The following is a 56,574-nucleotide window of genomic DNA, read 5'->3' on the forward strand; positions in this document are numbered from 1 at the left end:
TGTCCGTCAGGCCCGTGGCGGTTCCGCCTTGCAGGTCCTGGATGTATAGCTTGAATGCACCGCCGACGCGCGAGATATAGGCCAGCTCCTTGCCGTCAGGACTCACACGCGGGCTGGTGTTGTAGCTGCCCGTAAACGTGACGCGTTGTGCGCTGCCCGCGCTTTCACCGTGTGCCGGCATTTTATAGATCTGCGGTGCGCCACCGCGGTCGCTCGTGAAATAAATCCACTGACCGTCAGGAGAGTAGGTCGGCTCGGTGTCGATCGAGCTGCCCTGCGTGAGACGACGCAGACCGCTGCCGTCCGCGTTGACCGCGAAAATTTGCGTATTGCCGGTGCGCGACAGTGCAACGGCCAGCGTGCGGCCATCCGGCGACCAGGCCGGCGCACTGTTGTTGCCCTTCTGATCCGATACGATCACGCGGCGGCCCGTGGGCAGGTCGTGAATGTAGACGATCGGCTTCTTCTTTTCGAACGACACGTAGGCGACCTTGGTGCCGTCGGGCGACCAGGCCGGCGAGATGATCGGCTCGGGGCTCGACAGCGCAATATGCGCGTCCTGGCCGTCCGAATCCGAGATCTGCAACTGATAACGGCCGCCCGTCTTGATCACGTACGACAGGCGCGTCGCGAACACGCCGCGGCTACCCATCAGCTTGGCGTAAATGTAGTCCGCGATCTTGTGCGCGCTCATGCGCAGACCGCTTTCCGGGCTCACCAGCACGAGGCCGCCGAGACTTTCGCCCTTGACCGTGTCGTACAGCTTGAAGCGCACTTCGTACTGTCCGTTCGGCAGACGGTTCACGCTGCCCGCGACGAACGCGTTGGCGCCCTTCGCCTTCCACGCGCCGAGGTCGACGGAATCGGTCTCGGAGACCGGCGTCGAGCCTGCATCGATATTCGTGAATTTGCCGCTGCGTTGCAGGTCCTGACGCACGATCGTGCTGACCTGCTGGGGAGAGTTCGCTTCATTGGCGAAATTTGCCGTTGCGATCGGAAACTGCGTGGATCCGACGCCCGTCACGAGGACGTTGAGTTGTGCGTTGGCGGCGCCGCCGACGGCGATCAGGCACGTTGCCACGAGTGTTCGCAGGCCTAGCTTGGTCATCAAACTCATGCTGTATGGGTTCCTCAAAACGGTTTCACTTTACTTAATACGCGAAGACAGCAGACAGACCGGAAAACGGCTATTTCGTTCCCACGCAACGCCGCGCCGGGCGGGTCACGGCGTTGGCTGTCTGTCGGCTGTCAGACTGCACATCAGCTTGCCGGGCGCAGCGTGACAAGGAAGTAGTCGGGCGTCTTGCCATTGACGTCCCGCGGCATCGGATCGGAGGCTTTCACCGCCCGCAATGCGGCAGCGTCCCACGCGGCATTGCCGCTGCCGTGCGTAATGCTTGCGCTCAGCTGATTGCCGTCCGGCGAACAGCGCACGGCGATCACGGTCTCGAGACCTTCCGTTTCACCGCCCCAGTTCACATGCTGAAGCACTAGCCGGCGTACCTTGTCCGCGTACCCCGGCGACGCCGCCGTGCCTCCCGAACCGCTACCCGTTCCGTTCTTGCCCAGTCCGTTGCTGCTCGAACTGCTGCCGCCCACGCCGCCAGCCAGACCCTGCATCTGCGCAAGCCGCGCGCGACGTTCGGTGTCGAGCTGCTTCTTCGCCAGCGCGGCCGCATCGGCTTGTGCCTTGGCCTTCGCCGCTTTCTCGGCGTCAGCCTTCTTCTGCGCTTCCGCCTGAGCCTGCTTTTGCTGCTGCTCCTGCTGCTCCTTCAGTTGCTGCTGCTTCTGCTGCTCGGCGAGCTGCTGTTGCTTCAGTTTCTCGGCCTGCTGTTGCTGCTGCGCCTGCTGCTGCTTGAGCTTCGCGGCCTTCTGCGCCGCAAGTTGGGCCGCCTGTTCGGCCGCCAGCTGTTGCTGACGCTTCGCTTCCGCTTCCTGCTGCTCTTTCAGCTTCAGCTGGCGCTGCTGCTCGGCCAGTTGCGCGGCGCGAGCCGCTTCCTGCTGCTGGCGTTTCTTTTCCTGCAGCGCGATGTCGGCCTGCTCGTCGCGCACGGGCGGAGTAGGGGCGACCGGCGCGGGCGGCGGCGTGACGACCGGATGCGGGATCGCCGAATCCGGTACCTCGGTCCATAGTTCCGCTTCCGCGCCTTCGGGCGTGCTGTTTTGCCACTGGATGCCGTGATACAGGAAGAATCCGAGCAGCGCATGCATCACCAGCGCGAACAGAAAAGCTCGCCCGGTGCCGCGTTCACGCGGTGGCTGAAGCGGGTATTCGGAGTTCTTGCGGATCATTGCGATTTGACGAGCAATCCAACGCGCTTGACGCCACGAGCTTTCAGCTCGGACATCACGTTCATCACGGCTTCGTACTTCACGGTTTTGTCGGCGGCGATCACGACGGGCTGATCGGGGTGCGATTGTGCACGATCGGCGATGAAACCGTTGAGGCCAGCCTTCGTCATGTCTTCCTGCTGCTGCGTGCCGGAGTCGTCCTTGTACTTGACGCTCATGTTGCCGTCCGCGCGGATGTTGACGATCACGGGCGGCGTCTGCTGCTGCGGCGCGGCACCGCCGACGGTCGGCAGATTGACGATCGAAGGCGCGACGAGCGGCGCCGTGACCATGAAGATCACGAGCAGCACGAGCATCACGTCGATGTACGGCACGACGTTGATGTCGGCCATCGCGCGGCGCGAGCGCGAGCCGCGCATGCTGGAGGAGCGGGAGCCTGCCATCGTGGCCTCCTTACTGTGCCTGGCGCTGCAGGATGTTCGAGAACTCTTCGATGAAGGTTTCGAAACGGATCGCCAGACGGTCGATGTCGTGCGCGTAACGGTTGTAGGCGACCACGGCCGGAATCGCAGCGAACAGGCCGATCGCGGTGGCGGTTAGCGCCTCGGCGATGCCCGGCGCGACGTTCGCGAGCGTGGCCTGCTGCACGTTGGCGAGGCCGCGAAACGCATTCATGATCCCCCACACCGTGCCGAACAGACCGATGTACGGGCTGACCGAACCGACCGACGCGAGGAACGCGAGGTTCGCTTCGAGCACGTCCATTTCGCGCTGGAACGCCGCGCGCATCGCGCGCCGGGCGCCGTCGAGAATCGCGCCGGAATCGTTCAGGCGCTTCTCTTTGCCTTTCAGGAATTCGCGCATGCCGGACTCGAAAATCCGCTCGAGCGCGCCGATAGTGTGGCGGTTGTTCGCTGCGCTTTGATACAGCGCCTGCAGGTCGCCGCCCGACCAGAAATCACGCTCGAAGCGTTCAGTTTGCGCGCGCGCCCGGCGAATCGCAAACCACTTGCGGAAGATGAAAGTCCAGGAGAGTAGCGACAGCAACAGCAGCAGGGCCATGACGGCCTGGGCCAGCAGGCTCGCGTTGAGTACGAGTGAAACGATCGACAGATCTTGTGTAGTGTTCATAAAGGTTCGTTTTAACGTCCCGGGAAGGGGGCGTCCGGCTGCAAGGCCGCTTCAAGCTTGCCGTGGGCAAAACGGAAGCTTCGGCGATATCGAAGCCGAACCATGCTTTGTATTACCTGACCGGTATGAGTTCACTGGCCCCGTAACAACGAGGTTCAGGTATCGCCCGTTGACATGACGCCGCTGTTCAGTCCGCGCTCTCGCTGACGCCCGGCCCGCGGCGCAGCGCAGCGAGAACCGAAGGTGGAATCGCGGCCGGCCGCAGCGTCGCGCGGTCCACGCAGCCCACCCGGACCGAACCGGTCGCCAGCAAAGTGCCCTCGCGCCACGCTTCCTGCACGAAGTCTACCGAAGCTCGGCCAAGACGCTCGATCCGGCTGACAATTTTCACGATGTCGTCGAGCCGGGCCGGAGCCCGGTAATCGACTGCGGTACTGCGCACGATGAAAATCGCATCGCTTTGTGCCGCGAGCCGATGCTGGTCGACGCCGCACGCGCGCAGCCATTCGGTGCGCGCCCGTTCGAAAAATTTCAGGTAGTTGGCGTAAAACACGATGCCGCCGGCGTCGGTATCTTCGTAATACACGCGGATTGGCCACGTGTAGCCGATTTCCGCGCCGGGCTGGCTGGTCGACATATTCATGCGGCGCATTCTACCGGAACGCACACCAGCGGGTCTGTTTCGAAGTGTGAGTTGAGTATGGCGGGCGTCGGCAGCGCTAGAGGCCGGGCGCGACCATCGTAGCGGCGGCCGTCGCCGCGCGCCGCCAGACTTCAGGCGCGATGCACTGACAGACCGCCGAACGACTGCGCGACCGGCATCAGCTCGATCGTATTGATGTTGACGTGGGCCGGGCGCGTGGCGATCCAGTAGATCGAATCGGCGATGTCTTCGGCCGTCAGCGGCTGCACGTTTTCGTAGACCTTGGCGGCCTTGTCGTCGTCGCCGCGATATCGCACGTTCGAAAATTCGGTGCCGCCGCACAGACCCGGCTCGATGTCGGTCACGCGCAGCGCGGTGCCGGCGAGGTCGGCGCGCAGGTTCAGGCTGAACTGGCGCACGAATGCCTTGGTCGCGCCGTACACGTTGCCGCCCGCGTACGGCCAGCGGCCCGCCACCGAGCCCAGATTGAAGACATGCCCGCGATTGCGCTCGACCATGCCGGGCAGCAGTGCATGCGTGACCTGCACGAGGCCCGTGCAATTGGTCTCGATCATGGTGTTCCATTCGTCGAGGCTCGCCTTGTGCGCCGGTTCGGTGCCGAGCGCGAGGCCGGCGTTGTTGACGAGCACGTCGATCGCGGCGAACTCGGCCGGCAGCGAGGCCGGCACGGCTTCGACCGCGGCGCGGTCGCGCACGTCGAGCTCGAACGGCAGCAACGCGTCGCCGAGTTCGTCGGCGAGTGCCTGCAGGCGGTCCTTGCGGCGAGCGGTGGCGACGACACGATGGCCGCCCTTGACGAACGAGCGGGCGATGGCGGCGCCGAAGCCGGCCGACGCTCCTGTGACAAACACGATCATTGCAGTTCCCTGGTCGGTGAGAGACAAAGGCCCCAAGCCTACTTCCAATGCGGCGCTGCGGCAAGGATGCACGAGGCGGATCGGCGGCTGCCGCGCTCGTGCGCAGCGGGTGCGCGGTGCGGCCCGCGCGCTTTCGCCAGACCTATGCGCAGCAGGGCCGCCGGTATGTCTGCAGGCCCCGCCAGCGGCGGCCGGAGCACCCGCCACTCGGTTGCCTATTCGGGGCTCTTCCAATACACTAACGCGCTCGACCCTGCGTGACTGGCGATAGAACCGAGTCGTCCGACTCAGCCGATTCAACCAATCGGGTTCAAGGTGGAACGACCCACCGTGAAGCGCAGGGTGCCGTTTTGCCGTTCGCCTGGGCAGCCGTGAACCGCGCGCATAAATCTGCGCTGACGGTGGCTGGCCTGCCTCGCGCGTTCGGCGACTCTCCACTCGCCAGGTCAGGGCAAGCCTCGCCGCCCACAGCGCTGCGTAAGCCGCTGTGTACCCTCTACGCAGGATTCGGCGCGCGATCCGGTCAACCTGAAAACACTCAACGGAACCCGTATGTTTGACAGAGCCCAAAGCACCATCGCCAACGTCGATCCTGAACTCTGGAAGGTCATCGAGCAGGAAAACCGCCGTCAGGAAGAGCACATCGAACTGATCGCGTCGGAAAACTACACGAGCCCGGCCGTGATGGCCGCGCAAGGCTCGCAACTCACGAACAAGTACGCCGAAGGGTATCCGGGCAAGCGCTACTACGGCGGCTGCGAATACGTCGACGTCGCCGAGCAGCTGGCGATCGACCGCGTGAAGCAGCTGTTCGGCGCGCAAGCCGCGAACGTGCAGCCGAACTCGGGCTCGCAGGCGAACCAGGGCGTGTTCTTTGCGATGCTCAAGCCGGGCGACACGATCATGGGCATGAGCCTCGCGCACGGCGGTCACCTCACGCACGGCTCGCCGGTCAACATGTCGGGCAAGTGGTTCAACGTGGTCAGCTACGGCCTGAACGAAGCCGAAGACATCGACTACGACGCCGCCGAGAAGCTTGCGCACGAACACAAGCCGAAGCTGATCGTGGCGGGCGCATCGGCGTTCGCGCTGCGCATCGATTTCGAACGCATGTCGAAGATCGCGAAGTCGGTTGGCGCCTACTTCATGGTCGACATGGCGCACTACGCCGGTCTCATCGCCGCGGGCGTTTATCCGAACCCGGTGCCGCACGCCGATTTCGTCACCACCACCACGCACAAGAGCCTGCGCGGCCCGCGCGGCGGCGTGATCCTGATGAAGGCCGAGTTCGAGAAGCAGATCAACTCGGCGATTTTCCCAGGCATCCAGGGCGGTCCGCTGATGCACGTGATCGCGGGCAAGGCCGTCGCATTCAAGGAAGCGCTGTCGCCGGAATTCAAGGCGTATCAGCAGCAGGTGGTCGAGAACGCGCGCGTGCTCGCTGAAACGCTGGTCAAGCGCGGTCTGCGCATCGTGTCGGGCCGCACTGAAAGCCACGTGATGCTGGTCGACCTGCGTGCGAAGAAGATCACCGGCAAGGCTGCGGAAGCGGCGCTCGGCGCGGCGCATATCACGGTCAACAAGAACGCGATCCCGAACGATCCGGAAAAGCCGTTCGTGACCAGCGGCATTCGCCTGGGTTCGCCGGCCATGACCACGCGCGGCTTCGGCGTGAAGGAAGCCGAGCAGGTCGGCAATCTGATCGCCGACGTGCTGGACAACCCGGAAGACGCCGCGACGATCGAGCGGGTGCGCGCGCAAGTCGCCGAGCTGACCCAGCGCTTCCCGGTTTACGGCTAAGCCGTCATGCATTGCCCCTTCTGCCGCCACGCCGATACGCAGGTCGTCGACTCGCGCGTATCCGAAGACGGCGCGACGATTCGCCGGCGCCGCCGCTGCCCGGCCTGCGACAAGCGTTTCACGACGTACGAGCGGGTCGAGCTGGCGTTGCCGTCGGTCGTCAAGAAGGATGGCACGCGCACGGAATTCGATCGCCGCAAGATCGTCGCGAGCATGCAACTGGCGCTGCGCAAGCGCCCGGTTGCGGTGGACGCGATCGAGGCGGCGGTCGCCCGCATCGAATATCAGCTGCTCGGTAGCGGCGAGCGGGAGGTGCGTAGCGAGCGCCTGGGCGAACTCGTGATGAACGAGTTGCGTGCGCTCGACACGATCGCCTACGTCCGCTTCGCTTCCGTGTACCGGCGCTTCGAAGACGTCTCCGAATTCGAGGACGTGATCGAGGAATTCCGCCGCGCCTCTTCCCCGCCCAAGCCTTCCCGCAAGCGCTGAACGCGCGCGTGCCGCACCTGATGTGCGGTGCTTCGCATGCATCGCCTCGCGCACTTCGCGCTTTTTTTCACGCATCGCTTCTCCCGCCTCCGTGATCGATCGTCACGTGCATTGTTGCGCGCGCTAGCGTCTGAATGCCACCTGGCCATTCGGACGATGGTCGGGGCGCTCGTAAATCGCTAGATTGACTGCATCCGTCCGAAACGCTCAGGGATGCAGATGAAATGCAATGGGATTCGCCGGCCGTCGGGTGCCGGCTTCACGCTCGTCGAAACACTGGCGGTGATAGCGCTCGTCATGCTGATGGCTGTGATGGCGATGCCGTCGTTCGCCGCATGGCATATGCGCGATCAGGTCGATGCGCGCTCGAAGGCGCTGCTATCCACGTTCGCCTACGCGCGCAGCGAGGCGCTGCGGCGCGGCACGCGCATCACCGTGTGTCGTGTCGATGCGGCGCGACTGTGCCTCGCGGCGGGCCAACCCTGCGCCGACGGCATCGCCGACTGGGCCTGCGGCTGGGCCGTATTCGCGGAGCACGGCGGCAAGCCGTCGTTGTTGCGCGCGCAGCCGGCGCTTGCGGCGGTAAGCATCATCGGCGTGCAGACGGACATGACGTTCACGCCGCCGGCCGGGCAACTGATCGGCTCGTTTCGAAGTTTCGATATAGCGCCGCGAAGTCCATCGAAATCGATGCAGGGGAACCCTTGGCGGCGCTGCATCAGCGTCGCGGCAGGCGGTCGCGCGCGGATCTCGGAGGGCGCGTGTGGAGCGACCTCATGAGACGGCGCGCACTCGACATCGGTTCGTATGCGCGCGCACCGGTATGCGGCGGCAATTCGCTGATCGAAGTGATGCTGGCGGTCGCGTTGGTCGCGATCAGCGCGCTGGGTTTGATCGCGGCGCAGGTATGGACCGCACGCGAGGCGCGCGCGATGACGCTGCGCGAGAGCGCCGCGTGGATAGCCGACTCGATTGCTGAAGCGACGATCACGTCTTTCATCGGCGATGCCGCGCTCAATCAATGGAGCGCGCGGGCGAGCGCACTGCTACCTCACGGCGAGGCGTCGATCGGCGAAAGCGGTGAAGTCGCGACGGCGCGCGTGACGTGGGCGTCCGTGCAGAACCGGCCCGCTGCGGGCGACGTGATCGCGCGGCCGGCGCAGCCTTGCGGCGGCGTCGATGCGCCAGCCGGGTCGTCGTGCGTCGCGTTGGCGTTCGCGAAATGAAGCGCCCGCACCGCGCACGCGGTCACACCTTGGTCGAATTTCTGATCGCAATGGCGCTTGGGCTGATCGTGACCGCGGGCGCCGTGTCCCTCTACACGGCGCAGCGCAATGCGTTCGTGCAGGCGAGCAACACGACCCGCATTCGCGAAGCCGGGTTGACCGCGCTGATGCTGATCGGCCAGCAATTGCAAATGGCTGGCTTCGTCCCTGCCGATGTCGTCGGCTATCACGCGGCGCCTGCGCTGTTCGGCTGCTCGGGCGGTCGCCCGACAGGCGCCGACGACAGCCTCGCTTGCTCCACGTTGAGTACGGGTTCGGATGGCGTCGCGATCCGTTACGTCGCAGACGTGGTCTCGACATGGCCATCGTCGAGCGGGCAGGTCAGCGACTGCGTCGGGCAGGCCGTTAAAAGCAGCGATGCGGTGCTTGGCGGTCAGGGCACGCCGGTGGTCAATCGCTACTTCGCCAACGTCAGTGGCTCGACCGGCGAGCCGGAGCTCTACTGCGCCGGCAGCGGCAATGCGGGCTCCGCGCAGCCGCTGGTGGAAGGCGTCGAACGCGTGCGCTTGCGTTACTGGCTGGACGGCGCCGCGGACGCGGTGAACGCGTCGGCCGTGTCGGCGGAGCAGTGGACGAATGTCGTCGCGGTCGATGTCTGCGTGCTGGTGCGCGGCGCACCGCAAGGGCAGCGCTCGACATACGTCGATTGCGACGGCGCGAGTACGCTCGGCACGGATCTGCGGCCCAGACAGGTGTTTTCGCGCAGGGTTGCGCTGCGTAATCGCGCGGCGGGGTCGTCATGATGGACCGTGACGCAGCAACGCAATACCGCCGCGTGCACCACACATGCGTCGAGGCAGGCGGCAAACGGAAATACTTAGGCAAGCGAAATTGCCGGAGCGGTGCCCGGCGGGCAGATCAACGCGGTGTCGTTCTAGCCATCGTGCTGTTGATCTCGGCGATGATGCTCGCCACGTCCGCGATCTGGTTCGAAACATCGCTCGCGGCGGCGCGAGCGGCGACCAATGTGCGCGACTATCTACAAGCTTTCCACGCGGCGGATTCGGCGCTGACTTTGTGCGTGCGCAACGTGCTATCGACAAGTGGCGACGCGTCCAACGTGCCGCTTGCATCAGGCGAGCCGGCTCAATGGAGACTTGAAACCGCGTTCGACGCAGGCGCCGCCACGCCTGTTGCGCAATGGCCGGGATCATCGCGCGGGCCGCAATGCCTGATCGAGCCTTGGCGCCTCGCGAGTCGGCCCAACGCCACCGCTTATCTGCTGACCGCGCGCGGCTTCGGGCAGAACAGCGAGTCGCAGGTCTGGTTGCAGACGGAGTTGGTGATCGAGAATGGCGCGATCGAACGTCATTGGCGGCGCGTTGCCGCAAGACCATTCTGATGAACGAACCGACTGGAGGCGCATGAAAAGGCCGAACACATCCGCATTCACGCTGCTCGAACTCGTTATCGCGCTCGCAATCGGCGCTACGCTCGCCGCGTTTGCGATCCCTTCGTATCGCGGTCACATCGCACGCACGCATCGCATCGATGCCGCGTCGGCGTTATATCGGGCCGCGCAATTCGTCGAGGGCGCGGCGAGCGATGGTGTGTTGGCCTTGCCACCGGGCCTCGATCAGGCGCCGCAGTTCGGCGCGCCGGTGTATCGCGTGCGCATGCTAGCCGCAGACGACACGAACGGCGGCTATTCGATCGAAGCGGCGCCCGCGGAAGCGGGCCCGATGCGCGACGACCCGTGCGGCACCTTCACGCTAGATGCGACAGGTCAGCGAGGCAATAGAAACGAAGTGGGCGGCTCGACACCCACAAGCAGCGAATGCTGGAATACGAGTTAGCGGATCGTCGAAACCCGGGGCGCGGCCTTGAGGAAGGCTGGCTCATAGATCACGCTCAGACCCGCCGACGGCGACATCAATAGCCTTCAGCTGGACTCGGTCTGAGCGGCCACCGACTGTGCCGTAGCGGAAGCGGCCGCGGCCGCCGAACGCGCCGACTCGCGCTTCAACTGTTGCCAGATTCGGAACGCTTCCCATGCACCGAGCGCAATGCTGCCCCACTTGAGCGCCGGCTTCGCGCTCGCGACGACCGTCGCGCGCAGCGGTTTGGCGAGCAACAGCGAAGCGATCGAGCTGATGAGCGGATACTGCTTGAGCAATGCGCCAATCGTGCCCGCGTTGAGCACGCTCGCCTTCGACCCTTTGCCCACGCGCACGCCGCCAAAGCCCGGGATCACGAACTTGAGCCAGCTGAAATGGGTGACGGCCTGGCGAAGTTCGAAAGTGGCCTGCGCGAGTTCGACGCGCTCGACGTCCGCGCGCACGAGCAGCAACTCCTTGCGCAGCGCCCGCAGATGCGGCGCGCTCAAATCCTTCGACGGATGGCGCGTGTTACGAAAGGCGGTATCGGAACGGGACTGGCTCATGGCGTGTCGGCGGCAGTAGAGGTGAGGCGATGGATCGGATGCAGACGAACTTGCCCATCAGTCGCGGCTGCGGAACGCGTCGCGATCCTTTTCGAACTCGGCGATGGTCGCTTCGAATACCATCGGCGCGTTACGCAGACCACTGCGCGCCTTCAGTGCGCAGACGAGGCCGGCAATCGCATAGACCGCGGTGATGCCCGCGAGCGCCTGCCATCGGTAGGTGTCCCAGAAGGCAATGGCGATCAGTGCGGTCAACGCGATCAGGGCCATCGTGGCGAGCATCATCGCGGCAAGACCGAGAAACAGCACGCCGAGCAGGCGGTCTTTTTCCTCGGCGAGTTCGATGCCCACCAGTTCGAGGCGTGTCTGCAGGATGGCAAAAACGGAACTGAGAATACGGCGCAACGGGCTGCGTTCGGCGCGCTGCGAGTGTGTGTCGGTCGTCATGGCTGTGGGCGTTGCGCGTGAGGGCCTGGCCGGCGCGCACGCGCGCCAGCGGAAGGGGACCGGCCAGGCTCGCGCCGGTCCCCTCGTGTCGCCGGTGCGCCGGACATACCTGCTCCGGCGGCCTACCGGCCTTTACTTGCGATTGATCAGCAGGCCGACCACCACGCCGATGCCGGCGGCGATGCCGATCGACGCCCACGGATGCTCGTGCACGTAGTCGTCTGTTGCGCGGGCGGCCTTCTTGCCTTTTTCGACGACCACGACCTGAACGTCGGCTGCCTTTTCTTTCGCCTGCTTCAGGCGCGTCAGCGCGGTCTCGCGCAGTTCCGACGCGCGTTCGCCGGTTGCGCTCGCGGCCTGTTTCAGCAGGTCTTCAGCGTCCGCGAGGACGGTTTTGATATCCGACATCAATCTCTCCTTGTTGACTTCCGACATTGACAGCTCCCTGTGTCTCACGCTACGCGTAAATCGTAACCAAAGAAACGGTCGCTGGCGAGGGTAGTGCCGGGTGCATGCCGCCGACGCACGATCCGTTCCCGGCGGCGCGTGGCGTTAGGACCCGTTTGACGGCGCTCCGCTCCAGGCCGGTATCTGGATTGAGTTGATCTGTCCCGCAAAGTTTCCGTCAAACACGGGAAAATTACAAATACGCATAAAGTACTGACGCGATGTTGGTTCGTCATGTACCACCGCGGCCTTATGCTTTATCGTGGCGCGTTGCCGCGGGCATACGCCCGCGACCTTATCGGGATACCTTCCGAACACCTATAGGAGATGCACTATGAGTCTACGTCTTGGCGACATTGCGCCGGATTTCGAACAGGAGTCGAGCATTGGCCGTATCAGGTTTCACGAATGGCTCGGCACTAGCTGGGGCGTGCTGTTCTCGCATCCCGCCGACTTCACGCCGGTCTGCACGACCGAGCTGGGCCTGACCGCCAAGCTCGCGGGCGAGTTCGAAAAGCGCAACGTGAAGACGATCGCGTTGTCGGTCGACAGCGCGGAGTCGCACAAGGAGTGGATCAAGGACATCAACGAGACGCAGGCCGCTAACGTCGGGTTTCCGATTCTCGCCGACAGCGATCGCAAGGTCTCCGGGCTGTACGACATGATTCATCCGAACGCGAACGAAACGTTTACCGTGCGCTCGCTGTTCGTCATCGATCCGAACCGGAAGGTGCGCCTGATCATTACGTATCCGGCGAGCACCGGCCGCAACTTCGACGAAGTGTTGCGCGTGATCGATTCGCTGCAACTCACCGACAGTCACTCGGTCGCGACGCCGGGCAACTGGAAGCAGGGCGATGACGTCGTGATCGTGCCGTCGCTGAAGGACGAGGAAGTCATCAAGCAGAAATTCCCGAAGGGCTACAAGGCGCTGCGTCCGTATCTGCGCCTGACACCGCAGCCGAATCGGTAAGCGGCGCGGCATGAACCAAAAAGCCGGTTCGAAGGAACCGGCTTTTTTTGCATTACCGATACACCCGCATCGCAATCAGAAGAACGCCTGAATACCCGTCTGCGCACGGCCGAGGATCAGCGCGTGCACGTCGTGGGTACCTTCGTAGGTATTGACGACCTCGAGGTTCACCAGATGACGCGCGACGCCGAACTCGTCCGAAATGCCGTTGCCGCCTAGCATGTCGCGCGCGAGGCGGGCGATGTCGAGCGCCTTGCCGCACGAATTGCGCTTCATGATCGAGGTGATTTCGACGGCGGCCGTGCCTTCGTCCTTCATGCGGCCGAGGCGCAGCACGCCCTGCAGCCCGAGCGTTATTTCGGTCTGCATGTCGGCGAGCTTCTTCTGGATCAGCTGGTTCGCGGCGAGCGGCCGGCCGAACTGCTTGCGATCGAGCACGTACTGACGCGCGGTGTGCCAGCACGCTTCTGCCGCGCCGAGCGCGCCCCAGGCGATGCCGTAGCGCGCCGAGTTCAGACACGTGAACGGACCGCGCAAGCCGCTCACGCCCGGCATGATGTTCTGCTCCGGTACGAACACCTCGTCGAGCACGATCTCGCCGGTGATCGATGCGCGCAGACCCACCTTGCCGTGGATCGCCGGCGCCGACAGCCCCTTCCACCCCTTCTCCAGAATGAAGCCGCGGATGTTGTCCGTGCCGTCTTCCTCGAGTTTCGCCCACACCACGAACACGTCGGCGATCGGCGAATTCGTGATCCACATCTTCGAGCCCGACAGCGAATAGCCGCCGTCGACCTTCTTCGCGCGCGTGACCATGCCGCCCGGATCGGAGCCGTGGTTCGGCTCGGTCAGGCCGAAGCAGCCGATCCACTCGCCGCGCGCGAGTTTCGGCAAATATTTTTCCTTCTGCGCGTCCGAGCCGAACTCGTAGATCGGCACCATTACCAGTGACGACTGCACGGACATCATCGAGCGATAGCCCGAGTCGACACGTTCCACTTCACGCGCGATCAGCCCGTACGCGACGTAGTTCAGACCGGGGCCGCCGTACTGCTCGGGAATCGTTGGACCGAGCAGGCCGAGCTCGCCCATTTCGCGAAAGATCCCGATATCGGTCTTTTCGTGGCGAAACGCCTCCAGCACGCGCGGCAGCAGCTTGTCCTGCGCGTAAGCCGCGGCGGCGTCGCGCACCATGCGTTCGTCTTCGGTGAGTTGCTGATCCAGCAGCAACGGGTCTTCCCAGTGAAACTGCGCGGCTGCGGCCATGACGTATCTCCTGATTTCTCGCTCGGAACCAGCTTGACTTTCGTTCCGCTTCGCGAAACAATGTTTTGAAAAACGACGCCCGAGTGTATCACCCTATGACGCTGCCATCCACTTTCTCCGCACCGCTCGACGAACGCAAATTTGTCGTCGCCCTGGCTCGCGGGCTGGACTTGTTGCGCGCGTTCCGGCCGGGCGAGACGTTGCTCGGCAATCGCGATTTCGTCGAACGCACGGGTTTGCCGAAGGCAACCGTCAACCGGCTCGCCTACACGCTGACCGTGCTCGGCTATCTGCGGCTCGACGAAACACACGGCAAATATGCGCTCGACGCGGGCGTGCTGTCGCTCGGCTTCGCGCTGCTGTCGGGCACCGACACGCTCGAACTCGCGCGCCCGCACCTGCGCAGCTTTGCGCGCGAGGTCGGCGCGGCGGTCTCGCTAGGTTGCCGCGACGGGCTCGACATGGTGTATCTGGAGACGATCCGCAGCGACACCGCGCTGACGCTCGGCCTCGCGTCCGGCTCGAAACTGTCGATGCTGACGAGCTCGATGGGCCGCGCGTATCTCGCCGTGCAACCGCCCGACGCCCGTGCCGCCCTACTCGCGGAGCTGAAAAAAGCGGCCGGCAAGATGGGGGGGATGCTCGTCGCGCAAGCCGAAAAGGAGATCGCCGCGTTCGCGACGGAGCGTTGCTGCTACTCGTTTCGCGCGTGGCATGACGACGTGAACGCAGTCGCAGTGCCGTTTCGCGAGCCGCGCGAACAACGCTGGCTGGTGCTCAGCTGCAGCGGGCCGGCGTCGTCGATGGGAGAGGAGGTGTTTCGCGAGAATGTCGCGCCGCGCCTGAAGGCGCTGGCGGCGCGGTTGGGGGAACTGGGCTGAGGTCGATGCCGGGGCGCGCCGGCTAGGCAGGCCTACACTGTGTCACGCCGCCCGGTCGTGATAATGCGCGTTGAACAATGGCCCCTGCACGAATCGCACGTCGTACTGCTGTAGCGCGGAGAACTGCGCCTCGTCCATCACCCGATTGAAAATCAGCGGCACCCGCAGCCGGCTCGCGTAGCCGACGAGCGGCTTGACCGTCGCGTCGCGCAATGCGGCCGCCGCATCCATCTTGATGAAGTCGAGCCGCGCGGTTTCCGATACCGACAGAATCTGCCCCGCATTCGACAGATTGCCCGCCACCTTGAATCCGTAGTGCTGATAGCTGCGCGTCAGATAGCCCAGAAATGTCTTGTGCGCGACCGCCGCCGCCGGCAACTCGATCACGATGCGCGCCGGACTCAAATCGAACGATGCGAGCACGCTCGAAAAATGCAGCCCGTGGTCGTATTTCACACTCTTCAACAGCCGCTCGTGCACCCGCAGAAACAGCAGCCCATGCCGCTGGGCGCCGAAGAAGTTGATCGCGTGCAGCGCGCGCGACATGCGATCTAGCGCGACCAGCTGCTGATCGTCGGCGATCTTGTCGAATGGATCGAACACGTCGAACGGCGGCGCGTCGAGCCGGTGCGTGACCGCCTGAAAGCCGAGTTCGTCGCCGAAGCGGTCGACGCCTTCCGCGCCGCTCGACAGCGATTGCGCGAGCCCGTGCACGCTGATGTCGAAGATCGGCTCGTAGGCGCTCGTGAGCTCGACGCCGTCGAAGTGCGCGAGCGCGATGCCGGCGTGCGCGCCTTGTCCCATTGCCAGATGCTCGCCGAGAAACGGATGATGAGCGGCGCGGGCGATCAGATTGGGGATGGTCGGCGAAATCATGAAGGCGAATGGAAGGCGACGATGAGCGCGCACCGGGCGCGTGGCAACGCGACGCAATGGCCGCATCCATGGATGGTAGCAGTACGCGCCGTGCCCAGATTGACAAAATGCTCATAACGATATCGGCTTCATGCTTGTCGGCCGGCGCTGAGCGCCCGAATCACGAGCTTGGGGTGTGCAGTTCCAAGGGTATACGTTAGTTTCACCACTAGTAATTCGTTTTACTATCCGTAAAACGCTATTTGGCGGAGAACCTGTATGGATACCTCAACACGTGCGCCGGCTGACGAACGTCTGCGGCGTGAAATCGAGCCTGGCTATCAGTCGGGTTTCGCGAACGAATTCGCTACCGAGGCGTTGCCTGGCACGCTGCCGACCGGCCGCAATTCGCCGCAGCGTGCAGCCTACGGTTTGTACGCCGAACAGATTTCGGGCACCGCATTTACGGCACCTCGCGGTCACAACCGTCGCTCGTGGCTATACCGGATTCGCCCGGCGGCCATGCACAAACCGTTCGCGTTGATGCCGTCGGAGCGGCTCGTCGCGAACTTCGCCGCGGTCCCACCGACACCGCCGAATCAGTTGCGCTGGGACCCGCTGCCGATGCCGACTGCGCCGACCGATTTCATCGACGGCTGGATCACGATGGCGGGCAACGGCTCGGCTGAAGCGATGAGCGGTTGCGCGATCCATCTGTATGCGGCGAACCGTTCGATGCAGGACCGCTTTTTCTACAGCGCCGACGGCGAACTGCTGATCGTGCCGCAACAAGGCCGCCTGCATATCGCGACCGAAATGGGCCGCGTCGAGATCGAGCCGTTCGAGATGGCGGTGATCCCGCGCGGCGTGCGCTTCGCGGTGAGCCTGCCGGACGGCAGCGCGCGCGGCTATCTCTGCGAGAACTTCGGCGCGCTGCTGCGTCTTCCGGAGCTGGGGCCGATCGGCTCCAACGGTCTCGCGAATCCGCGCGACTTCCTGACGCCGCACGCCGCGTACGAAGATCGCGAAGGCGCGTTCGAACTGGTCGCGAAGATGAACGGCAATCTGTGGCGCGCGGACATCGACCATTCGCCGCTCGACGTGGTCGCGTGGCACGGCAACTACGCGCCGTATAAGTACGACCTGCGCCGCTTCAACACGATCGGCTCGATCAGCTTCGACCATCCTGATCCGTCGATCTTCCTCGTGCTGCAATCGCAAAGCGACACGCCGGGCGTCGACACGCTCGACTTCGTGATCTTCCCGCCGCGCTGGCTCGCCGCCGAAGATACGTTCCGCCCGCCCTGGTTCCATCGCAACGTCGCGAGCGAGTTCATGGGTCTCGTGCATGGCGTCTACGACGCGAAGGCGGAGGGTTTCGTGCCGGGCGGCGCGAGCCTGCACAACTGCATGTCGGGCCACGGCCCGGACGCGGACACGTTCGAGAAAGCGTCGCATGCCGATACGTCGGTGCCGCGGAAGGTCGACGACACGATGGCCTTCATGTTCGAGACGCGCACGTTGATCAGGCCGACGCGCTTTGCGCTCGAGACCGCGCAACTGCAGGCGCACTACTACGAGTGCTGGCAAGGTCTCAAGAAACACTTCGATCCGGAGCAACGATGAACGCGGAGAACGGCCTGCAGACGACGCTCGATGCGTCGCGCAAGAGCTGGGTCGAGTCGGCCAACGACCCGGCGAGCGATTTTCCGATCCAGAACCTGCCGTTCGGCGTCTTCAGCGACCGAGGCAACGACACGCGGCGCGTGGGCGTCGCGATCGGCGATCAGATCGTCGACCTCGCCGCGTTGCAGGCCGCCGGCCTGCTGACCGTGCCGGCGCAGAACGTGTTCGCGCGCGATGCGCTGAACGATTTCATCGCGCTTGGCCGCGACGCGTGGCGCAGCGTGCGTATCCAGCTGAGCCGGCTGCTTGCGCGCGATATCGCGACGCTGCGCGACGCTGCCGCGCGCACGTTTATCGAGGACGGCGACGAGCTGACGCTCATCGGCTGGTGCCAGGGCGATGGATATCGCGTGGGGTTTGGCGCGTGTGCCGGGCAGATTCTGCCGGCGCGCGCGTGAGCGCGCGGCAGTCACGACGCGCGAGGGACGGCGCGCAATGCCGGCCCTCGTCGTCGGTGCGATGCCTCGGCCGCATGCTGTCGCCATGACTCGGTGCGCCGTCCGTTTCAGCCACCCAGCAATCCGAACACCGCTACCCCATTCGTCGTGCCGACATACACCTTGCCATTTGCGATCAATGGCGTGATGAACTTGTTGCCCGTGCCGAACTGATCGCGTGCGCCCATCTGGTTGCTGTTGTAGAGCTCGTTGAGCGAGACAGGGTCGAACGCGTGCAGTGCCGCGACGGTGCCGTTTTCGGCGGCCCATACGATGCCGTTCGTGGTGCCGTTCGCCGAGATGCTCGGCGTCGTGCCCGGATAGGCGAACGTCATCGCGCTTTGCGCCGTCGGTGTGATCGACAGCTTCGCGTCGGTCACGGTGAACGCCTTCAGATGATCGCCGACCGAGCCGAAATACACGCGCCCATTGAAATAAGCGGGCATGCCGAATTCGCCGCCGGCCAGCTGCGCGGGAATCTCCTGATAGATGTTGTCGGCCGTCGCGTTGAACTTGCCCATCGAGTCGCGATTCAGCACGTAGATGGTGCTGTCCTTGCCCGCGCCGAGCGTCAGATGCCGCACGGTGCCGCTCGCGTCGGTCAGGTCCGGCAGCACGAGTGCGCCGCCGGAGCCGAGGTCGATGTCGTCGTTGGCCTCGTGCACGACGTTCGTCATCGCGAAGTAGTCCGCGACCGACAGGCCGCCCGACGTGCCCAGCTTCAGGAACGTATTGCCGAAGTCGTTGTTGGCCGGATAACCGTTGGAGGTCATCGTGGTGTCAAAGGTGCCGTTGGCATCGAGCAGATAGATCGACGAGCCGTCCGACGCCGGTCCCGCGCCGCTCATCCAGATTGCGCCGCCGATGCCGTTAGGCGTCACGTTGAGCACGGTGGTCTGCTGCAACGTGTCGGCGCCGTAGCCCATGATCCAGCCCGTATAGCCGCCGTCGTCGCAGTGCGAGGTCCAGCTCGTGTAGACCGTGTTGCCGAGTAACAGCAGCGCCGCGCGCTCCGCATACAACGATGGTGTGAACGGCACGACGCCGTTCGTATTGCCCGCGCCGTGGCCCGGATACGAGGCGGCGATTTCGGTGGGGCCGTTCAGCAGCTCGGCGCCGGTCGCGAGGTCGAGCGCGTGAATACGTTGATGGTAGCCGCCGGCCGCGTCTTTCGACATCGCGACGACGTAGATCGTGCCGTGCGTGCCGCGCGAACGGTCGATGACCGGTGTCGAGGTGATGCCGATGACGTTCACGATCTGCGTGCAGCCGAGGTCGTCGCTCGGCGTTTCGCCGGTGCCGAGCGTGCTCGCCTGCCACAGTTTCGCGCCGCTGTCGGCATCGAATGCGAACACACTGTCGTTTTCGGTCGCGACGTACAGCACGTTGTGCGTGCCGCCCGCGATCGCCAGCGAACCGACGAACAGCGGCTGCGCGTCGACCTTGCCGTCGACGCTAAAAAAGCCGACCTTGCCGAACGTCGAGGCCGTCACGTTGGCGGGCGTGAGCGTGGTTTCGCCGAGGTCCTGGCCGGTGCGCGCGACGTCGTCGTGATAGGTGAGCACGTCCTGCACGGCTGCCGTCGACGTACCGCTCGTCGACGTGCCTGAGCCGCTGCCCGAGGGACCGGTGCCGGCGCCGCCGCTCGTAGTGCCACCGCTGGTGGTGCTCCCGCCGCTCGCCGCGCTCGGGCTCGATGCGCCGTTGCCGCCGGCACCGACGCTGGTGCCCGTCGGGGCGCTGCTGCTTCCGCCTCCGCCGCCTCCACAGTTCGCCGCGACGATCGCGGCTACCGCGATCGCCACGCCCAACAGGCTGACACGGAGCAACAGTGGCATCGACACCATGGCGGACTCCCCGTTGCTTGCGGCGGCGCCACAAAGTGTGGGCCGTTTGTCGAGTGTACGCGCAACGTGGTTTGAAGATTATCACCCTGCGTATGGATCGCAACAGCCAGCAACTAGCGTCTAATCGTCAATTCGCCGCACGCGGGATTGCCGCGCCGCGGCGCAAGCGTGAGACCGTGCAGACGGATCTGCGCGAGGCGGTTGTCGTCAGCGACGCCGAACGCGAGCGCCGGCGCAATCGCGTACCAGTGACACGCGGCGCCCCACGACAGGTAAAGGGTGCCTTGGCGAGGTTCGTAAAAGACCACCGGCGTTCCCATGTCCTCCGCATGTCCGTGCTCGTCGAATTCGGTGTCGATGTGCGGAGTTGCGTCGGCCGCCGCTGAGAGTTCAGTCATGCCCACGGTCCATCGCTGGGGATTCGTGTAAAAGTCCAACCCTGTCAGCCGGTGATGTTGATCGAGTAGCACCGACAGCGTGCCCGCCGTGAGGACATAAGCAGGTGCGCCAATGCCGAAGCGCGCGTCCAGCAGGCCGCTGAGACGGATTTGCGGTTCCCGCGGCGGAGCCAAAGGTGAATATGTGACCTGACAGGACACCGTGCAGCTTGCTTCATCCCACTGCAGCGTGGCGCAAACGCCGGTGATAGGAGCGGTCGTGTATACGATGGGATGCTTCATCGAAGAGACTTATAGGCAAAGTGCAGGACGGTGTGATCGCTCTCCCGCACTTACCCCGCCACCGCCACCCGCCGCTCGATCGACACCGACCACAACGTCAACGACAGTGCGCCGAGCGCGGTCACGACGCCGACCCACGGCAGGGTCGTCAGCGGCGCGCCCGCGCCGATCGCCATGCCGCCGAGCCACGCGCCGGTCGCGTTGCCGAGATTGAACGCACCCTGATTCAGCGTCGACGCAAGATTCGGCGCGTGGCTGGCGCGATCGACAATCAGCATCTGCAGCGGCGGCACGATCGCGAATGCGAGCACGCCCCACGCGAACACGGTCAGCATCGCCGGCAGGCGCGTGTGCATCGTGCCTGCGAACACGCACAGGATCACCACGATCGCCATCAGAAACGCGATCAGCGACGGCATCAGCCGCCAGTCCGCGAGCTTGCCGCCCAGTGTGCTGCCGACCGTCAGGCCGAGGCCGAACAGCAGCAGCACCAGCGTCACCGCGTGCGGCGTGAAGCCGGTCACGTCCTCGAGAATCGGCGTGATGTAGGTGAAGGTCGAAAACAGGCTCGCCGACGCAAGCACGCTGATGCCGAGCACCATCAGCACCTGCGGATTCTTCAGCACGCTGAATTCGCGCACGAGGCTCGCCTTGTGCATTTCGATCTTCGCGGGCAGGCACACTGCGAGCGCGGCCGCCGCCAACACGCCAATGCCGGTCACGGCCCAGAACGTCGCGCGCCAGCCGACGGCCTGGCCGAGCGCGGTGCCGAGCGGCACGCCGAGCACGTTGGCGAGCGTGAGGCCGGTAAACATTAGCGCGATCGCCTGCGCGCGGCGATTCGGCGCGACGAGCCCCGCCGCGACCACCGAGCCGATGCCGAAAAACGCGCCGTGGCAGAACGCGGTGACGATGCGCGCGGCCATCAGCACCGCGTAGCCCGGCGCGATCGCGCACAGCAGATTGCCGACGATGAACACGCCGATCAGGCTCATCAGCGCCTTTTTGCGCGGCATATTAGCGACCGCGATCGCGACGATCGGCGCGCCGATCGTGACGCCGAGCGCATACGCGGACACCAGCATGCCGGCCGCCGGAATCGACACGGACAGATCGCGCGCGACGTCGGGCAACAGCCCCATGATGACGAACTCGGTGGTACCGATTCCAAAGGCGGCAACGGCAAGGGCAAGCAGGGGCAAAGGCATGGCAACGATGGAATGTGACGCGAGAAGCAGCGCGAAAACGACGCCGGGTGCGCGATCCGGAAGGCGGGAACGCTGTGGCCGGGTAGGGAGAAAACAGTAGGGGATTCTACCTAAGTCAAATCTGGCTTGCTGACTGTCGGGCAGGGTGTTGTTTTTTGTGAAAAGCGACGAGGGCGCGCACGAGCAGCACGGCGGCGTTCAGCGCCTCGCGAGGTTGCGCGCCAGCGCCACGCAGCCCGCATCCATCAGCGTTTCGACCACGGCGCCGCGCTCATCGGGTTTGAAGTCGCTGATCCAGATCACGCGGCAACGCGCGGGCGTGTCGGCCACGACGTGTAGCGTCGCGTGATGATGCTCCAAGCGTCCGCCGCCGACCGAGTAGGCGAGCCGCATATGCGCATCGTCGACGGCGATCACGCGTTCCTCGATCACGGTGCCGTCGGCGAACGTCACCCAGCGCAGGTCGCCTTCCACGCGCGCCGCGATCAGCACGCCCGCGAACACGCGGGCCACCTCGGCGGGATCGCGCAGCGCCGCCCATGCGTCGGCCGCGGCGGTCTCCACGGCGACTTCCCGGTAGATCGTAGCCATCGTGGTTCCTCTTGTTTGGTTCGGGTAACGCGGATCTCGTGCGCGCCGGACCCGTCGCGACCAGACGAGCGATTGCAAGCCCGTCACCGATCGCGCGGCGCCGTCTCGTCCGCGTCGAAGGTATCGCCGTGGCGGCCCGCGCCGGACGCAAAGCGCGCCGCGCCCGCCACGCCCTCGGCGAAGACGGCCGCGTAGCCGCCCGCGCCTTCGCGCCGCAACGCCTCTGCGAGATCGTCGAGCGTGCTGTTCTCGAACGCGGAGCGGCGATCGGCGAGCAGCGCCGCCTGCGGACAAGCGGCGAGTTCCGCGGCCAGCCGCTCGGCGGCCGCGCGCGCTTCGCCCTTCGGCACCACCCGGTTGGCGAGCCCGAACGCGAGCGCCTCGTGCGAATCGACCGCGCGGCCGGTCAGGATCAGATCGAGCGCACGCGACAGACCGATCAGTCGCGGCAGCCGGATCGTGCCGCCGTCGATCAGCGGAATGCCGACGCGCCGGCAGAACACCCCGAGCACCGCGTCTTCCTCGACGACGCGCAGGTCGCACATCGCGGCAAGCTCGAGTCCGCCCGCGACCGCATAGCCGGCGATCGCGGCGATCACCGGCTTGCTGAAACGCGTGCGCGTCGGTCCCATCGGACCGGGGCCGCTGCCGTCCGGGCGCAGTTCGTTGCGGCGCGTGTCGTCGGCGAGCGCGCTCAGATCCGCGCCAGCGCAAAACGTGCCGCCCGCGCCGAACAGCACGGCCGCGCGCCACGCGGGCTGCGCCTCGAAGCGGCTGAACGCGGCGCTCAACGCCTCGGCCACCTCGCGATCGACCGCGTTGCGCCGCGCGGGCCTATCGAGCACGATGGTGGCGACGCCTTTGTCGTCATTCGACTCGATTCGCACGTGGTTATTCAAATGCTCGGTGGCTATCATCGTCATGTACCTGAGGGGTATCCGAAGCCCGGTGCCTGTCTGTCGATCCGGCACTGTTGCTACACATTCATGCAGCGTAACTAATCCGGTGGACTGTCATGTTTCCGTCACATCCGGCTCGTAGCGTGAGCGCTCTATTGATGCGCTGGCGTCCTGTCGCCAGCTTGCCGAGTCTGCCTTTGTCCCTGCCTTTGCCCAATTCATCGCCGGCCTGCGCCGAAACGGTCTGGATGGTGCCGTTGCGCGAGCATTCATGGTACGACCACGTGCGCCTGAAACGCGTATTCGTCGCCGATGCCACCCGTCACCAGGTCGTGCTCGTCGATCTGCGCAAGCTGCTCGCGTGCGCGGCTCGCGACAACACCGATTATGTGCTGAAGCCCGTCGCCGAATGGCACGCTGGCAAGGTCCGCGGCATCCGCGAGTTTCTCGACCCCGAGAGCCCGCGCGTTCCGCAGATGCCCTACGTGACGATTTCCACGCGTCGCGCGCCGGGACTGCTCGGCTGGCTCGGCATCGAGCGCGAGGGGGTGGTGGCGTTTCGCAACGGCCAGCATCGCGCACGCTATCTGGCCGAGGCGGGCGCGCGCTGGTGTCCGGTCGAGGTGCACGAGCGCGAGGCTGCATTGCTGCGCGAACTGTGCGGCGCAGCCGATGACGCCCGCACCGCGATTCGCGCGACCGCGCTCGGCGGCGAGAACGACGTCTAGCGTTCCCGGTCCGCAGCCATTCGCATGCCACGGTTCACAGCTACCCCGCCTGCACGACGTTGCGCGGCGCGCCCGCCTGCCACGCCGCGATGTTCGCGAGCGTGGTCTGCGCGATTTCGGTCATCGCCTCGCGGGTGAAGAACGCCTGGTGCGCGGTGACGATCACGTTCGGGAACATCAACAGACGCGCGAGCACGTCGTCCTGTAGCGGCAGATTCGAATGATCCTCGAAGAAGATGCCGCCTTCTTCCTCGTAGACATCGAGCCCGAGATGGCCGAGCTGGCCGTCCTTCAACGCGCAGATCAGCGCGTTCGCCTCGACGAGCCCGCCGCGTCCCGTGTTGATCAGCATCGCGCCGCGCTTCATCTTCGCGAGCGCGGCGCTGTCGATCAGGTGATAGGTGTCGGGCAACAGCGGGCAATGCAGACTGACGACGTCCGATTCCGCGAGCAAGGTATCGAGCGGCACGTAGCGCGCGCCGAGCGCGAGCAATTCGTCGGCGGGCGTGCCTGGATCGTAGGCGAGCACCTGCATGCCGAAGCCGGCCATGATGCGCGCGAATACCCGGCCGATGATGCCAGTGCCGATCACACCGACCGTCTTGCCGTGCAGGTCGAAGCCGAGCAGCCCATGCAGCGAGAAGTCGCCTTCGCGGGTGCGCGCGACCGCGCGCGGCAGGCGCCGGTTCAGCGCGAGGATCAGCCCGACCGCATGTTCGGCGACCGCGTACGGCGAGTAGGCCGGCACGCGCGCGACCGGCATGGCGAGGCGCTCGGCCGCCGCGAGGTCGACGTGATTGAAGCCCGCCGAGCGCAGGGCGATCATGCGCGTGCCGCCCGCATGAAGCCGCTCGAGCGTCGCGGCGTCGACGTTGTCGTTGACGAAGGGGCAGACGACGTCGTAGCCATGCGCGAGGATCGCGGTCTCGCTGTCGAGCGGGGATTCCTGGAAATGCAGTTCATAGCCGAGCGCGGCATTGGCCTCGGTAAATGTGTCGACGTCGTATTGACGACTACTGAACAGGATGATGCGCATATCGGGCTCCGTGGAAGCGGGCTTCAGATGTGTTTCGCGAACTCGGCTTTTGGCGAGAAACTAGCATCGACCGGGGTGCCAAACTGCAACGTTAAATAACAAGCATTCCGAATAACGCAGGTACAAACAGGCGGCAGGAAACTGGCCAATAGCAGATTATCTTTTTGACGATGTTAGGCGAACCCTGGCCAAAAAACTTGCGCAATCGCGCGGTTCGGTGAATGATCGGACGAACGGCCTCGAGCGGCTTACCTGCTGCGAGGCCGTTCGTTCCTTTGCGCTCCGAATTCATACATCGATTATGCCGACCTCACCCTCCACTACCATTGCTGCGTCCGTCCCCTGCCCGGTTGTCGAATCGCTCGACGCCATCCTTCCCGAAGAACCGCTGCTGATGATGGGCGCCGGCCCCGTGCCGATTCCCGCCGCGGTCGCGAAGGCCAATGCGATCGTGATCAACCATCTGGGCGGCACGATGGCGAAAGTGGTGAACCAGGTGAAGACGATGGCGCGCTACGTGTTTCAGACCGAGTCGAAATGGGTGCTCGGCGTCGCGGGACCCGGATCGGGCGCGATGGAGATGGCGATCTGCAATCTCGCGTGGGAAGGCACGCGCATGCTGTGCATCAAGAATGGCTTTTTCAGCGACCGCATGGCCGACATGGGCCGGCGCGTCGGCGCGCGCGTGAGCATGCTGGAAGTCGCGGACCGCACGGTCGCGAGTCTCGATCAGGTCGCCGACGCGCTGCGCCGCGAGCGTCCCGAGGTCGTCACGGTGGTGCAGGGAGAGACGTCGAACACCGTGTGGAACCATCATTTGAAAGACATCGCGGCGCTCGCGAAGAAAGCGGGCGCGCTCGTGATCGTCGACGCCGTCTGCACGCTGAGCACGATGCCGCTCGACATGGACGCCTGGGGTATCGACGCGGTGATTACCGGCGGCCAGAAGGGCTTGTCGTCGATTCCGGGCGTGTCGTTGATCGCCTTTTCAGATGCGGCGTGGGCGCGCGTCAAGAGCCGCACGGTGCCCAATACGCACTGGTGCCTCGATGCCTCGCTGGCGGAAAACTTCTGGCACAACGCCGGTTATCACTACACGGCGCCGGTGTCGGGCGTGCTCGCGCTGCACGAGGCGCTGCGGCTCGTCTGCGCGGAGACGCTGGAGAAGCGCTTCGCGCGCCATCTGAAATGCTCGCTCGCGTTGCAGCAGGGCGTCACCGCGATGGGTCTGCAGCTGTATGCGCCCGAGAATTGCCGCCTCAATTCGGTGGTCGGCATCGAGGTGCCGGACGGTCTGAGTCCCGCCGACGTCTGCGCTCATATCTCGCGGCAGCATCAGGTGGAAATCTCGGGCTCGTTCGGTCTGCCGATCGTGCGTATCGGCCAGATGGGCGAGCAGTGCCGCGAGCACAACCTGTTTCGCACCGTGCATGCGCTCGGCCGCACGATGGTCGACCTCGGCGTCAAGGTCGATCTGCCGGCGGGTGTCGCGGCGCTCGAGCGCGGCTTGAGCGAAGGCAAATAACGCATTTTCCGCTGCGCTGCGAAAAGCATTCGCAGCGCGTATCTTTTGTGCGATCCAGCACTTTGTAGTCCAGTTGAAAAGTTTTTTTCCGCCATTATCGCGTTGCAATAAATTAATCCTTCGCAACGTTTTTACATAACCATAGCTGCATCCCGAAACCCTTACGGAATAAGGCTCTGCGCCTTTCGTAAGGGTTTTTTCTTTTGTTACTTTCTTTTGCTCTCTGTGCGGCGGCGCACGTATGGGGACCAGGCGGAAACGTAAAGTAGGTCACGGCGAGAGCGGCGCAATGCTCATGCTGCGGTAAATCGCACGATCATGATTCGACACACGGCGCGTGCCAGGACGCGCCTGCCGCGCTCATGCATGCTTTCCGCGGAAACAAAGCTTTAACGCCAAAGCGCCCCCGCGAGGCGACAAAAAGGATTTCTATCCAATTCGATAATTCGATCGCGTGGAGTCCCGAAGCATGTCTTCGGGGGTTCACGCACGTACGGAGCAAGGAAATCGACACTATGGCGAGCGCATACGACTCAGGTCAATCGGCAGGAGTTATCGTTGGAGCAGAGCTAAACGGATTGGGAGTGGCGCGATCGCTCGCGCAGGACCGCCTTCCGGTTGTCGCAGTCGATACGCGGACCCGAGCGGCGACATGGTGCCGGCACGTTCACGCGCATCAGGTGAAGAGTTTCGTCGGGAAAATATTCGTTGACGAAATGATCGAACTCGGCAAGCGGTTCGATCGTCCGCCGGTTCTGATTCTGACCGACGAAGACGCGGTGCATGCGGTGTCGGAAAATCGCGCGGCCCTCTCGCACTGGTATCGCTTCCGTCTGCCGGCCGACGACACCGTCAAGATGTTGTCGAGCAAGGCGCGCTTTCACGAATTCGCGCAGCGGCATGGCTTTCCGGTGCCGCGCTCGATCGTGCTCGACAAGCTTGCCGACATCGAACAGCTGTCCCAATTGCGCTACCCGTGCGTGCTGAAACCGGACGACAAGCGCAACGTGCTGCGCGGCGAGAAAGAACGCGCGGTGCGCGTCGACACGCTGCAGCGTGCACGCGATCACGCGGTCGCGATGCTCGCGTCGCCGGGCGGCATCATCGCGCAGGAGTGGATCGAGGGACCTGATAGCAACATCCACTTCACGCTGTTCTATCGCGGCGCCGACGGCAACATGGTCAGCATGTTCACCGGCCGCAAGGTGTTGAGCTCGCCGCCGGGCGTCGGCAATACCGCGATCTGCGTGGCTGCGCCCGAAGCGCGCGGAACGCTCGAACCGTTGACGCGACGATTCGCCGAGCTGGCCGGTTTCGACGGCATGGGCAGCATCGAGTACAAATGGGACGACAACTACAACGAGTTCGTCATGGTCGAGCCGACGGTCGGCCGCACGGACTGGCAGGAGGAAATCGCGACGCTGTGCGGCGTCAACATTCCGCTTGCCGCGTACCGCCATGAGCTGGGCCTGCCGCCACCCGCCGAGCGGCTGAGCCGATTGCCGGTTGCGTGGCGCGCGACGTTTTCCGATCGCCCGCCGCCCCAACTGCTGAGCGAGCGCACGAAAATATTCGATGGCTATTTCCGCTGGAGCGACCCGCTCCCGGCGTTGCAGCATTACCTGGTGATGAATCCGCTGCGGCGCATGAAACGCAGCTGGAAAAAAGCGATCAGGGCGCCTGAATCGCGTCAGGCCAAAGCCTGACGCGTGGCGACGACAGCCGTTCCCCCTGGAGACCAGCAATGTCTTTGACCGATACCATCATCATTGGCGCGGGACCCTACGGGTCATCTCTTGCCGCGCATCTGAAGGCCGCCGGTGTGGATCACCAGATCCTCGGCGAACCGATGGGCGCCTGGCGCAACCTGATGCCGCCTGGCATGCTGCTGCGCTCTGAGGCGTTCGCGTCGAGCCTGCATGCACCGTGCAGCGGCTTTACCGTCGAAGACTACTGCCGCCTGAAAGGGCTGCCTTACCGGCCGCTCGGCATGGCGCTGCCGCTCGAGACGTTCGTCGAATATGCGCTGTGGTTCCAGTCGAATCTGGTCGGCGAGATCCAGCCGGTCGACGTGCTCGCGTTGCGCCGCGTCGGCGATGAGTTCCAGCTATCGCTCACCGACGGCCGCTCGCTCACCGCGCGCAGGGTCGTGATCGCGCTGGGCCTGAAGGGCTTCGCGCAAACGCCGCCGGCGCTGCGGGGCTTGCCGGCGCAGTATGCGTCGCATTCGGAGCTGTACGGCAACCTCGAGTGGGCGCGTGACAAGGACATCGCGATCGTCGGCGGCGGCCAGTCGGCGCTCGGGCTGTCCGCGCTGCTCAACGAGCTCGGCGCACGCGCGCACGTGCTGATGCGCGAGAGCAGCGTGGTGTGGCACGAGCGGCCACAAGCCGGGCGCAACATCATGTCGCGCCTCAGGAGGCCCGACGCGGGACTGGGGCGCGGCTGGCGGTCGGTGTTCCTGTCGGAGTTTCCCGGTGTATTCCACTTGCTCGACCCGAAACGCCGCAAGCAGATCATGGAACACACGTACGGCGCGTCCGGCGCATGGTGGCTGCATGATCGCGTCGTCGGCAAGGTACAGATCTCGCATCGCACCGAGGTGCGCTCCGCTGAGATCGAAAACGATCGCGTCGTGCTGAACGTGTTGACCGACGGCAAGAAGGCGCGGGTGAGCGCCGACCACGTGATCGCCGCGACCGGTTTCAAGACCGACATGCGGCAGCACGCGTTCCTGTCGAAGGATCTGGCGGATGCGATTTCGAATCAGGCCGGCATGCCCGAACTGACGTCGCACTACGAAACGCGCGTGCGCGGCCTCTATGTGGTCGGACCTGCGTGCGCGCACAGCTTCGGCCCCGTGATGCGGTTCGTCTATGGGACCAAGCACGCGTCGCCGACCGTGGCGCGGCACATCGTCGGTTCGTTGAAGGCGGGTGCGCGGCAACGTGCGTGGCCCGTCGTCGCTCATGCACCCATGCCGGAGCGCTCAGGTGAATAAGCCACATGCAACGGGCGCGCGCGCGCGCTCCACGCTGCCCGAGGCGCACGCGCGCCCGTCCGGTAGCGACCGCGGACGCCGCATGAAGCGCTGCAAGGCGCTCGTGAAGGAGATGCTCGCGGGCTTCGTCGTGGTCTCGGGTCTCGCGTGGTTCACGCGCAAGCTGCTGTGGCGCGACCGCGTGGCCGTGCTGCTTTATCACGATCCCGATCCCGACACGCTCGACCGTCACCTGACCTATCTGCGCAAGCTGTGCGAGTTCGTGCCGTTGACCGACGTCAGCGCGCCCGGCCGCGACCGGCCACGCGTCGCGATCACGCTCGACGACGGCCATGCGGGCAACGCGAAGCTGTTGCCGGTGTTCATCAAGCACAACGTGCGGCCGACGATCTTTCTGTGCAGCCGCATCGTCGGACGGCCGCGCAGTCACTGGTGGCTGCATCCGGGCTCGCTGCGCATCGGCCACGAACGGCTGAAGCGGATGACCAACGACGAGCGCCTCGCCGCACTGGCCGCGCAAGGCTACCAGCAGGACGGCGACGACCGGCCGACCGGCCTGTCGATCGAACAGATCCAGGCGATGCGCGAGCACATCGACTTCCAGGCGCATACGCGCTTCCACCCGATCCTCACGCATTGCAGCGACGCCGAAAGCGCGGCCGAGATCAGCGACAGCCGCCGCGAGATCGCGGCGCTGCTGCAGCAGCCTTGCGAGCACTTCGCCTATCCGAACGGCAACTACGGCGATCGCGAAGTGGAGTTCGTGCGGGCGGCGGGCTTCAAGACCGCGCGCACTTGCGATATCGGCTGGAACGATCAGCACACCGATCCGTACCGGCTGCGCACGATCATCATCGACGATGCGGCGTCGACGCTGCGCTTCGCGGCGCAATTGAGCGGTATCGCGGTGTTTCTGCGCTATCTGCGCGAGGGCGGCGGCTGGCGCGGCAAGTTTCCGCAGTTTTGAACACAGAAAGCGCCCGGACCGAGGCATCCGTCCGGGCAAAGCCGTCCGGGTTGTTCGCGAGACGGCACGAGCGGCATACGACAGGAGGAGAACATGCAGCGCTGCAGAGTACTGGTGATCAACGATTACGTGCAGATGGGGGGCGCGGAGGTGGTCTATCAACAATCGGCCGAGCTGTTGGGCACGCTGCCCGGCGTCGAGGTCGAGCGTTTCGACGATAGCCAGTTTTCCGCGCGCTCGACGATGCTGTCGCGCTCCTGGAACACGACCGCCGCGCGCGCGCTCGAAAAGACGCTGCACCGCTTCCGGCCGCATCGGCTGATGGTGCACAACTACCACAACGTGCTGTCGCCTTCGATTCTCAGCGTGATTGCGCGCCATCAGCGCCAGTTCGGTTACCGCGCCTATCACACCTGCCACGACTACCACCTCGTCTACTACAACCCGTCGCTGCAGTACTTCGACAAGGCCAGGCATCCGGTCATCCTGCCGCTCGACGTGCTGCGCACGCGCGCGGCCTTTACGCTGCGGCCGACGCCGAAGGGCCTCGTGCACGACCTGATGACGAAAGCGTGGTGGCACGCGATTCGCGCGGCCTACCAGCCCGCGCGCGTGTTCGACAAGATCTTGTGCCCGAGCCTGTTCATGGAGCAAGCGCTGCACCGCGTCGGCATTGAGAACACGGTCATCGTGCACAATCCGTCGGCGGTGCCGATCGCGATGCCGCCCGTCACGGCGCGCAACAAGGAGCGCTTCAACATCGCCTTCGTCGGACGGATTTCGCCGGAGAAAGGCCTGCTGCAATTTCTGACGCTCTGCGAGGCGGCGGGCTTCGAGCGCATCAATTGCATCGGCGTGTACGGCGATGGTCCGGATCGCCAGGCGGTCGAGCAACGCTATGCGTCGTTGATCGCGCAGCGCAAGCTGATCCTGTTCGGCACGATGCCGCAGCAACAACTGTTTCCCGCTATGCGCGAGTTCGCCGATGCGGTGGTGGTGCCGTCGGTGGGCGCGGAGAACGCGCCGCTCGTGGTGGTCGAGGCGGCGATGCTCGGTCTGCCGGTGCTGATTCGCGATGGCGGCAGCATGGCGGTGACCGCGGAGTCGGTCGGCAACAAGATCAAATTCAGATTCGATCCGCATAGTCTGAAACAGGCGCTCGGCGAACTGGCCATTCATCTGGCCGACGCGCACAGAAAGTACAACGTCGAAGAATATCTTCCCGAGCATTACGCGCGGCGCCTCGCCGAAATCATGCACATCGGCGAAAGGCCGGCGCCGTTAGCGCCGTCGCGGCGCAGCGCACACTATGCAGATAATCCGCGTCCGGCGCGGTGAAAATAATCGGCGCTGATTGTGGTAAACGGCGTGTATAACCGCGCCGTTATCGTCATTTTAAAAGCGCGCTTTTTATAGCGTGATTTGTCTGAGGCAATCTTGTGGCAATCGGCTTTTGTGTGCGCTGCCGAACGTTGTAAAGACGGGCTCTCTGAATATTATGATCGCCAAGGAAAAGCGTTTTATCGAGCGCTGAAGCGCGGGGCTTGAAAGAGTAACGAGGCCGCGGTGATGGCGCAGCTCTGGCAACGATCGGCTCGATGGCCGGCGAAAAAGGCCAGACTCATCAGAACAAAAGCATGTGCATGTCGTGAGCGTTTGCGTGGAAAACGGCGGACGAGACGCAGCTAATCGGGGAATCATCACTACCGGGCCCGGCAGTCAGTTCAACCAAACAGGAATGTGGCCGCAAGCGGCCACATCGCGATACGGGGAATCCAGACGGTGATGCGCTGCGGCTCAGCGCGCGCTGTATGGATCGGAGGTCTCGGGAGACGCGTAGGTCTGGTCTGAATTCCACAAATCGTTGCTGTAGGGGTCCGCTGAATTCTTCCCGCGGACAGGCTGCGTAACGCTTGAACGTTTCTGTTTCGGAAGGCTGTTTTTGGTTTGGGTGTACACGTTGGGCGCGACGTAGCGGTTCTTTTTGGCGTACGTGAAATCCGACGGAGAGCCGTAGAGCGTAGTGGAACTGGCGGCATGAGGCGTCATCGCGTCGAGTTGCGAATGTTTGGCGACATAACGCGGTGCATAAGCGGACGATGCGGCCGACACGATGCTCTGGGCGCAGCTCAGCTGGGCAGTCAGCAATAAGGGCAATACGGGCAATACGGTGGCAAGAAGTTTTTTCATTTCGGTCTCCGTAAGAAAGCGTGTGGTGCGATGTTAGGGAAAAGAGCCGACCTCGCATAGGCGCTGTTACACAAAGGTAGCCGATGTGGCGTAAACCGGCTACCCCGTCCGATCGAGCCGGTCAGCTCGATGGATACAGGCGTGACGGGGATGCGGCGACGTGCTGATCCCGGCGCCGAGAAGAAGCAGGAAACCGTCGAGACTTTGGGAGAACTCGCATGAACCAAAGCAGTGCACCATTCGATAGCCGGAACAACAACAGCGAACATCCGCCGGCAGGCTTCGCGAATTATCTGGATGCGCTGTACGACAATCGTAAGCTGATTGCGATCACGACGGCCATCGCGGTCGCGCTCGGCATCGCTTATTCGGTTTTCTCCCAACCGGTGTATCGCGCGGACATCCTCGTGCAGGTCGAGGAGAACGCGGGTACCTCGTCCAAGAGCGTGATCGGCGACGTTTCCGCGATGTTCGACGTGAAGACCGCGACGTCCGGCGAGGCGCAGGTGATCGGCTCGCGCATGGTGGTGGGCCGCGCGGTCGACAAGCTCAATCTCGACATCGAAGCGGCGCCGCGCTACTTCCCGCTATTCGGCCGCTGGCTCGGCCGTCATTCCGATCAGCTGTCGACGCCGGGACCGCACGGCTACGTGTACGGCAACGAGCGCATCGAAGTGTCGAAATTCGACGTGCCCGAAGAGTTGTTCGACCGCGCGTTCGTGCTGAAGAAGGGCGACGGATCGAGCTACGAGCTGCAATACGGCAAGCTGAAGCTCGAGGGCACGGTCGGCCAACCGCTGAGCGCGACGACCAACTACGGGCCGCTCACACTCGTCGTCGACCGGATCGAGGCGAAGCCGGGCGCGACTTTCGAACTACGGCGCCAGTCCGAATTGACGACGACCGAAAAACTGCGCAAGGAACTGACGATCTCGGAAAAAGGCAAGGAATCGGACATCCTCGGCGTCTCGCTCGAAGGCAGCGATCCGAAGAAAATCAGCGCGATTCTGGCGACCATCGCGGGCGAATACGTGAGCCAGAACCTGAAGCGCAAATCCGAGGAAGCGGAGCGTTCGATCCGTTTCCTGGAATTGCAGCTGCCGGAAATGCGCCAGCAGCTTTCCGATTCGGAAACGCGCTTCAACGATTTCCGCGCGAAGCACGGCACCGTCGACCTCGGCGAGGAAGCGACCAACCTGCTGCAGCTGTCGGTGCAGGCGCAGACGCGGCTCGCGGAACTTCAGCAAAAGCGCAATGAACTGCTGTCGCGCTTCACCGACCAGCATCCGGCCGTGCAGTCGGTCAACGCGCAGTTGCGTGCGGCGCAACAGGAAGCGAAAGATCTCGCGAGCCGGACGCAATCGCTGCCGCCGCTCGAACAGAACGTGCTGCGCCTGCAGCGCGACGTCCAGGTCGGCACCGAACTCGATACGTCGCTGCGCAATACGCTCGAACAGCTCAAGCTGATCAAGGCGGGCAAGGCCGGCAACGTGCGCATCGTCGATGGCGCCGTCGCCCCCGATACGCCGGTGCGGCCCAAGCCGCTGCTGATCATCACCGCGGCGCTGATGCTGGGGGTGTTCGTCGGCGTCGTGATCGCGCTCGTACGTCAGCGTCTGTTCGACGCGATCGACGATCCGTACGAAGTCGAGCTGCGCACCGGTTTGCCGGTCTATGCGAGCGTGCCGTTCAGCCGCCAGGAAGAGCGGTTCGCGCAAAGCCGGCGCCGCCCGGAATCGAAGTCGCTGGTGCTCGCGGGCGAAGCGGTGATCGATCCGGCCATCGAAAGTCTGCGCGGCTTTCGCACCGCGCTCGAATTCACGATGACCAAGGCGCGCAACCACATCGTGCTGATCACGGGCCCGACGCCGGGCATCGGCAAGTCGTTCGTGTCGCTGAATCTCGCCGCGGTGATCGGCGCGACCGGCAAGCGCGTGTTGCTGATCGACGGTGATCTGCGCCGCGGTTTCCTGCATCGGCATCTCGGCGGCGATCGCGGTCCGGGCCTGTCCGATCTGATCCAGGGCGCGCACCGCGCCGACGAGCTGATTCGCGCGACCCGTTTCCAGGGCGTCGACTTCATCGCGAGCGGCCGTCAGGTCGCGAGCCCGAGCGACGTGCTGTCGAACACACGGCTCGATGCGGTGCTGCGCCAGGTCGCGACCGGCTACGACGTCGTGCTGGTCGACGGACCGCCGGTGCTGCTCGCCTCGGATGCGGTGCGGCTCGCCTGCGTGGCCGGTACGACGTTCTTCGTCGCGCGTCAGGGCGTCACGGGCATCGGCGAGCTACGCGAGTCGGTCCGCCAGATGCAGAAGGTCGGCCTGCCGGTGCGCGGCGTGATCATGAACGGACTGCGCATGCGGCCGGGACGCTATAGCTACGGCTATGGACGCTATCGCTACGCGGCCTATATCTACAAACCGTACGACAGATAAACCCGGGCGCATCGTTCGCTACGCGCCCGCGGTGCGGAGCGCAGCGCGCGAATGGACCGATCAGAAAACCAACATGGCGATGCGAAGGGATCTTACGGCCGCGCTTGCCGAGCGCACACCGTACAGGCAAGGGACTACTCGGATGAAACAGCTATTTGTCACGGCTTTCCTGCCCCAGAAAAACGCGCCGCAAGCTGGCCACCGGCTGGCCTACGACTACCTGATGAAATTGAGCGCGGAATCGGAGCTCGACGTGCTGATCGTGTCGCGCGTGCCGGTCGACGAAAAGGACATCGAATTCCGTGCCAATGTTCGCAACGTGTACATCAAGTACGTGAGCCGGTTCGACCTGATTCCGTCGTTCCTCGCGAACCCGCTGACTTTCTCACCGCGCCTGTTCTCGCGCTACACACCCGCGATCGGCCGTTTCCTCTGCGAACTCGTCGGCAAGAACCGTTACGACACGGTGCGGCTCGAGTTCTCGCAATGCTTCGCGTATGCGCAGAATCTGCGCGACCGTTTCCACGACGGCGTGAACATCGTGATGTGCGCGCACGACGTGCAGATCCAGGCCGTGTTGCGCGTCAAGTCCATCGAAGGATGGCTGTTTACACGGCAGACCTTCGTGTTCGAGCAGCGTCTGCTCAAGCTGGCCGACAAGGTGCTCGTGCTGTCCAGCAAAGACGCGCAGCTGATCAACGCCTTATACCCCGGGGTCGGCACGTTGCAGGTCGTGCCGATCTCACTGCCGGCGTTTCTGAAGGAAGTGCGGCGCTCGAAAGACACGGTCGAGAAAGGCAACATCCTGTTCTGGGGAGCGATGCAGCGCCGCGAAAACGAAGAGGCGCTGCTCAATTTCATCGATACGATTTTTCTGCCGCTGCGCCGCCGCGGCCTTCGACTGAAGCTGTTCGTGGTCGGCTCCGAACCGAGCGACCGCGTGAAGCGGCTCAATAGCGACGATATCTGCGTGACCGGCTTCGTCGAAAATCCGGGCAAGTACTTCGAGTCCGCCGATATGGGCGTGGTGCCGCTGCTGTCGGGCGCCGGCGTCAAGCTGAAGACGCTCGAAATGCTCGCGGCGAAGCTGCCGGTCGTGTCGACGCCGCTCGGCGCGGAAGGCGTCGAGCACGACGGCGACTTGCTCAACGTCTGCGAGATCGACGCGTTCCCGGACGTGATCGAGCGCATCTACCGTGACGAGCCGCTCAACGCACACGCCGCCGTCGCGTACCAGGTGTGACGCCATGATCGCAACCATCGCCTATCTGCTTGCCGTCGTGCTGTGCGCCACGCGCGGCGTGCTCGAGTACCTGATCGGCAAGGACGCCGCCTATCTGGTCCAGGTCGGCGGCATCGTCGGGCTGCTTATCTGGTACATCTCGCCGACGGCGATTGCCGCTTACTTCCGTGACGAAGGACGCTGGTCGTTCGGCTTCCTCGCGGGCATGCTGTTCTCGATCGGGCTGTCGATCGTCGCGACGCTGGAACTCACCGATCAGCTCGGGCCGTCCTATCTGTTCGTCTTCATCTTCACGCTGTTCATCTATTTCTACGCGATCTCGAACTATCAGAAGCGCTTCGTGCGGCCGCGCATCGCGTATGCGGGGCTCGTCCTGATCGCGCTGATCGAGGCGGGCGTCGCGCTAGCGCAGCAGCAGAACGTCTTTCCGATCGATCTGCCCGGTGCGACTTACGGCTTCGACAATCTGCGCGCGCCGTCGCTGACCGGCAGTTATCTGCACTACCCGCTGTTCGTCGCGATTGCCGCGTCGCTGTGCGGCGTCGATTATCTGGTGCGCAAGAACGTGCTGTCGGGTCTCGCATGCGCGGTGCTCAGCTTCGCGATTTTTTCGGCGCTGTCGCGCAGCGGCATGCTGATCATTCTCGGCACCTTCGGGCTCGCGTTCGTGCAGGGGCCGATCCAGTTCATCACGAGAAACGCGAAACTGATCGTTGCCACCGTGTTTGCGACGATGGCGATCATGATCTTCGGCGTCGCGCTGAGCAGTCAGAACGATAGTGTCTTCAACGTCGGCACCCAACGGATGATGGGCGCGACCGATCTGCAGTCGGACGGCAACGATGGCCGCGCCGAAGCATGGGACAAGGCCGAGTCGCTCGCCTCGCCGGTCAACGTGATCACCGGCACGTACTTCGGGCTCGTCACGAACTCGGCGCCCGATCCGGTGAAACAGGAGTTCGGCATCGTCGAATCGAGCGTGCTGCAGCAGATCCTCAATATCGGCCTGATGGGCGCGATCTTCTATTACGGCGTGCTGGTATCGGTGACGAAACTCACGAGCAGCGCAAGCCGGATTTCGCTGTGTGTTTGGGCCGCTTTATTTCAAACGTTCTTCTATCAATCGATCGAAGTGATTCCGTTTGTCTTCATTCTGATGACATTGCCAGTGTTCGATTACGTGGGCGGACCGCGTCGAAACAGCACGTAGCGAACGCAAGGCAGTGCGTGCCGGATCGTTTGCCTCGCGCAGACGGGTATTAACAAGGTGCTAGAACAACCAAGCCGTGTTTGGGGGTTATTCCACGAACACCTGATGTAGAGCAGGAGGTGGGGATGAACCTGAAGGGAACGTTTAGCGTTGTGATCGTCAATTACAACACGCCAAAGCTGGTCAGAAATTGCGTACGCTCCGTGCTCGAACTTTCGATTGCGGATAAGGAGGACATCGTCGTGGTGGACAACGCGTCACCCGACAATTCGTTTTCCTATCTGAGGGAGACGCTTCCGACGGGAGTCAGACTCGTCAGAACGTCGATCAATCGCGGCTTCGGGGCCGGCGTCAATTTCGGCATGGTCGGTTGTTTGCGCGAGCTCGTGCTCGTGCTGAATCCGGACACGTATTTCGTCGATACTTCGCTCGAAAACGCAGTGAAGTTGTTCAGAACGGAGAAGGATGTAGGCCTGGTCGGTCTCGATCTGATCTACCCGGACGGCGAGCGGCAGTTTTCCGCGCGGCGCTTTTATTCGCTGCTCGACATACTCGGCCGGCGCTCGCCGCTCGGGCGGCTCGAAGCGTTCAAGCGCCGCATCGACAACCATATGATGCGCGAAGCGTGGGGCGCGGGCACGCCGTTCGAAGCGGACTGGGTGCTGGGCACGGGCTTTATCGTGCGGCGCGCTTTGTTCGGTGAGCTGGGTGGCATGGACGAGCACTTCTTCCTCTATATGGAGGACGTCGACTTTTGCGCGCGCATCTGGCAGGCGGGCTACCGCGTGCTGTGCGTGCCCGGCGCGCGACTCACGCACGAGCATCAGCGCGCGTCGGCAGCGGGCTTCCTGAGCAAGGCGGGGCGCCGGCATATGAACAGCTTGTGGCGCTTTAGCCGCAAGTACCATGTGCCGCTGTTCAGACCGCCAGGCGTGCAGGGCCTGATTCGCGGCGCGAAGGCGCGTGCGGTGCCGGTCACGATGACGGTGAGCGCGCGTGCGTCGGCCGCCGAGCAGGCGCAAAGCATCACGGTGGAGTGACGCCTATCGACGCACCGACGTGTCGACTTGAACAGAAGAAGGAGAGCAATGCGATGGGAAAGGGTAGATGAAGACCCGGCGACAGGCGCTCAAGACGTTCCTACTCGGCGGCCTGGCGGGGGCGAGTGCAAGCACGGCCGATCTGGGCATCGCGCGCGCGACCGGGCACGCGCTGCGCGAGCCCGACGCTTTCGCGAGTAGGGGTGACGGCGCGGGCGGCATCGTGCGCGTCGCCGCGTCCGGGCCCGAGCGGGCCGCGTCGGAACCGGCTGCGCCGAGCTATCTGAAGACGCTCAGCGACATTGTCGCGGGCCAGGAGGTGAGCGTCGCGCGCTTCGTCGATCCGCGCAGGCTGGCGGCGATCCAGCGCGGCGCGTCGGGCTACGATTGCGGCGCCGAACTCAGGCAGGCGTTCGCGAGCGGTGCGCGCGGGCTTTATCTGCCGCGCGGCATCTGGCGTTATACCGGCGACCTGAGCACCGCGAACGGCTCGAAACTGCGCGGCGACGGCGGCGGCGAATACGTCACGATCACCGACATCTCGATGGGTGCGACCGTGCTGGAGAGACAGGACACGGGCGGGCCGACGGCGGCGGCGCTGACGCTCGGCGACGCGGCGTTCGTCGAACATGTGCAGGTGCGGCCCGCGCATTACGACAAGGTCATCTATCACCTCGCCAACTATCCGGCGCACACCGGCAACACGGCGATCGGCATTCACTTCGGCACCTCGGCCGGGGCGCGCCGTTGCACGGCGATCGGTTTTTCGCGCGCCGGCTACGAGCTTGGTGTCACGTCGACGCTCGAGCGCTGCTACGCGTATATGTGCGAGCGCGGCTTCTACGCGACCGAGCACACCGACGGCTCGCTGATCAATTGCATCGGCATGTTCTGCCACACGGCCGGCGCGGATATCGTCGACAACTTCTGGCAGGTGATCGGCGGACGCTGGGAATGGAACGCGCGTCACGGCGTGATTCTGGGCGCGGAGTCGCTGATCGTCGGCTCGGTGTTCGATCGCAACGGCTTTGCCGGCCTCTATATGAAGAGCGGCAACTGGGGCAAGGTGGTGAACGGCAATTACTTCTCGCGCAACGGTTGCGGCGGCGACGGCAAGATCGGCCGCTGGAAATTCTCGACGCGCGGCCATCCGTCGTACGTGGACGTGCCGCCCGGTCAGAGTTGTCACATCCAGATCGATTACCAGCAGGCGGCCACGATCGTCGGCAATCGCTACCGTCCCGGTCAGGATGACGAGAACGCCGGCTGTGACGGTCCGCAGTTCGTTTACGGCAGTTCGACCACGCCGGGCAGCACGCCGCTGAACGGCATCACGATTCAGGGCAATTTCGGCGATCGCGCGGGCGATTCGATCGTCGGTTACGCGAAGGCGTACCCCGGCGGCGGTGCGATTGCCGGCGGAAAGGATTCGAGCCTCGTGCACGCACTGAATCTAGGCGTCGGCTATGAGCGCGGCGGCATCGCGGCGGCGCTGCATAGCGGCGACCAGACGGTGTCGCCCGAAACGACGCGCATCTCGATCAACGTGCTGCGCTCGACCTCGGGTCGCGTGATGTTGCGTGCGGCCGCACACGGCCATGCGCTGCTCGCCGAAATCCTGTTCGCAACCGACGCAAGCGACGCCAACTACAAGACCGTGGTCAGCAATCTGATCGGCAATGCGGTGAAGAGCGCGGTGTTGAGCGCAAACAGCGAAGACGATCGCTACAACAAGATCGACATCGCACTCAGTGAACCTTCTTTCGTGTCGTATTCTGTTTTTTCGACTTGAGTTGTTGTTAACCGCCTATTGCAAACAGGACGAAAGTGTCGACGAGAAACGTCATCATCGCGCTGTATTCGGTGTACGCACTGAACTACGTGCTGCCGCTCGTTACGTTGCCGTATCTGTCGCACGTACTGGGGCCGGCCGGGTTGGGCGTGATCGGTTACGCGCAGTCGATCGCGCAGATTCTTCTCGTCGTCGTCGACTTCGGCTTCGGCCTGTCGAGCGCGCGCAAGGTGGCGGTGCACATCGACCAGCCGGAGGTGGTGAACCGTATCTACTGGTCGACCACGATCGGCCGCGCGGTTCTCGCGTTGCTGTGCTCGCTGGTGCTGGTCGGCTGGGCGTTCGCCGCGCATATGTCGCCGCAGGAACGCGGTGCGACGCTGCTCGGCTCGCTGGTGATCTGGGGCGGCGTGCTGACGCCCGGCTGCTTCTACGAGGGCACGCAGCGCCTGCCGGTGCTCGCCGGCACGCTGCTCGCCGCGCGCGTGGGTCTGCTGATTCCGCTCTTCCTGTTCGTGAAGACCCGCGACGACGTGATGCTTGCGGCCGCGTTCCAATATGCGCCGACCTTCGTATGCGGCCTGGTCCTGACGGGCACGCTGATCTGGAAGCGCGAGATTCTGCTTACCGTGCGGGTCGGCTGGTCCGACGTGATGGCCGAGGCGAAAGAGGCGTATCACATCTTTCTCGGCTCGGCGCTCACCTCCGTCTACATGTACGCGAACGTGATCATGTTGCGCATGATCAGCGGTCCGGGAGCCGTCGGCTATTACGTCGCGGCCGAGCGGCTCACCAACGCGCTACGCGCATGCACGGCGCCGGCCATCCAGGCGTTTTTCCCGAAGATCTGCGTCGCGTACGAACGCAACGACTTTGCCTATATCCATAAGGTCAACCGCGGCTTCATGCTCGCGTTCGCGGCGTCGGCGGTGCTGATTCTGGTCGGCTTCACGGTGCTCGGCGAATGGTTCGTCGGACGTTTTCTGGGCGAGGCGTTCGGCGAGACGTTCCGCATTTTGCGCATCCTCGTGTTCGTGCCGGCAATCGTCGGCATGACGACGACCCAGGTCATGCTGACGATCATCGCGTCGGGCAATCAGTCGTTGCTCAAGCGGATCTATGTCTACGGCGCACTGTTCCATCTGGTGCAGGCACCGATCAGCATCTACTTGTGGGGCGGTGTCGGCACGGCGTGCTCGGTGGCCGCGACCGAGCTGTTCATGCTGATCGGCGTGTACAACGTATCGAGCCGGATCAATCACGGACAGATCGCGGTGCGCGCGCAAAGGACGATCAAGCAGGAGATGGCGGCGGAGCGGGACTAGCGGCCTGGATGGATGGCGAGAGTGGAGGGCCACCACCCTGTAGGCGAACCGAATCTGTGAGACTGGCTTACGCAAAATTCAATGACTTAGCCATCAATTTCGTCCCCGCGGCGTCTGGCGAGCACGCGAATTCGTGAGACTGGAGGGATCTCTGTCGCGAATAATGAGACTGCCCGGATGACCATCCGGCTGATCCCGGCCATCAAGGGACACTCGACGGCATTGCCTACATCGTCGACAATCTCGAGGGATTTCTTCAAATGACATCTGCCGGGAGTGTTAAAGATGCAGTCTGCATGGACTCGTGTTGATGAATACATTGTCGATCGGCTTGTGCCTTCTGATTCTGCTTTGAAGAACGTCCTTTCCGCGAACACCGCTGCGAATCTGCCGCCGCATGATGTCGCGCCCAACCAAGGGAAACTGCTGCATATCTTCGCGCGCATGATTAGCGCGCGTCGCGTGCTCGAAATCGGGACCCTCGGTGGATATAGCACCATCTGGCTCGCTCGTGCATTGCCTGATGACGGCAAAGTCGTCACGCTTGAGGCAGATGCAGCACACGCCAAGGTGGCGCGATCAAATATCGAAATGGCCGGGCTTGCCAGCGTCGTGGAACTGCATGTTGCTCCGGCACTGGAGAGTCTCGCAAAGCTTCCTGCTGAAGACCCCTTTGATCTCATTTTTATTGACGCGGACAAACAGAATAATCCTGCATATCTTGGATGGGCACTCAGGCTGTCGCATTCCGGGACGGTCATCATCGGTGACAATGTCGTACGAGACGGAGCTATTACAGATGCTGACAGCATGGACCCGCGGGTGCAGGGTGTTCGCGGCTTCTTCGATATGATCGCCGATGAACCTCGCCTGACCGCCACTGCTCTGCAAACGGTTGGTAGCAAAGGGTGGGACGGCTTCACGATTGCGATCGTGAACGACCAATTCTGAGGCATCTAGATAAGCGCGGCCGGGCAATTTATGCCGACCGCGTCAGGCTCTGTCCGGCCACTTTCAGGCGTTCACACTCGTCCCTCAGTTAGACTATTCACCCACCAAAAACCCGTGATTGAGCATGTTGCTGCCGATGATTTTCCTGCCCGCCATGCCCTGCGACGGAAGACTTTACGCCGATCAGCTTGACGGGCTAAAAGATCTCGTTTCACCCTCTGTCCAGGTGCTAGACCAAAAGACTTTCGGCGACAGTGCCGAAGCATTGTTAGCTTCGACATCCGGGAGCTTCATACTGGCGGGGACGGCCTATGGTGGATGCCTTGCAATGGAGGTACTGGCAAGGGCGCCTGAGCGAGTTAGCGGACTCTGGCTGATGAACTGTGAGCCAGGTACTCACCCGAACCCAAGCGTAGTCCGAGAGACCAGCCTCAGGATTCGTCGCGGCGAACACGAAGATGTCATCGCAGAGTTTGCAAATAACGCGATCCCTGCTGACGACATAGCTTCACGAGCGGCCTTCATCCGCATGGCGCGTGATACTGGCGCCGACACGTTCGCACGGCAGTCTGACGCAACGCTGACTCGCGCCGATCATTGGCAAACGCTGTCTACTGCCAGCAAGGTTCCAACGCTGCTGATATGGGGCGAGGCGGACCAGTTTGTTCCTGTCGAGGTCGGGACTCGCATCGCCAAGCTGATGCCACATGCCCGCTTTGAGTCGTTTCAGGGTTGCGGACACTTCCCGACACTAGAACGCCCAACTTTATGCACAAAGATAGCGCGCGATTGGCTGATGAGCTCGGTTATTTCTTGAGACCTGTTGGGACCCGGTAGACCACGTTCGTCGCGGCGAGACGTTTGAGACGGTCGTTCAATTTTTTGAGGCCAACAGGAACGGGTCGACGGCCCACATTTCGCCGGCGCAGAGATGCGGCTGTGAAAGGGCGAGCCACTCCCTGAGCGGTGTGAGACTTATTCCGGGTGAGACCGGACCACCGAAGGATTCGGAGACAAACGGCGCATCGTCCTCCGGGTGACGAACGACCTGAACAATGTGCGTGATGCCTCGTGGACGAGGATGGTTACTCGCCCAGGCAGGCTCTCCCATTTTCAGCCCAATGGCGGCGCAACGCGGGAGGCTGATGGCAGTGATCTCTTGCCCTTCAAGAATGAACTCCGTCCGGATCTCAATCTCGTGGATGATCCGATCTGACCACGTCTGCACAGCCTGCATGTCGGCGGCCCCGAACACTGCGCGGCCAGCTCCGTCGTTTTCCGCTTGCATTGCTTTCGTGAGAAGCAATCCTGTCCGTCCCGAGCAGTCGATGACCGGAGGGCTCGCCGATAGTCCTTCGGCTTTCACGCCTCGCTGGTATCCGGCGCGACCTGTATAAAGCTGTACCAGTCGCCACATCGTCGTTTCGGCCGTTTCGAATATCATGGGCGAATTCATTCCTGTCTCAGGATCAGTTATCCGTGGGAATTATGCACCGGCCGCCGCATGTGCATCGATTGATCGCTATGGCTCAACTGGCACCGATCGCGATAGGCAAGGTGCGGCCAGGAAGAGACGGTCAACGACTTGTCCAGATCGTCGACAATCTGAACGTAAGCGTCAAACCGAGGCCGTCTGGACGACCAGAACTTGGCCGCTGAGAGCGCCCCAAGAAGCTAGCTCAACTCAGCGCCCCGGACCTAAAGGAGCTCTCGCAAGATGTCCGTAAATGTGGAAGATCGAACTTCAGAAGTGATGCTTGGAAAAGCAGCACTGCGGGCAAAAATATATGCCCCTGTCGGCCGCTGTATCTACTGCGGGTCAACCGAATGGTCTGCTCAACAGCCGCGGAAATTAGGTGACGAGCACATCATTCCAGAAGGCCTCGGCGGCGGACTTGTTCTGCCAGAGGCAAGCTGCCAGACCTGCGAAGCGGTCACAAGTGCAGTCGAGTTGGAATGGCTGCGAGGCGCCTACCATACGGCGCGGGTGCAAAAGGAACTCGGAAAGAAGAAGAAACGCCCGCCGAGATTCCTTCCATTGCAAGTCCACAGAGATGGCAAGACTGTCTGGGAATCGATTTCGCTTGAAAAATACCCGGCCATGATTGTGACGTTGCTCTTCGATGAGCCAGAAATTCTCTCTGGCTGCATACCAGTAGATAAGGTCCTGTCTGGCGGCGTAGCAGTCGGAACTCTCCCAACCTTTGGACAGCTACTGAAGCCGTACCTGGATCAAGGAGCAGTCACATTTGTTCCGCCGCGAAGTAGTGCTACCAGCGTCCATCTAGGACGGATGTTGGCGAAAATAGCGCATTCCTACGCCGTGGCCGAACTTGGAATAACTGGCTTTACATCATTTCTTATAGATATCATCTTGGGCACCGACACTCGCCATCTTTCCCACTATGTTGGCGGAACGAGGGACGTGCCGCCCCTGAGTGATAAAGGGTACGAAATAAAATTGACTACTGTTGAGTCAGTCGGACTTTTGCCGTACCTGGTCGTCAAAATTCGCCTCCTATCTGACGTGAATGGCATGCCTGAATATTGGGTGGTCGTGGGCGAGCGTGGGAGTGACGAACAATTCCGACATGATGACCCCGGTAATGTACAAAAATAACAAAATCGATGTCTGATTTTTTCTATGCTTTGATCTTGACCGACCGCTTCGCGTCGCTTGCCCGATGATTGCGCTCCAAGGTTGGACCTTGTGGGCCAATTGCATGAAAATAGTATCGAAGAGCAGCATCCTTTACGTCGGCAAATCGGATGAAGAGAAACTTAACGATGACAAAAAACAAAAAGAGCGAGATGCCAGTCGATGCTGAAAGACTTATACAGGAAGTCCTTGCAGAAATAGGGTGGTCGGCGGATCCAGCTGAGGTGGCCCGCGGTGTACGTCGTTTGGATATTGGGTTGCCCGCCGAAGATGAGTTCTCCGTCGTCTGCGCATGGCTCGGCAAGTGCGAGTTGCTCCATAAGCTCGACCAGCAGCAGGTGCCCGTCGCATCCCGGGCGAAGTTCCAAGTGCCTGATCTTCTTGCCAAATTCACAACGCAAACGAACAGGTCGCCGATGCTGATCGAGGTTAAGTCGAAGCAAAGCAATACGCTCTCATTCCGGCCCGACTATCTCGAACGACTTATCAACTACTCCGATCTAGTCGGGATGCCACTCTTGATCGCGTGGAAGTTTCACAGCTTGTGGATGTTGTTCGAGGCGAAGCATCTTCGGAAGGCAAACAAGAACTTCAACATCACGTTAGGCACCGCAGGACAAGAAAATCTGCTCGGGATGCTCGCTGGAGACGTGGCGTATAAGATCGGTGCAGGCGCGGGAATTCATCTTCGGTTCCGTAAGGACAGTCTGATCAGCACGAAAAAGAGCGATGATGGTTGGATAGAACAGTGGAAAATGACTATCGATGATGTTGCTTTTAGTAACTATGACGGAACACGTCTGACCAACCTCGACAGTGACGTTCAATCGCTTTTCACTGCATGGAACTTGGAAGACCATGAAGAGCATACAGAATCGCATATTTATCAGCGCTTTGTTGCTGGTCATGAGGGTATCCAGTTCGCTCACACGGCCTTGGTCAAGCTGCTCAACTGGGAGTCTCCGAACGATGATCGCCCTCACTGGCGTGGCCTGCTGAGGAAGGAACAGGTCGTCGCGAGCGTCGCAAATTTTTCTTCCGCTTTGAAAAGCGCCTTCCGGCAGAAGATCGTGTCGCACATATTTCATTTGCAACCGCAGGCTGTGCCGGATTTCTTGCGTCTCGCAAAGAGGGGCGCGACGGAATGACCGCTTCGGAGCGGTACGAATGGCGCTTACGGGTCGGTTTATGCCAATTGCATATCGTGCGCCCCCCGAGCTGTTCTTCCCGCTGTTGCGTAAGGCGGTTGTCCGCCACAACTGGTCATTCGATAACGGTGCCGAGATCGTCAACAATCGTCAGGCACATCTGAGATCACGCATCGTCTGCTGATTTCCTTGATGGCGGCGGCCAGCCCAGATGCGGGCACAACAGATTCACCAGCCTCCACTGCCGCCAGATGTCCTTCCTGGTATTACTTGCGCCACTCGCACACCTGGTTGGCGTTGACGCCGTGCCGATGCGCTGCGGCCGATACCATGCCCGGCTCCAGCGTTTCCTGCACGAAGGCCGTGTTTTCCTGTGTCGTGCGCCGAAGACGACGCTACGGCTCGCTCAGAATTTCCATGCTTGACAGTAGTAATTAAGCTTACTGATAGGGACAAGATCATCCTTATTCCAAATCGAGAGTCCTTGTGTCCCGGCATGTGAAGCCGCTCTACGATCCACTTTCTCTTATCTCTTTCATAAACGTGAGCGCAGTGGGAAGCGCGCAAAAAATTCGAACAAGCCATGCAAAACGAATAAATTCGAAGAACGTCAGGCCATTGAAGAAATATTTGCTGCACTGCTGAGCTGCAGCGATGTAATCTGCCGATTCGCTGAATGTGCTGTTACAACAATACTCAGTAGCGCCGTCCCATGGTGGCATTCGCCACCGGTTTTTCTTTGCAAAAAAGGAGAAGTGCGTTGGCTAATATCAGTAGCGATACAGTCAATATCAACGACACCGTTGCTCCCGCCTATCTTAAGACCCTAAGCCAACTAGCGAATGGCGACGAGATTTCATTAAGCCGTTTCATAGACCCTGCGCAATTCGCGGCCATACAGGCTGGCACATCAACCTACAATGCGTTCACCGATCTGTCGTCAGCATTTACCAGTGGCGCCCGCAGTCTCTATGCGCCCAAAGGCATTTATCGTTTCAGTGGCGATCTGCCCGCCACTGCGGTGGGCTCGATCCTTCGGGGGGACGGGGGAGGCGAATACACAGGTCTAACGCAACCGACAGCCGGTAACACGATTTTCGAACGGCAGGATGCGGGAACCGCGACCTCGGCAGTCATTACTCTGGGTGATGGCGCTACCATCGAAACCCTGCAGGTACGTCCAGCGAACTTCGCCGCTGTTGACTACACACTTGCGAACTACCCAAGTGGCACTGGGAACGTAGCGCTGGGCGTCAAATTTGGCATTTCGAGCCAAGCGCGTCACGTAACAGGCATCGCATTCCCGACTGCAGCGTTTCAGTTGGGTACCACGGCTGTGCTGGAGCGCTGCTACGGTTACAACTCTGATAAAGGATTTACGCTAGATCCGGCCGGTGCCACCGATGGCATCCTGTTGAACTGCATCGGCATGTTCTGTCAGTCGGCGGGTGCTGATTTGGAGGACAACTACTGGCAGGTGCTGGGCGGCCGCTGGGAATGGAACGCGCGCTACGGCCTGATTCTTGGTGCCGAAAGCACCTGCGTTGGGGCGCTGCTCGATCGTAACGGCTTTGCTGGTATCTGGGTTGCGCCGAATCAATGGGGCAAGGTGATCACCGGCAACTACTTTTCACGTAACGGCGTGGGTGGCGACGGGACGGCGGGGCGCTGGTCATTCTCGACGCCGGGTTCGGCCTCCTACGTCGCGGTCCCGGCTGGCCTATCCTGCCACATTCAGATCGATGTGGAACAGGCTGCCTCGATTGTCGGCAACAGGTATCGTTCAGGCTCAGACGACAGCGGTCAGGGTGCTGACGGCCCACAGTTTATCTATAGCTCGGGCAGTGCCTCACTGCCAGGTGCGTCGCCGATCAGCGGGATCACAATCATTGGCAATACCGGTGACAAGCCTGATAGCGCGATTCTTGGCTTTACCTCAAATTATGGGGGCGTGGCTGACTCCGGTGCTGTTGCGGGAGGCCCAGACACCGATCTGTCGGGTTTCCTGAACACTGGTCTGGAGTATGCGGTGTCGGGGCTGGCGAGTACGATCCACGCAGGGAATCAGTCCGCCTCGATTAACACCAGCACCATTACAGTGGACGTTCTGCGCTGGACTTCCGGCCGGATTCTGGTTCGGGCCAACAGCACTACAACTACCAACCTGTTTGACGTGTATTTCGGGACCAATGCGGCGGATGGCGGCTACACGACTGCAAACGTCAACCTTCTGGGCACTTCGACGTTTAGCAGCGCCACCATGGCAGCCAATACCGCAGACACGCGTTACAACACGATAACCATCCACCTGAAGACTGCGTACTGGACCAATTACACGGTGTATAGCACTTAGTCCTCTGTCCCGTAGATTTGGAGCACCCTGCCCGTCGCCCTTCGGTTTAAATGCGCCCAAACGGCCGCAATGGCGGTCGTGAGGAAGCCAAAAATCGCGGGCGGCACAGGCGGCAGCAGTTGCAGCAAGCACGTTGTCATCGACCATCGTTTCCATTTCGTATTTGTGACGGGCGTCCCTCTGAAAAAACATCGGCATGCTATTTGTTTGGCTGGGGTGCGTCGACGAGCTCAAACGCATCCACGCGAGGGGCACGCAGAGCGTCGCTGTCTCCGAGACATACGAGTCGTAAAAGAGATCCATCACGACGATCGCGCTCACCATCACGTCTGACGGGGCTCAAATTTCTCACGCGGAAAGCAATCTAGTCTGGACGTTACCTCGCCGCATGAATGAAGTTCGAACGGCCTCCTGGACTCTTCAAGGAATTCATATATCGGCGCCTTTTCTTCAGAAACCACATGCTTTTGAGCCATGCGCCGATGCATGTTTTGCATTCTTGGGTGTGTTAGCGCACACAACGCTTGTTGCCCCCCCTATACGATGGAATAGAAATAGTGCCGTTGCCAGCTTTTCGCCGCTTGCTTGGCTCAACCGCAGAAGATGCCGGCCAGCGGTCAGCAAGTTTGACTACGCAAGAGCGGCTGTGCAGAGATGCCTCCCAACGTCGTTGTATCAACCTTTCTCGCTCACATGAGCCGTGTTCCGCCTGACCATACCCATTTTGCGGGGCACCGCGCCGCGCTGACACGCGTGATTGCCAAGGGGACCCAATGCAAAAAATTAACAATCTGACCGGACTGCGCGCGTTCGCCGCATTGCTCGTAGTAGTTCATCATTTCGCCGATAACGAGGGAGTGCTGCCACTCGGCATGAGCGGACTGGTCGACAACTGGGTCTGGGGTGTCGACATCTTCTTCGTATTAAGCGGCTTCATCCTCGCCTACACCTATCTGCCGTCGCGAGATACCGCGTTTGGCTGGGGGGCATATCGGTCGTTCATGGTCAAGCGATTTGCGCGCGTCTATCCGCTGCATCTGGCCACGTTTCTAGTCTTCGTCGGTATGTGGTTGGTCGCGAAGCGCACAGGCCATGAGTTCGCGCACAGCAGCGTCGACTACACCGCACGTACCGCAGTCGAGAACCTCCTGCTCGTTCAGGCATGGGGGCTCGACAAGAAAATCAGTTGGAACTTTGTGTCGTGGTCGATCAGCGCCGAGTGGTTCGCATACCTGTTTGTCTTTCCATTGTGCGCCAAAGTGCTAAGCCGGCTATCGCGGGTGACGTGCGGTAGCATTGCGCTGGTGTCCTGGCTGTTGTTATGCGGCTACTGTTTCCTGTTTAACGGCGGCGATCTCGGACTGACCACATTTGGTGTGCTACGGATCGTGCCACAGTTTATCGCCGGCTACTGGCTTTTCCGTGTACTCAAGACACGGGAAGTTGGTGAAGTCACGATGTGCATCAGTCTCGGCGCTCTGGTGATTCTGATGTGCATGCCGACAACTTGGCCGGTTTTGCTGCTGCCGTTGATCCTGCTTGTGATCGCGGGGCTCGCGAAGGGCGGCGTGGTCGGCGACGCACTGTTCGGCAATCGCGTCGCGGTGTTTTTAGGCGAGATCTCGTTTTCGATTTATCTAATCCACCCAATTCTGCAGATCGCCTGCAATCAGGTAGTGAGGAGATTGCATGTGCAGCAGACGACAACGACCGCGCTGACAATCCTAATCGTCGAGTTGGTCGTTGTTGTAGCCGGCGGCGCACTTGGCTACTACCTGATTGAAGTGCCGGCGCGCCGGATGATCGTCGCGAACTTACAGGGTTGGAGACGTAGGTCGGTCGAAGCGGACGGCACGGTAGCGCCAGCGACAACGGCGTCTTGATCGAAGCGCAGTCTCGCGAGGAGAATCAGCGCCACGGCAGTTGCGTCACGTAAGGATCTTTCATCGGGATCAATGTCCTATGAAATTGAACGTCCGCTTCCGGATGGCTCGATCGTCTCTTATGGGCCGGAGACGGTCCCTCATCCACGACGTGCCTTTGGCCGACGACACACCACACTGATAGTCGTAGACCAGCATCTTCCTAGTGCCTCGAAGCGACATTTGGAGCCTGTTGCGGACCCTGCCGGGCGGTCAATCCGCGCAGTCTCATCAATTCCGTCTTTTTGTCTCACGAACTGGGCTCCAGTCTCACGAGTGCCGTTTGCCCGCACGCCCCTCCGGACAGCGAGAGTGAATGACCGCCGCTGCGGACAGCGCACGTGAAAGGCCGCGGCGCGCTCATTTGCGCATTCATTGCGCGGTGGACAGGCTGGTCGGTTTGGCGTTGCGCAGATACAGCACGGTCGACAGCACGACCGCCGCGGCTGCCGCGATCGCGGCAAACAGGAACACCGAACCGTAACCGAACTCGCCGGCGATATACCCCGCCAACGGCCCGGTAATGCCGAGCGACAGATCCAGAAACACCGAGTACGCGGACAGTGCCGCGCCGCGGCTCGCCGGCGGCACGAGCCCGACCGCCTCGACGCCGAGCGCCGGAAACACCAGCGCGAAGCCGAAGCCGGTCAGCGCCGCGCCAGCGAGCGCGACAGGCGGCTCGGGCGCGAGCCACAGCATCAACAGACCCGCGCATTCGAACGAGAACGACACGATCGCGACGCGAAACCCGCCGTAGGCTTTGATCGTGTTCGCGAACAGCAGGCGTGCGCCGATGAACAGCGTGCCGAACAGCGTCAGCGACAGCGCCGCGTTCGGCCAGTGCTTCGCCGCGTAGAACAGCGTGATGAAGGTCGCGATCGAGCCGAAGCCGGCCGAGCCGAGCGCGAGACCCATGCCGTGCGGCAGCACGCGCGTGAGCACGCTGCGATACGACATCCGCTCGCCGTGCACCACCGGCACCGGCGCGATCAGACGCGCGAGGTAGTAGCCGAGCGCTGCGAGCGCGATCACCAGAATGCCGAGCGCGGTAAAGCCGATCGAGTGCGAGATCGCCACGCCGAGCGGTGCGCCGATCGCGAGTGCGCCGTAGGTCGCAATGCCGTTCCACGAAATCACGCGGGCGTTGTTGGACGTGCCGACGCGGCCGATCCCCCACAGAATCGCGCCGGTGCCGCACAGACTCTCGCCGAAGCCGAGCACGAGCCGGCTGCACACGAGCAGTGCGAGGCTGAGGACCGGCCAGTGACGGGTCAGCGCGGCGAGCAGCAACAGCACGCCGCTCGCGCCGCAGCCGAGCAGACCGATCGACACCGTGCGCTTGGGCCCGAGCGTATCGGCCGAGCGGCCCGCGAGCGGCCGCGACGCGAGCGTCGCGAGGTACTGCACGCTGATCGCCGCGCCGGCCAGCACTGCGCTGTAGCCGAGATCGGCGTGCACGTAGCCGGGCAGCACCGCGAGCGGAATACCGATCGTGAGGTAGCAAAGAAAGGTGAAAAAGACGACTGGAATGATGTGCAGGGTCGTCGCAAATTCGCTGCGGGCAGGCGCGGGCGCGGAGTCGGTTGACATCGGGAAAACGAGACTTGAATTCGGCAGGAAGGCGTGATTCTCCCATGGAACCGATTCCCTTGCAGGGATTGCCTAAAAAGTGGGACGAACGAATGCCGGGTTATATCGGGCCACGAATATGTCCCCCATGCGATTCGGGCTATGGGTTGCGTTTATTGACGGTGATAGCTTTCAAACCATCGACGCGCGCGTCCGCGCGAACCCAGAACAGACGAGAGCACCGACACATGACCGAGCCGATTCGTTTCTATCACCGCAGCGCGATCCGCGAAATCCAGCACGCGCCCGTCACCCGGACGGTGCTGCAGTATCTGCGCGAGGACGCGCACTGCACCGGCACCAAGGAAGGCTGCGCGGAGGGCGACTGCGGCGCCTGTACGGTCGTGATCGGTGAGCGCAACGCGGCGGGCGGCGTCGACTTCAAGGCGGTCAACGCCTGCATTCAGTTCGTGCCGACACTCGACGGCCGCGCGCTCTTCACGGTCGAAGACCTGCGCCAACCGGACGGCTCGCTGCATCCGGTGCAGCAGGCGATGGTGGACTGCCACGGCTCCCAATGCGGCTTCTGCACGCCGGGCTTCATCATGTCGATGTGGGCGCTCTACGAGAAGCACGGCCACGAGCATGGCTGCGCGAACCGCACGGTGCCGTCGCGCGAAGCGATCGGCAATGCGCTGACCGGCAACCTGTGCCGCTGCACCGGCTACCGGCCGATCGTCGACGCGGCCGAGCGCATGTTCGAGGCGCCCGCGCCGCAGGCGCCGGTCGACGTCAAGGCGCTCGCCGACACGCTCGCGACGCTCGAACGGCGCGACACCTTTGAGTATGAGCACGCGGGCCAGCGCTTCGCCGCGCCGCGCACGGTCGCGGCGCTCGCGCGGATCAAGGCGGAAGAACCGGCCGCGCGCCTGCTCGCGGGCAGCACCGACATCGGCCTGTGGGTCACGAAGCAGATGCGCGAGCTCGGCAACCTCGTCTATGTTGGGCAGATTGCCGAGTTGCAAAAGCTTGACACCAATGACGACTGGATCGAGATCGGCGCGGGCGTCAGCGTCGAAAAAGCGTATGCCGAAATCTCGAAGCAGTACCCGGAGCTGACCGAAATGTGGCAGCGCTTCGCTTCGCTGCCGATCCGCAACGCCGGCACGCTCGGCGGCAACATCGCGAACGGCTCGCCGATCGGCGATTCGATGCCGGGGTTGATCGCGCTCGGCGCGCGCGTGATCGTGCGTGGCGGCGATGTCGAGCGCGAGATGCCGCTCGAAGACCTCTACCTCGCGTATCAAAAGACGGACATGGCCGAGCACGAGTTCGTCGTCGGCCTGAAGGTGCCCACGCGCCGCGGTGCGCGCGTGAACCTGCGCTTTCGCACTTACAAGCTGTCGAAGCGCTTCGATTCGGATATCTCGGCCGTTTGCGCGGCGTTCTCGTTTATCGCCGACGGCGGCGCGATCCGCGAGCCGCGCATCGCGTTCGGCGGCATGGCCGCGACGCCGAAGCGCGCGCGCCATGCCGAAGCCGTACTGCGCGACGCGGACTGGCACGAAGCGACCGCACAGGCCGCGATGCTCGCGCTCGGCAACGACTACGCGCCGCTCACCGACATGCGCGCGAGCAGCGACTACCGCCTCGAAGCGGCGAAGAACACGCTGTACCGCTTCTGGCTCGAAACGCGCGCGCAGCAGCCGCTGCCGAAGAGCGCGCTCGACGTGCGCGCAGTCGCGCCGGCCGGCGCGAGCGCGTAAGCGCCGCGCGTCCCCGAAGGATACGGAGAACACAACCATGAACCAGCAAGCCGAACCGTTCCTGAAAGAGGTTCAGGATCTCGACGACTTCACCCAGGTCCACGTGTCGCGTCCGCACGAATCCGCGCATCTGCACGTGAGCGGCCGCGCGACGTACACCGATGACATCCCCGAGGCGGCCGGCACGCTGCACGCCGCGCTGGGGCTGTCGTCGAAGGCGCACGCGAAGCTCGTGTCGATCGCGCTCGACCAGGTGCGCGCGACGCCCGGCGTCGTCGCCGTCTTCACCGCCGCCGACGTCCCCGGCGTCAACGACGTCGGCCCGATCATTCATGGCGACGATCCCATCCTCGCCGACGGCGTGGTGCAATACGTCGGCCAGCCGATCTTCATCGTGGTCGCGACGTCGCACGAGGCGGCGCGTCGTGGCGCGCGGCGCGCCGACGTGGTCTACGAGGAACTGCCGGCGGTCTTGACCGCGCAGCAGGCGCGCGCCGCGAACCAGTTCGTGTTGCCGCCGATGAAGCTCGCGCGCGGCGACGCCGGCACGAAGATCGCGCGCGCCACGCATCGTGAGACCGGTGAGATGCTGCTCGGCGGCCAGGAGCAGTTCTATCTGGAAGGGCAGATCTCGTACGCGGTGCCGAAGGACGACGACGGCATGCACGTCTATTGCTCGACCCAGCATCCGACCGAAATGCAGCACCTCGTCGCGCATACGTTGGGCGTGGCTTCGCATAACGTGGTGATCGAATGCCGGCGCATGGGCGGCGGTTTCGGCGGCAAGGAATCGCAGTCGGCGCTGTTCGCGTGCTGCGCGGCGCTCGCCGCGTCGAAGCTGCTGTGCCCGGTCAAGCTGCGCCCGGATCGCGACGACGACATGATGGTGACGGGCAAGCGCCACGATTTCCACTACACGTACGAAGTGGGCTACGACGAACAGGGCTTGATCGAGGGCGTCGCGGTCGACATGACCTCGCGTTGCGGCTTTTCCGCGGACCTGTCGGGCCCGGTGATGACGCGCGCGCTGTGCCACTTCGACAACGCGTACTGGCTGTCCGACGTCTCGATCGACGGCTTCTGCGGCAAGACCAATACGCAGTCGAACACCGCGTTTCGCGGCTTCGGCGGCCCGCAGGGCGCATTCGCGATCGAATACATCCTCGACAACGTCGCGCGCTCGTGCGGCATCGATGCGCTCGACGTACGCCGCCGCAATCTGTACGGCAAGACCGAGCGCAACCAGACGCCGTATGGCCAGGTGGTCGAAGACAACGTGATTCACGAGCTGATCGACGAACTCGAAGCGACCAGCGACTACCGCGCGCGCCGCAAAGAGATCGACGAATTCAACGCGAACAACGCGATCCTGAAGAAGGGCATGGCACTCACGCCGGTCAAGTTCGGCATCGCATTCAACGTCACGCACTTCAACCAGGCCGGTGCATTGGTGCACATCTACACCGACGGGTCGGTGCTCGTGAACCACGGCGGCACCGAAATGGGCCAGGGGCTGAATACGAAGGTCGCGCAGGTCGTCGCGCATGAACTCGGCGTCGGCTTCGACCGCATTCGCGTGAGCGCGACCGATACCAGCAAGGTCGCCAATACGTCGGCGACGGCCGCGTCGACCGGTTCCGATCTGAACGGCAAGGCCGCGCAGGACGCGGCGCGCCAACTGCGCGAGCGGCTCGCCGCATTCGCCGCCGAGCGTTTCGGCGCGGGCAGCGTGCCTGCGCGGGATGTGCGCTTCGCGCACGACTGCGTGGTGGTGGGCGACGCGGCCGTGCCGTTCGAGGAAGTGGTCGCGAAGGCTTATCTCGCGCGTATCCAGCTGTGGTCCGACGGCTTCTATGCGACGCCCAAGCTCTACTGGGATCAGTCGAAGCTGCAGGGCCGGCCGTTTCACTACTACTCGTATGGCGCGGCGGTGTCGGAAGTCGTGATCGACACGCTGACCGGCGAAATGCGGGTGCTGCGCGCCGATGCGCTGCACGACGTGGGGGCATCGTTGAATCCGGCGCTCGACGTCGGCCAGGTGGAAGGCGCGTTCATTCAGGGCATGGGCTGGCTCACCACCGAGGAGCTGTGGTGGAACGCGGGCGGCAAGCTGATGACGCACGCGCCGTCCACTTACAAGATTCCGACCGTCAACGACGTGCCGCCGGTCTTCAACGTTAAGCTGTTCACAAACCGCAACGCGGAAGACAGCATTCATCGTTCGAAGGCGACCGGCGAGCCGCCGCTATTGCTGCCGTTCTCGGTGTTTTTCGCGGTGCGCGACGCGGTGTCGGCGGTGGGCGGCCACCGGATCAATCCGCCGCTCAATGCGCCCGCAACCAGCGCGGAAATCCTGAAGGCGGTCGGCGCGGTGCGGGCCGCCACGGCGGCCGCGCGGCAGGCGTGATCGCGGTTGGCGAACGAACCGGAGCGCAACATGCCAGCACGCCCCAACCATTTTCCGGGCGACACGAGCGTCATCAACGATGGTCCACCGGTCCATGCCGACCGGCGCGGCACCGCGTCCGAGCTTGCGCCGCGGCCGGCGCCGATGCATATCGTGCTGTTCGGCGCGGGGCACGTCGGCCATGC

At 63.1% G+C, this 56,574-nt stretch carries 51 protein-coding genes, 2 pseudogenes and 1 riboswitch (2 of these 54 running past the window's edge); of the genes and pseudogenes, 32 read left to right on the plus strand and 21 right to left on the minus strand.

The genetic code is table 11. The features are described 5' to 3' along the window. The 6 genes from tolB to ydfG all read right to left on the minus strand — a co-directional run. Nucleotides 1–1,117, minus strand: partial view of a Tol-Pal system beta propeller repeat protein TolB gene (gene tolB / locus BJG93_RS02395; RefSeq protein ID WP_027196776.1) — the 5' portion only. 176 nt of this gene lie to the left of the window's left edge; only the first 1,117 of its 1,293 coding nucleotides appear in the window; it begins with the start codon at nucleotides 1,115–1,117; the stop codon falls past the left edge of the window. 143 nt (nucleotides 1,118–1,260) lie between these two features. After that, complete coding sequence (tolA, locus tag BJG93_RS02400) at nucleotides 1,261–2,292, minus strand: cell envelope integrity protein TolA (RefSeq protein WP_027196777.1); 1,032 nt, start codon at nucleotides 2,290–2,292, stop codon at nucleotides 1,261–1,263. After that, on the minus strand, nucleotides 2,289–2,735 hold the full coding sequence (tolR, locus tag BJG93_RS02405) for a protein TolR (RefSeq protein WP_027196778.1): 447 nt from the start codon (nucleotides 2,733–2,735) through the stop codon (nucleotides 2,289–2,291). The genes tolA and tolR overlap by 4 nt, the downstream gene beginning before the upstream one ends. A 10-nt stretch (nucleotides 2,736–2,745) precedes the next feature. Further along, nucleotides 2,746–3,423 (minus strand): protein TolQ, encoded by a 678-nt coding sequence (gene tolQ, locus BJG93_RS02410; RefSeq protein WP_012431821.1) that lies wholly within the window; start codon nucleotides 3,421–3,423, stop codon nucleotides 2,746–2,748. Between the two features lie 187 nt (nucleotides 3,424–3,610). Further along, the gene (gene ybgC, locus BJG93_RS02415) at nucleotides 3,611–4,075 is read right to left on the minus strand and encodes a tol-pal system-associated acyl-CoA thioesterase (RefSeq protein ID WP_027196779.1); all 465 of its coding nucleotides are present in this window, start codon (nucleotides 4,073–4,075) and stop codon (nucleotides 3,611–3,613) included. 122 nt (nucleotides 4,076–4,197) lie between these two features. Further along, nucleotides 4,198–4,944 carry a bifunctional NADP-dependent 3-hydroxy acid dehydrogenase/3-hydroxypropionate dehydrogenase YdfG gene (gene ydfG, locus BJG93_RS02420; RefSeq protein WP_027196780.1) on the minus strand — a complete coding sequence of 249 codons (747 nt, stop codon included), beginning with the start codon at nucleotides 4,942–4,944 and terminating at the stop codon, nucleotides 4,198–4,200. 247 nt (nucleotides 4,945–5,191) lie between these two features. Further along, nucleotides 5,192–5,318, plus strand: a riboswitch (ZMP/ZTP riboswitch). 178 nt (nucleotides 5,319–5,496) lie between these two features. Here ydfG and glyA point away from each other — a divergent pair. From glyA to BJG93_RS02455, 7 genes are all read left to right on the plus strand, one after another. Continuing rightward, nucleotides 5,497–6,744 carry a serine hydroxymethyltransferase gene (glyA, locus tag BJG93_RS02425; protein WP_027196781.1) on the plus strand — a complete coding sequence of 416 codons (1,248 nt, stop codon included), beginning with the start codon at nucleotides 5,497–5,499 and terminating at the stop codon, nucleotides 6,742–6,744. 6 nt (nucleotides 6,745–6,750) lie between these two features. Then, on the plus strand, nucleotides 6,751–7,233 hold the full coding sequence (gene nrdR / locus BJG93_RS02430) for a transcriptional regulator NrdR (RefSeq protein ID WP_008919734.1): 483 nt from the start codon (nucleotides 6,751–6,753) through the stop codon (nucleotides 7,231–7,233). Nucleotides 7,234–7,446: 213 nt separating this feature from the next. After that, nucleotides 7,447–8,013: a GspH/FimT family pseudopilin gene (locus BJG93_RS02435; RefSeq protein ID WP_034479090.1), complete on the plus strand. Its 567-nt coding sequence runs from the start codon at nucleotides 7,447–7,449 to the stop codon at nucleotides 8,011–8,013. Next, a complete protein-coding gene (locus tag BJG93_RS02440) occupies nucleotides 8,010–8,459 on the plus strand; it encodes a type IV pilus modification PilV family protein (protein WP_027196783.1) in 450 nt (149 codons plus the stop codon). The genes BJG93_RS02435 and BJG93_RS02440 overlap by 4 nt, the downstream gene beginning before the upstream one ends. After that, nucleotides 8,456–9,262: a PilW family protein gene (locus tag BJG93_RS02445; RefSeq protein ID WP_027196784.1), complete on the plus strand. Its 807-nt coding sequence runs from the start codon at nucleotides 8,456–8,458 to the stop codon at nucleotides 9,260–9,262. Before BJG93_RS02440 ends, BJG93_RS02445 begins: the two co-directional genes overlap by 4 nt. Beyond that, on the plus strand, nucleotides 9,262–9,861 hold the full coding sequence (locus BJG93_RS02450) for a pilus assembly PilX family protein (protein WP_154671882.1): 600 nt from the start codon (nucleotides 9,262–9,264) through the stop codon (nucleotides 9,859–9,861). The genes BJG93_RS02445 and BJG93_RS02450 overlap by 1 nt, the downstream gene beginning before the upstream one ends. Nucleotides 9,862–9,883: 22 nt before the next feature. Further along, nucleotides 9,884–10,315, plus strand: a complete 432-nt coding sequence (locus BJG93_RS02455) for a type IV pilin protein (RefSeq protein WP_027196786.1) — start codon at nucleotides 9,884–9,886, stop codon at nucleotides 10,313–10,315. Between the two features lie 86 nt (nucleotides 10,316–10,401). Here BJG93_RS02455 and BJG93_RS02460 read toward each other — a convergent pair whose 3' ends face one another. The 3 genes from BJG93_RS02460 to BJG93_RS02470 form a co-directional block, all read right to left on the minus strand. After that, entirely contained in the window at nucleotides 10,402–10,902 is a 501-nt protein-coding gene (locus tag BJG93_RS02460; RefSeq protein WP_027196787.1) for a DUF3318 domain-containing protein, read from the minus strand. Nucleotides 10,903–10,959: 57 nt separating this feature from the next. After that, nucleotides 10,960–11,349, minus strand: a complete 390-nt coding sequence (locus tag BJG93_RS02465; RefSeq protein ID WP_027196788.1) for a phage holin family protein — start codon at nucleotides 11,347–11,349, stop codon at nucleotides 10,960–10,962. A 132-nt stretch (nucleotides 11,350–11,481) separates the two neighbouring features. Beyond that, complete coding sequence (locus BJG93_RS02470; protein WP_026225611.1) at nucleotides 11,482–11,784, minus strand: DUF883 family protein; 303 nt, start codon at nucleotides 11,782–11,784, stop codon at nucleotides 11,482–11,484. A 346-nt stretch (nucleotides 11,785–12,130) separates the two neighbouring features. Here BJG93_RS02470 and BJG93_RS02475 point away from each other — a divergent pair, with 346 nt between their 5' ends. Next, on the plus strand, nucleotides 12,131–12,769 hold the full coding sequence (locus BJG93_RS02475; RefSeq protein ID WP_027196789.1) for a peroxiredoxin: 639 nt from the start codon (nucleotides 12,131–12,133) through the stop codon (nucleotides 12,767–12,769). Nucleotides 12,770–12,844: 75 nt separating this feature from the next. Here BJG93_RS02475 and BJG93_RS02480 read toward each other — a convergent pair whose 3' ends face one another. Next, on the minus strand, nucleotides 12,845–14,035 hold the full coding sequence (locus BJG93_RS02480; protein WP_027196790.1) for an acyl-CoA dehydrogenase: 1,191 nt from the start codon (nucleotides 14,033–14,035) through the stop codon (nucleotides 12,845–12,847). 95 nt (nucleotides 14,036–14,130) lie between these two features. On the opposite strand from BJG93_RS02480, the gene BJG93_RS02485 reads away from it, so the two are divergent. Further along, nucleotides 14,131–14,916 carry an IclR family transcriptional regulator gene (locus BJG93_RS02485; protein ID WP_027196791.1) on the plus strand — a complete coding sequence of 262 codons (786 nt, stop codon included), beginning with the start codon at nucleotides 14,131–14,133 and terminating at the stop codon, nucleotides 14,914–14,916. Between the two features lie 42 nt (nucleotides 14,917–14,958). Here the strand turns inward: BJG93_RS02485 and BJG93_RS02490 are convergent, their stop codons facing one another. Beyond that, nucleotides 14,959–15,792 (minus strand): EAL domain-containing protein, encoded by an 834-nt coding sequence (locus tag BJG93_RS02490; RefSeq protein WP_027196792.1) that lies wholly within the window; start codon nucleotides 15,790–15,792, stop codon nucleotides 14,959–14,961. Nucleotides 15,793–16,050: 258 nt separating this feature from the next. Here BJG93_RS02490 and hmgA point away from each other — a divergent pair, with 258 nt between their 5' ends. Both hmgA and BJG93_RS02500 read left to right on the plus strand, forming a co-directional pair. After that, complete coding sequence (hmgA, locus tag BJG93_RS02495) at nucleotides 16,051–17,397, plus strand: homogentisate 1,2-dioxygenase (RefSeq protein WP_027196793.1); 1,347 nt, start codon at nucleotides 16,051–16,053, stop codon at nucleotides 17,395–17,397. Beyond that, nucleotides 17,394–17,741, plus strand: a pseudogene (locus tag BJG93_RS02500) (fumarylacetoacetase); the annotation flags it as partial. The gene hmgA and the pseudogene BJG93_RS02500, both read left to right, overlap by 4 nt. A 221-nt stretch (nucleotides 17,742–17,962) precedes the next feature. Here the strand turns inward: BJG93_RS02500 and BJG93_RS02505 are convergent. From BJG93_RS02505 to BJG93_RS02525, 5 genes are all read right to left on the minus strand, one after another. After that, nucleotides 17,963–19,741: an outer membrane protein assembly factor BamB family protein gene (locus BJG93_RS02505; RefSeq protein ID WP_027196795.1), complete on the minus strand. Its 1,779-nt coding sequence runs from the start codon at nucleotides 19,739–19,741 to the stop codon at nucleotides 17,963–17,965. A gap of 113 nt (nucleotides 19,742–19,854) precedes the next feature. Further along, complete coding sequence (locus BJG93_RS02510) at nucleotides 19,855–20,139, minus strand: hypothetical protein (RefSeq protein WP_231337422.1); 285 nt, start codon at nucleotides 20,137–20,139, stop codon at nucleotides 19,855–19,857. Between the two features lie 332 nt (nucleotides 20,140–20,471). After that, the gene (locus BJG93_RS02515) at nucleotides 20,472–21,629 is read right to left on the minus strand and encodes an MFS transporter (RefSeq protein ID WP_027196796.1); all 1,158 of its coding nucleotides are present in this window, start codon (nucleotides 21,627–21,629) and stop codon (nucleotides 20,472–20,474) included. Nucleotides 21,630–21,827: 198 nt separating this feature from the next. Beyond that, entirely contained in the window at nucleotides 21,828–22,220 is a 393-nt protein-coding gene (locus tag BJG93_RS02520) for an SRPBCC family protein (RefSeq protein ID WP_027196797.1), read from the minus strand. 83 nt (nucleotides 22,221–22,303) lie between these two features. Further along, complete coding sequence (locus BJG93_RS02525) at nucleotides 22,304–23,137, minus strand: crotonase/enoyl-CoA hydratase family protein (RefSeq protein ID WP_027196798.1); 834 nt, start codon at nucleotides 23,135–23,137, stop codon at nucleotides 22,304–22,306. Between the two features lie 140 nt (nucleotides 23,138–23,277). On the opposite strand from BJG93_RS02525, the gene BJG93_RS02530 reads away from it, so the two are divergent. After that, complete coding sequence (locus BJG93_RS02530) at nucleotides 23,278–23,847, plus strand: plasmid fertility inhibition factor family protein (RefSeq protein ID WP_174566109.1); 570 nt, start codon at nucleotides 23,278–23,280, stop codon at nucleotides 23,845–23,847. Nucleotides 23,848–23,887: 40 nt separating this feature from the next. Here BJG93_RS02530 and BJG93_RS02535 read toward each other — a convergent pair whose 3' ends face one another. Further along, nucleotides 23,888–24,883, minus strand: a complete 996-nt coding sequence (locus BJG93_RS02535; protein WP_027196800.1) for a 2-hydroxyacid dehydrogenase — start codon at nucleotides 24,881–24,883, stop codon at nucleotides 23,888–23,890. Between the two features lie 301 nt (nucleotides 24,884–25,184). Here BJG93_RS02535 and BJG93_RS02540 point away from each other — a divergent pair, with 301 nt between their 5' ends. From BJG93_RS02540 to BJG93_RS02560, 5 genes are all read left to right on the plus strand, one after another. Then, nucleotides 25,185–26,408, plus strand: coding sequence for a pyridoxal-phosphate-dependent aminotransferase family protein (locus tag BJG93_RS02540; RefSeq protein ID WP_027196801.1), 1,224 nt, complete (start codon nucleotides 25,185–25,187; stop codon nucleotides 26,406–26,408). A gap of 515 nt (nucleotides 26,409–26,923) precedes the next feature. Next, a complete protein-coding gene (locus BJG93_RS02545; RefSeq protein ID WP_027196802.1) occupies nucleotides 26,924–28,114 on the plus strand; it encodes a carboxylate--amine ligase in 1,191 nt (396 codons plus the stop codon). Nucleotides 28,115–28,152: 38 nt separating this feature from the next. Beyond that, nucleotides 28,153–29,409 carry an FAD-dependent oxidoreductase gene (locus tag BJG93_RS02550; protein ID WP_027196803.1) on the plus strand — a complete coding sequence of 419 codons (1,257 nt, stop codon included), beginning with the start codon at nucleotides 28,153–28,155 and terminating at the stop codon, nucleotides 29,407–29,409. Between the two features lie 82 nt (nucleotides 29,410–29,491). Further along, entirely contained in the window at nucleotides 29,492–30,376 is an 885-nt protein-coding gene (locus tag BJG93_RS02555; RefSeq protein WP_027196804.1) for a polysaccharide deacetylase family protein, read from the plus strand. A gap of 93 nt (nucleotides 30,377–30,469) precedes the next feature. Further along, the gene (locus BJG93_RS02560; protein ID WP_027196805.1) at nucleotides 30,470–31,714 is read left to right on the plus strand and encodes a glycosyltransferase; all 1,245 of its coding nucleotides are present in this window, start codon (nucleotides 30,470–30,472) and stop codon (nucleotides 31,712–31,714) included. Nucleotides 31,715–32,173: 459 nt separating this feature from the next. Here the strand turns inward: BJG93_RS02560 and BJG93_RS02565 are convergent, their stop codons facing one another. After that, nucleotides 32,174–32,566: a hypothetical protein gene (locus BJG93_RS02565; protein WP_027196806.1), complete on the minus strand. Its 393-nt coding sequence runs from the start codon at nucleotides 32,564–32,566 to the stop codon at nucleotides 32,174–32,176. 218 nt (nucleotides 32,567–32,784) lie between these two features. Here BJG93_RS02565 and BJG93_RS02570 point away from each other — a divergent pair, with 218 nt between their 5' ends. The 8 genes from BJG93_RS02570 (at nucleotide 32,785) to BJG93_RS02605 (ending at nucleotide 43,382) form a co-directional block, all read left to right on the plus strand. Then, nucleotides 32,785–35,004: a GNVR domain-containing protein gene (locus BJG93_RS02570; protein ID WP_027196807.1), complete on the plus strand. Its 2,220-nt coding sequence runs from the start codon at nucleotides 32,785–32,787 to the stop codon at nucleotides 35,002–35,004. Nucleotides 35,005–35,146: 142 nt separating this feature from the next. After that, on the plus strand, nucleotides 35,147–36,247 hold the full coding sequence (locus BJG93_RS02575) for a glycosyltransferase (protein ID WP_027196808.1): 1,101 nt from the start codon (nucleotides 35,147–35,149) through the stop codon (nucleotides 36,245–36,247). 4 nt (nucleotides 36,248–36,251) lie between these two features. Beyond that, nucleotides 36,252–37,457, plus strand: coding sequence for an O-antigen ligase family protein (locus BJG93_RS02580; RefSeq protein WP_027196809.1), 1,206 nt, complete (start codon nucleotides 36,252–36,254; stop codon nucleotides 37,455–37,457). A 125-nt stretch (nucleotides 37,458–37,582) separates the two neighbouring features. After that, the gene (locus tag BJG93_RS02585; protein ID WP_027196810.1) at nucleotides 37,583–38,497 is read left to right on the plus strand and encodes a glycosyltransferase family 2 protein; all 915 of its coding nucleotides are present in this window, start codon (nucleotides 37,583–37,585) and stop codon (nucleotides 38,495–38,497) included. 67 nt (nucleotides 38,498–38,564) lie between these two features. Next, nucleotides 38,565–40,289, plus strand: coding sequence for a hypothetical protein (locus BJG93_RS02590; protein WP_027196811.1), 1,725 nt, complete (start codon nucleotides 38,565–38,567; stop codon nucleotides 40,287–40,289). A 35-nt stretch (nucleotides 40,290–40,324) separates the two neighbouring features. After that, the gene (locus BJG93_RS02595; RefSeq protein ID WP_027196812.1) at nucleotides 40,325–41,614 is read left to right on the plus strand and encodes an oligosaccharide flippase family protein; all 1,290 of its coding nucleotides are present in this window, start codon (nucleotides 40,325–40,327) and stop codon (nucleotides 41,612–41,614) included. Nucleotides 41,615–41,899: 285 nt separating this feature from the next. Beyond that, on the plus strand, nucleotides 41,900–42,565 hold the full coding sequence (locus BJG93_RS02600; RefSeq protein ID WP_071336565.1) for an O-methyltransferase: 666 nt from the start codon (nucleotides 41,900–41,902) through the stop codon (nucleotides 42,563–42,565). A gap of 124 nt (nucleotides 42,566–42,689) precedes the next feature. Beyond that, nucleotides 42,690–43,382: an alpha/beta fold hydrolase gene (locus BJG93_RS02605; protein WP_027196814.1), complete on the plus strand. Its 693-nt coding sequence runs from the start codon at nucleotides 42,690–42,692 to the stop codon at nucleotides 43,380–43,382. A gap of 57 nt (nucleotides 43,383–43,439) precedes the next feature. Here the strand turns inward: BJG93_RS02605 and BJG93_RS02610 are convergent, their stop codons facing one another. After that, entirely contained in the window at nucleotides 43,440–44,021 is a 582-nt protein-coding gene (locus tag BJG93_RS02610; protein WP_154677401.1) for a hypothetical protein, read from the minus strand. A gap of 261 nt (nucleotides 44,022–44,282) precedes the next feature. Here BJG93_RS02610 and BJG93_RS02615 point away from each other — a divergent pair, with 261 nt between their 5' ends. Both BJG93_RS02615 and BJG93_RS02620 read left to right on the plus strand, forming a co-directional pair. Further along, nucleotides 44,283–45,185 (plus strand): hypothetical protein, encoded by a 903-nt coding sequence (locus tag BJG93_RS02615; protein WP_154671799.1) that lies wholly within the window; start codon nucleotides 44,283–44,285, stop codon nucleotides 45,183–45,185. A gap of 167 nt (nucleotides 45,186–45,352) precedes the next feature. Then, the gene (locus BJG93_RS02620; RefSeq protein ID WP_034479854.1) at nucleotides 45,353–46,372 is read left to right on the plus strand and encodes a restriction endonuclease; all 1,020 of its coding nucleotides are present in this window, start codon (nucleotides 45,353–45,355) and stop codon (nucleotides 46,370–46,372) included. Nucleotides 46,373–46,554: 182 nt separating this feature from the next. On the opposite strand, the pseudogene BJG93_RS02625 reads toward BJG93_RS02620, so the two are convergent. Further along, nucleotides 46,555–46,820, minus strand: a pseudogene (locus tag BJG93_RS02625) (transposase); the annotation flags it as partial. Nucleotides 46,821–47,084: 264 nt separating this feature from the next. Between BJG93_RS02625 and BJG93_RS02630 the strand changes: the two are divergent. Beyond that, entirely contained in the window at nucleotides 47,085–48,725 is a 1,641-nt protein-coding gene (locus tag BJG93_RS02630; RefSeq protein ID WP_154671800.1) for a hypothetical protein, read from the plus strand. Between the two features lie 773 nt (nucleotides 48,726–49,498). Beyond that, on the plus strand, nucleotides 49,499–50,608 hold the full coding sequence (locus BJG93_RS02635; RefSeq protein ID WP_051374367.1) for an acyltransferase family protein: 1,110 nt from the start codon (nucleotides 49,499–49,501) through the stop codon (nucleotides 50,606–50,608). Between the two features lie 411 nt (nucleotides 50,609–51,019). Here the strand turns inward: BJG93_RS02635 and BJG93_RS02640 are convergent, their stop codons facing one another. Beyond that, nucleotides 51,020–52,237 carry an MFS transporter gene (locus BJG93_RS02640; protein ID WP_027196818.1) on the minus strand — a complete coding sequence of 406 codons (1,218 nt, stop codon included), beginning with the start codon at nucleotides 52,235–52,237 and terminating at the stop codon, nucleotides 51,020–51,022. A 227-nt stretch (nucleotides 52,238–52,464) separates the two neighbouring features. On the opposite strand from BJG93_RS02640, the gene xdhA reads away from it, so the two are divergent. The 3 genes in view from xdhA to xdhC are tightly spaced (at most 37 nt apart) and all read left to right on the plus strand, a layout consistent with a single transcriptional unit that may run on beyond the window. Further along, nucleotides 52,465–53,982: a xanthine dehydrogenase small subunit gene (gene xdhA, locus BJG93_RS02645; RefSeq protein ID WP_027196819.1), complete on the plus strand. Its 1,518-nt coding sequence runs from the start codon at nucleotides 52,465–52,467 to the stop codon at nucleotides 53,980–53,982. Between the two features lie 37 nt (nucleotides 53,983–54,019). Continuing rightward, entirely contained in the window at nucleotides 54,020–56,389 is a 2,370-nt protein-coding gene (xdhB, locus tag BJG93_RS02650; protein ID WP_027196820.1) for a xanthine dehydrogenase molybdopterin binding subunit, read from the plus strand. Nucleotides 56,390–56,419: 30 nt separating this feature from the next. Beyond that, on the plus strand, nucleotides 56,420–56,574 hold the 5' end (the start) of the coding sequence (xdhC, locus tag BJG93_RS02655) for a xanthine dehydrogenase accessory protein XdhC (protein ID WP_082194690.1). Its footprint extends 466 nt past the window's final position; the window shows 155 of its 621 coding nt (coding positions 1–155); the start codon lies at nucleotides 56,420–56,422; its stop codon lies beyond the right edge, outside the window.

Origin of the sequence: Paraburkholderia sprentiae WSM5005, from assembly GCF_001865575.2 — a bacterium.
GTDB classification, from domain to species: domain Bacteria; phylum Pseudomonadota; class Gammaproteobacteria; order Burkholderiales; family Burkholderiaceae; genus Paraburkholderia; species Paraburkholderia sprentiae.

Coding starts and splice junctions, on each gene's coding strand:
- tolA (WP_027196777.1), bottom strand. CDS start 2,292: ATGATCCGCAAGAACTCCGAATACCCGCTTCAGCCACCGCGTGAACGC.
- tolR (WP_027196778.1), bottom strand. CDS start 2,735: ATGGCAGGCTCCCGCTCCTCCAGCATGCGCGGCTCGCGCTCGCGCCGC.
- tolQ (WP_012431821.1), bottom strand. CDS start 3,423: ATGAACACTACACAAGATCTGTCGATCGTTTCACTCGTACTCAACGCG.
- ybgC (WP_027196779.1), bottom strand. CDS start 4,075: ATGCGCCGCATGAATATGTCGACCAGCCAGCCCGGCGCGGAAATCGGC.
- ydfG (WP_027196780.1), bottom strand. CDS start 4,944: ATGATCGTGTTTGTCACAGGAGCGTCGGCCGGCTTCGGCGCCGCCATC.
- glyA (WP_027196781.1), top strand. CDS start 5,497: ATGTTTGACAGAGCCCAAAGCACCATCGCCAACGTCGATCCTGAACTC.
- nrdR (WP_008919734.1), top strand. CDS start 6,751: ATGCATTGCCCCTTCTGCCGCCACGCCGATACGCAGGTCGTCGACTCG.
- BJG93_RS02435 (WP_034479090.1), top strand. CDS start 7,447: ATGCAGATGAAATGCAATGGGATTCGCCGGCCGTCGGGTGCCGGCTTC.
- BJG93_RS02440 (WP_027196783.1), top strand. CDS start 8,010: ATGAGACGGCGCGCACTCGACATCGGTTCGTATGCGCGCGCACCGGTA.
- BJG93_RS02445 (WP_027196784.1), top strand. CDS start 8,456: ATGAAGCGCCCGCACCGCGCACGCGGTCACACCTTGGTCGAATTTCTG.
- BJG93_RS02450 (WP_154671882.1), top strand. CDS start 9,262: ATGGACCGTGACGCAGCAACGCAATACCGCCGCGTGCACCACACATGC.
- BJG93_RS02455 (WP_027196786.1), top strand. CDS start 9,884: ATGAAAAGGCCGAACACATCCGCATTCACGCTGCTCGAACTCGTTATC.
- BJG93_RS02460 (WP_027196787.1), bottom strand. CDS start 10,902: ATGAGCCAGTCCCGTTCCGATACCGCCTTTCGTAACACGCGCCATCCG.
- BJG93_RS02465 (WP_027196788.1), bottom strand. CDS start 11,349: ATGACGACCGACACACACTCGCAGCGCGCCGAACGCAGCCCGTTGCGC.
- BJG93_RS02470 (WP_026225611.1), bottom strand. CDS start 11,784: ATGTCGGAAGTCAACAAGGAGAGATTGATGTCGGATATCAAAACCGTC.
- BJG93_RS02475 (WP_027196789.1), top strand. CDS start 12,131: ATGAGTCTACGTCTTGGCGACATTGCGCCGGATTTCGAACAGGAGTCG.
- BJG93_RS02480 (WP_027196790.1), bottom strand. CDS start 14,035: ATGGCCGCAGCCGCGCAGTTTCACTGGGAAGACCCGTTGCTGCTGGAT.
- BJG93_RS02485 (WP_027196791.1), top strand. CDS start 14,131: ATGACGCTGCCATCCACTTTCTCCGCACCGCTCGACGAACGCAAATTT.
- BJG93_RS02490 (WP_027196792.1), bottom strand. CDS start 15,792: ATGATTTCGCCGACCATCCCCAATCTGATCGCCCGCGCCGCTCATCAT.
- hmgA (WP_027196793.1), top strand. CDS start 16,051: ATGGATACCTCAACACGTGCGCCGGCTGACGAACGTCTGCGGCGTGAA.
- BJG93_RS02505 (WP_027196795.1), bottom strand. CDS start 19,741: ATGGTGTCGATGCCACTGTTGCTCCGTGTCAGCCTGTTGGGCGTGGCG.
- BJG93_RS02510 (WP_231337422.1), bottom strand. CDS start 20,139: ATGACTGAACTCTCAGCGGCGGCCGACGCAACTCCGCACATCGACACC.
- BJG93_RS02515 (WP_027196796.1), bottom strand. CDS start 21,629: ATGCCTTTGCCCCTGCTTGCCCTTGCCGTTGCCGCCTTTGGAATCGGT.
- BJG93_RS02520 (WP_027196797.1), bottom strand. CDS start 22,220: ATGGCTACGATCTACCGGGAAGTCGCCGTGGAGACCGCCGCGGCCGAC.
- BJG93_RS02525 (WP_027196798.1), bottom strand. CDS start 23,137: ATGATAGCCACCGAGCATTTGAATAACCACGTGCGAATCGAGTCGAAT.
- BJG93_RS02530 (WP_174566109.1), top strand. CDS start 23,278: ATGCGCTGGCGTCCTGTCGCCAGCTTGCCGAGTCTGCCTTTGTCCCTG.
- BJG93_RS02535 (WP_027196800.1), bottom strand. CDS start 24,883: ATGCGCATCATCCTGTTCAGTAGTCGTCAATACGACGTCGACACATTT.
- BJG93_RS02540 (WP_027196801.1), top strand. CDS start 25,185: ATGCCGACCTCACCCTCCACTACCATTGCTGCGTCCGTCCCCTGCCCG.
- BJG93_RS02545 (WP_027196802.1), top strand. CDS start 26,924: ATGGCGAGCGCATACGACTCAGGTCAATCGGCAGGAGTTATCGTTGGA.
- BJG93_RS02550 (WP_027196803.1), top strand. CDS start 28,153: ATGTCTTTGACCGATACCATCATCATTGGCGCGGGACCCTACGGGTCA.
- BJG93_RS02555 (WP_027196804.1), top strand. CDS start 29,492: ATGAAGCGCTGCAAGGCGCTCGTGAAGGAGATGCTCGCGGGCTTCGTC.
- BJG93_RS02560 (WP_027196805.1), top strand. CDS start 30,470: ATGCAGCGCTGCAGAGTACTGGTGATCAACGATTACGTGCAGATGGGG.
- BJG93_RS02565 (WP_027196806.1), bottom strand. CDS start 32,566: ATGAAAAAACTTCTTGCCACCGTATTGCCCGTATTGCCCTTATTGCTG.
- BJG93_RS02570 (WP_027196807.1), top strand. CDS start 32,785: ATGAACCAAAGCAGTGCACCATTCGATAGCCGGAACAACAACAGCGAA.
- BJG93_RS02575 (WP_027196808.1), top strand. CDS start 35,147: ATGAAACAGCTATTTGTCACGGCTTTCCTGCCCCAGAAAAACGCGCCG.
- BJG93_RS02580 (WP_027196809.1), top strand. CDS start 36,252: ATGATCGCAACCATCGCCTATCTGCTTGCCGTCGTGCTGTGCGCCACG.
- BJG93_RS02585 (WP_027196810.1), top strand. CDS start 37,583: ATGAACCTGAAGGGAACGTTTAGCGTTGTGATCGTCAATTACAACACG.
- BJG93_RS02590 (WP_027196811.1), top strand. CDS start 38,565: ATGAAGACCCGGCGACAGGCGCTCAAGACGTTCCTACTCGGCGGCCTG.
- BJG93_RS02600 (WP_071336565.1), top strand. CDS start 41,900: ATGCAGTCTGCATGGACTCGTGTTGATGAATACATTGTCGATCGGCTT.
- BJG93_RS02605 (WP_027196814.1), top strand. CDS start 42,690: ATGTTGCTGCCGATGATTTTCCTGCCCGCCATGCCCTGCGACGGAAGA.
- BJG93_RS02610 (WP_154677401.1), bottom strand. CDS start 44,021: ATGAATTCGCCCATGATATTCGAAACGGCCGAAACGACGATGTGGCGA.
- BJG93_RS02615 (WP_154671799.1), top strand. CDS start 44,283: ATGTCCGTAAATGTGGAAGATCGAACTTCAGAAGTGATGCTTGGAAAA.
- BJG93_RS02620 (WP_034479854.1), top strand. CDS start 45,353: ATGACAAAAAACAAAAAGAGCGAGATGCCAGTCGATGCTGAAAGACTT.
- BJG93_RS02630 (WP_154671800.1), top strand. CDS start 47,085: ATGGTGGCATTCGCCACCGGTTTTTCTTTGCAAAAAAGGAGAAGTGCG.
- BJG93_RS02635 (WP_051374367.1), top strand. CDS start 49,499: ATGCAAAAAATTAACAATCTGACCGGACTGCGCGCGTTCGCCGCATTG.
- BJG93_RS02640 (WP_027196818.1), bottom strand. CDS start 52,237: ATGTCAACCGACTCCGCGCCCGCGCCTGCCCGCAGCGAATTTGCGACG.
- xdhA (WP_027196819.1), top strand. CDS start 52,465: ATGACCGAGCCGATTCGTTTCTATCACCGCAGCGCGATCCGCGAAATC.
- xdhB (WP_027196820.1), top strand. CDS start 54,020: ATGAACCAGCAAGCCGAACCGTTCCTGAAAGAGGTTCAGGATCTCGAC.